Source organism: Cupriavidus sp. 2KB_3 (assembly GCF_052115685.1).
Lineage (GTDB): Bacteria > Pseudomonadota > Gammaproteobacteria > Burkholderiales > Burkholderiaceae > Cupriavidus > Cupriavidus campinensis.
Window position 1 is genome coordinate 1 of sequence record NZ_JBFRHD010000020.1, and the last position, 56,819, is coordinate 56,819.

The 56,819-nt window shown below is 67.3% G+C and carries 50 protein-coding genes (1 of these 50 running past the window's edge); 34 read left to right on the forward strand and 16 right to left on the reverse strand.

Features of this window, described 5'->3' with window-relative positions; genetic code table 11:
* Nucleotides 1–398 precede the first annotated feature (398 nt).
* From AB4120_RS20585 to chrE, 3 genes are all read left to right on the forward strand, one after another.
* Nucleotides 399–1,367, forward strand: a complete 969-nt coding sequence (locus AB4120_RS20585; RefSeq protein ID WP_441642770.1) for a chromate resistance protein ChrB domain-containing protein — start codon at nt 399–401, stop codon at nt 1,365–1,367.
* Nucleotides 1,368–1,414: 47 nt separating this feature from the next.
* On the forward strand, nt 1,415–2,614 hold the full coding sequence (locus AB4120_RS20590; RefSeq protein WP_441642771.1) for a chromate transporter: 1,200 nt from the start codon (nt 1,415–1,417) through the stop codon (nt 2,612–2,614).
* Between the two features lie 99 nt (nt 2,615–2,713).
* The gene (gene chrE / locus AB4120_RS20595) at nt 2,714–3,055 is read left to right on the forward strand and encodes a rhodanese family chromate resistance protein ChrE (protein ID WP_149135944.1); all 342 of its coding nucleotides are present in this window, start codon (nt 2,714–2,716) and stop codon (nt 3,053–3,055) included.
* Between the two features lie 155 nt (nt 3,056–3,210).
* Here chrE and AB4120_RS20600 read toward each other — a convergent pair whose 3' ends face one another.
* The 3 genes from AB4120_RS20600 to AB4120_RS20610 form a co-directional block, all read right to left on the reverse strand.
* Nucleotides 3,211–4,389: a DUF4382 domain-containing protein gene (locus AB4120_RS20600; RefSeq protein WP_149135943.1), complete on the reverse strand. Its 1,179-nt coding sequence runs from the start codon at nt 4,387–4,389 to the stop codon at nt 3,211–3,213.
* 105 nt (nt 4,390–4,494) lie between these two features.
* Entirely contained in the window at nt 4,495–4,635 is a 141-nt protein-coding gene (locus AB4120_RS20605) for a hypothetical protein (protein WP_186296730.1), read from the reverse strand.
* A 113-nt stretch (nt 4,636–4,748) separates the two neighbouring features.
* Nucleotides 4,749–5,660: a LysR family transcriptional regulator gene (locus AB4120_RS20610; protein WP_149135942.1), complete on the reverse strand. Its 912-nt coding sequence runs from the start codon at nt 5,658–5,660 to the stop codon at nt 4,749–4,751.
* Between the two features lie 131 nt (nt 5,661–5,791).
* Between AB4120_RS20610 and AB4120_RS20615 the strand changes: the two genes are divergently transcribed.
* The 6 genes from AB4120_RS20615 to AB4120_RS20640 all read left to right on the forward strand — a co-directional run bounded on the left by AB4120_RS20615 (nt 5,792) and on the right by AB4120_RS20640 (nt 13,491).
* Complete coding sequence (locus AB4120_RS20615; protein ID WP_149135941.1) at nt 5,792–6,556, forward strand: SDR family oxidoreductase; 765 nt, start codon at nt 5,792–5,794, stop codon at nt 6,554–6,556.
* 19 nt (nt 6,557–6,575) lie between these two features.
* Nucleotides 6,576–6,737 carry a hypothetical protein gene (locus AB4120_RS20620; protein ID WP_187645144.1) on the forward strand — a complete coding sequence of 54 codons (162 nt, stop codon included), beginning with the start codon at nt 6,576–6,578 and terminating at the stop codon, nt 6,735–6,737.
* Nucleotides 6,738–7,186: 449 nt separating this feature from the next.
* Complete coding sequence (locus AB4120_RS20625; RefSeq protein WP_187645143.1) at nt 7,187–8,536, forward strand: HlyD family secretion protein; 1,350 nt, start codon at nt 7,187–7,189, stop codon at nt 8,534–8,536.
* Nucleotides 8,537–8,669: 133 nt separating this feature from the next.
* Nucleotides 8,670–9,935, forward strand: a complete 1,266-nt coding sequence (locus AB4120_RS20630; RefSeq protein ID WP_441642809.1) for a hypothetical protein — start codon at nt 8,670–8,672, stop codon at nt 9,933–9,935.
* Nucleotides 9,936–9,937: 2 nt separating this feature from the next.
* Entirely contained in the window at nt 9,938–11,920 is a 1,983-nt protein-coding gene (locus AB4120_RS20635) for a glycosyltransferase family 2 protein (RefSeq protein ID WP_441642772.1), read from the forward strand.
* 5 nt (nt 11,921–11,925) lie between these two features.
* Complete coding sequence (locus AB4120_RS20640) at nt 11,926–13,491, forward strand: efflux transporter outer membrane subunit (RefSeq protein ID WP_441642773.1); 1,566 nt, start codon at nt 11,926–11,928, stop codon at nt 13,489–13,491.
* On the opposite strand, the gene AB4120_RS20645 is transcribed toward AB4120_RS20640, so the two are convergent.
* Nucleotides 13,463–18,958 (reverse strand): trifunctional serine/threonine-protein kinase/ATP-binding protein/sensor histidine kinase, encoded by a 5,496-nt coding sequence (locus tag AB4120_RS20645; RefSeq protein WP_441642774.1) that lies wholly within the window; start codon nt 18,956–18,958, stop codon nt 13,463–13,465. The two genes, AB4120_RS20640 and AB4120_RS20645, sit on opposite strands and share 29 nt — an antisense overlap.
* Before the next feature lie 261 nt (nt 18,959–19,219).
* On the opposite strand from AB4120_RS20645, the gene AB4120_RS20650 reads away from it, so the two are divergent.
* The 10 genes from AB4120_RS20650 to AB4120_RS20695 all read left to right on the forward strand — a co-directional run bounded on the left by AB4120_RS20650 (nt 19,220) and on the right by AB4120_RS20695 (nt 31,049).
* A complete protein-coding gene (locus AB4120_RS20650) occupies nt 19,220–19,600 on the forward strand; it encodes a c-type cytochrome (RefSeq protein ID WP_441642775.1) in 381 nt (126 codons plus the stop codon).
* 60 nt (nt 19,601–19,660) lie between these two features.
* Nucleotides 19,661–22,063, forward strand: coding sequence for a DNA polymerase II (locus AB4120_RS20655; protein WP_149135936.1), 2,403 nt, complete (start codon nt 19,661–19,663; stop codon nt 22,061–22,063).
* A gap of 115 nt (nt 22,064–22,178) precedes the next feature.
* Complete coding sequence (locus AB4120_RS20660) at nt 22,179–23,888, forward strand: MBL fold metallo-hydrolase (RefSeq protein WP_149135935.1); 1,710 nt, start codon at nt 22,179–22,181, stop codon at nt 23,886–23,888.
* Entirely contained in the window at nt 23,885–24,841 is a 957-nt protein-coding gene (locus AB4120_RS20665; protein WP_144195217.1) for a LysR family transcriptional regulator, read from the forward strand. The genes AB4120_RS20660 and AB4120_RS20665 overlap by 4 nt, the downstream gene beginning before the upstream one ends.
* A gap of 84 nt (nt 24,842–24,925) precedes the next feature.
* Nucleotides 24,926–25,363, forward strand: coding sequence for a hypothetical protein (locus AB4120_RS20670; RefSeq protein ID WP_149135934.1), 438 nt, complete (start codon nt 24,926–24,928; stop codon nt 25,361–25,363).
* 194 nt (nt 25,364–25,557) lie between these two features.
* Nucleotides 25,558–25,707: a hypothetical protein gene (locus AB4120_RS20675; RefSeq protein ID WP_186296728.1), complete on the forward strand. Its 150-nt coding sequence runs from the start codon at nt 25,558–25,560 to the stop codon at nt 25,705–25,707.
* Between the two features lie 264 nt (nt 25,708–25,971).
* Nucleotides 25,972–27,210, forward strand: a complete 1,239-nt coding sequence (locus AB4120_RS20680; protein ID WP_441642776.1) for an AI-2E family transporter — start codon at nt 25,972–25,974, stop codon at nt 27,208–27,210.
* 159 nt (nt 27,211–27,369) lie between these two features.
* Entirely contained in the window at nt 27,370–28,431 is a 1,062-nt protein-coding gene (locus AB4120_RS20685) for a cyclase family protein (protein WP_441642777.1), read from the forward strand.
* Nucleotides 28,432–28,489: 58 nt separating this feature from the next.
* Complete coding sequence (locus AB4120_RS20690; RefSeq protein WP_149135932.1) at nt 28,490–29,740, forward strand: ABC transporter substrate-binding protein; 1,251 nt, start codon at nt 28,490–28,492, stop codon at nt 29,738–29,740.
* A 202-nt stretch (nt 29,741–29,942) separates the two neighbouring features.
* Complete coding sequence (locus AB4120_RS20695) at nt 29,943–31,049, forward strand: porin (RefSeq protein WP_441642778.1); 1,107 nt, start codon at nt 29,943–29,945, stop codon at nt 31,047–31,049.
* A gap of 92 nt (nt 31,050–31,141) precedes the next feature.
* On the opposite strand, the gene AB4120_RS20700 is transcribed toward AB4120_RS20695, so the two are convergent.
* Entirely contained in the window at nt 31,142–31,999 is an 858-nt protein-coding gene (locus AB4120_RS20700; protein ID WP_441642810.1) for an MBL fold metallo-hydrolase, read from the reverse strand.
* A gap of 215 nt (nt 32,000–32,214) precedes the next feature.
* Nucleotides 32,215–33,102: an RNA polymerase sigma-70 factor gene (locus AB4120_RS20705; RefSeq protein ID WP_149135930.1), complete on the reverse strand. Its 888-nt coding sequence runs from the start codon at nt 33,100–33,102 to the stop codon at nt 32,215–32,217.
* 160 nt (nt 33,103–33,262) lie between these two features.
* Between AB4120_RS20705 and AB4120_RS20710 the strand changes: the two genes are divergently transcribed.
* Nucleotides 33,263–33,589 (forward strand): hypothetical protein, encoded by a 327-nt coding sequence (locus AB4120_RS20710; protein WP_392388490.1) that lies wholly within the window; start codon nt 33,263–33,265, stop codon nt 33,587–33,589.
* Nucleotides 33,590–33,616: 27 nt separating this feature from the next.
* Here the strand turns inward: AB4120_RS20710 and AB4120_RS20715 are convergent, their stop codons facing one another.
* Entirely contained in the window at nt 33,617–35,296 is a 1,680-nt protein-coding gene (locus AB4120_RS20715; RefSeq protein ID WP_441642779.1) for a thiamine pyrophosphate-binding protein, read from the reverse strand.
* Nucleotides 35,297–35,577: 281 nt separating this feature from the next.
* On the opposite strand from AB4120_RS20715, the gene AB4120_RS20720 reads away from it, so the two are divergent.
* The 5 genes from AB4120_RS20720 to AB4120_RS20740 are packed head-to-tail and all read left to right on the forward strand — an operon-like array spanning nt 35,578 to nt 40,349.
* The gene (locus AB4120_RS20720) at nt 35,578–36,573 is read left to right on the forward strand and encodes a Bug family tripartite tricarboxylate transporter substrate binding protein (protein WP_441642780.1); all 996 of its coding nucleotides are present in this window, start codon (nt 35,578–35,580) and stop codon (nt 36,571–36,573) included.
* Nucleotides 36,574–36,576: 3 nt separating this feature from the next.
* Nucleotides 36,577–37,671, forward strand: a complete 1,095-nt coding sequence (locus AB4120_RS20725; protein ID WP_441642781.1) for a malate/lactate/ureidoglycolate dehydrogenase — start codon at nt 36,577–36,579, stop codon at nt 37,669–37,671.
* Between the two features lie 22 nt (nt 37,672–37,693).
* Entirely contained in the window at nt 37,694–38,482 is a 789-nt protein-coding gene (garL, locus tag AB4120_RS20730) for a 2-dehydro-3-deoxyglucarate aldolase (RefSeq protein WP_149135927.1), read from the forward strand.
* Between the two features lie 29 nt (nt 38,483–38,511).
* Nucleotides 38,512–39,414, forward strand: coding sequence for a 2-hydroxy-3-oxopropionate reductase (locus AB4120_RS20735; RefSeq protein WP_144195206.1), 903 nt, complete (start codon nt 38,512–38,514; stop codon nt 39,412–39,414).
* Complete coding sequence (locus AB4120_RS20740) at nt 39,414–40,349, forward strand: LysR family transcriptional regulator (protein WP_441642782.1); 936 nt, start codon at nt 39,414–39,416, stop codon at nt 40,347–40,349. The genes AB4120_RS20735 and AB4120_RS20740 overlap by 1 nt, the downstream gene beginning before the upstream one ends.
* A 62-nt stretch (nt 40,350–40,411) precedes the next feature.
* Here the strand turns inward: AB4120_RS20740 and AB4120_RS20745 are convergent, their stop codons facing one another.
* Nucleotides 40,412–40,762, reverse strand: coding sequence for a hypothetical protein (locus tag AB4120_RS20745; protein WP_441642783.1), 351 nt, complete (start codon nt 40,760–40,762; stop codon nt 40,412–40,414).
* A 313-nt stretch (nt 40,763–41,075) separates the two neighbouring features.
* On the opposite strand from AB4120_RS20745, the gene AB4120_RS20750 reads away from it, so the two are divergent.
* The gene (locus AB4120_RS20750; RefSeq protein ID WP_149135925.1) at nt 41,076–41,561 is read left to right on the forward strand and encodes a GFA family protein; all 486 of its coding nucleotides are present in this window, start codon (nt 41,076–41,078) and stop codon (nt 41,559–41,561) included.
* A 99-nt stretch (nt 41,562–41,660) separates the two neighbouring features.
* Entirely contained in the window at nt 41,661–43,031 is a 1,371-nt protein-coding gene (locus tag AB4120_RS20755; RefSeq protein WP_441642784.1) for a PQQ-dependent sugar dehydrogenase, read from the forward strand.
* Nucleotides 43,032–43,129: 98 nt separating this feature from the next.
* Here AB4120_RS20755 and AB4120_RS20760 read toward each other — a convergent pair whose 3' ends face one another.
* A complete protein-coding gene (locus AB4120_RS20760; protein WP_441642785.1) occupies nt 43,130–44,191 on the reverse strand; it encodes a porin in 1,062 nt (353 codons plus the stop codon).
* A gap of 211 nt (nt 44,192–44,402) precedes the next feature.
* Between AB4120_RS20760 and AB4120_RS20765 the strand changes: the two genes are divergently transcribed.
* Nucleotides 44,403–45,107, forward strand: a complete 705-nt coding sequence (locus AB4120_RS20765; protein ID WP_149135922.1) for a response regulator — start codon at nt 44,403–44,405, stop codon at nt 45,105–45,107.
* A 31-nt stretch (nt 45,108–45,138) separates the two neighbouring features.
* Complete coding sequence (locus AB4120_RS20770; protein WP_149137515.1) at nt 45,139–46,563, forward strand: sensor histidine kinase; 1,425 nt, start codon at nt 45,139–45,141, stop codon at nt 46,561–46,563.
* On the opposite strand, the gene AB4120_RS20775 is transcribed toward AB4120_RS20770, so the two are convergent.
* A complete protein-coding gene (locus AB4120_RS20775; protein ID WP_187645140.1) occupies nt 46,560–47,087 on the reverse strand; it encodes a DUF3016 domain-containing protein in 528 nt (175 codons plus the stop codon). The two genes, AB4120_RS20770 and AB4120_RS20775, sit on opposite strands and share 4 nt — an antisense overlap.
* A 251-nt stretch (nt 47,088–47,338) precedes the next feature.
* Between AB4120_RS20775 and AB4120_RS20780 the strand changes: the two genes are divergently transcribed.
* Together AB4120_RS20780 and AB4120_RS20785 are read left to right on the forward strand one after the other, a co-directional pair.
* Nucleotides 47,339–47,989 carry a hypothetical protein gene (locus AB4120_RS20780; protein ID WP_441642786.1) on the forward strand — a complete coding sequence of 217 codons (651 nt, stop codon included), beginning with the start codon at nt 47,339–47,341 and terminating at the stop codon, nt 47,987–47,989.
* A gap of 83 nt (nt 47,990–48,072) precedes the next feature.
* Entirely contained in the window at nt 48,073–48,348 is a 276-nt protein-coding gene (locus AB4120_RS20785) for an FmdB family zinc ribbon protein (protein ID WP_441642787.1), read from the forward strand.
* Here the strand turns inward: AB4120_RS20785 and AB4120_RS20790 are convergent.
* From AB4120_RS20790 to AB4120_RS20815, 6 genes are all read right to left on the reverse strand, one after another.
* A complete protein-coding gene (locus AB4120_RS20790) occupies nt 48,335–49,159 on the reverse strand; it encodes an IclR family transcriptional regulator (RefSeq protein WP_149135918.1) in 825 nt (274 codons plus the stop codon). The two genes, AB4120_RS20785 and AB4120_RS20790, sit on opposite strands and share 14 nt — an antisense overlap.
* Before the next feature lie 43 nt (nt 49,160–49,202).
* Nucleotides 49,203–50,033, reverse strand: coding sequence for an alpha/beta fold hydrolase (locus tag AB4120_RS20795; protein WP_441642788.1), 831 nt, complete (start codon nt 50,031–50,033; stop codon nt 49,203–49,205).
* Nucleotides 50,030–52,228, reverse strand: a complete 2,199-nt coding sequence (locus AB4120_RS20800; RefSeq protein ID WP_441642789.1) for an acetate--CoA ligase family protein — start codon at nt 52,226–52,228, stop codon at nt 50,030–50,032. Before AB4120_RS20800 ends, AB4120_RS20795 begins: the two co-directional genes overlap by 4 nt.
* Before the next feature lie 3 nt (nt 52,229–52,231).
* Complete coding sequence (locus AB4120_RS20805) at nt 52,232–53,053, reverse strand: enoyl-CoA hydratase/isomerase family protein (protein WP_441642790.1); 822 nt, start codon at nt 53,051–53,053, stop codon at nt 52,232–52,234.
* Nucleotides 53,054–53,115: 62 nt separating this feature from the next.
* Nucleotides 53,116–54,078, reverse strand: a complete 963-nt coding sequence (locus tag AB4120_RS20810) for a tripartite tricarboxylate transporter substrate binding protein (RefSeq protein WP_392388506.1) — start codon at nt 54,076–54,078, stop codon at nt 53,116–53,118.
* Nucleotides 54,079–54,233: 155 nt separating this feature from the next.
* Nucleotides 54,234–54,656: a helix-turn-helix domain-containing protein gene (locus AB4120_RS20815; RefSeq protein WP_149135915.1), complete on the reverse strand. Its 423-nt coding sequence runs from the start codon at nt 54,654–54,656 to the stop codon at nt 54,234–54,236.
* A 94-nt stretch (nt 54,657–54,750) separates the two neighbouring features.
* Between AB4120_RS20815 and AB4120_RS20820 the strand changes: the two genes are divergently transcribed.
* The 3 genes from AB4120_RS20820 to AB4120_RS20830 form a co-directional block, all read left to right on the forward strand.
* Nucleotides 54,751–55,584, forward strand: a complete 834-nt coding sequence (locus tag AB4120_RS20820; RefSeq protein ID WP_149135914.1) for a class I SAM-dependent methyltransferase — start codon at nt 54,751–54,753, stop codon at nt 55,582–55,584.
* A gap of 134 nt (nt 55,585–55,718) precedes the next feature.
* On the forward strand, nt 55,719–56,459 hold the full coding sequence (locus AB4120_RS20825) for a LysM peptidoglycan-binding domain-containing protein (protein ID WP_149135913.1): 741 nt from the start codon (nt 55,719–55,721) through the stop codon (nt 56,457–56,459).
* Nucleotides 56,447–56,819, forward strand: partial view of a lysozyme inhibitor LprI family protein gene (locus AB4120_RS20830; RefSeq protein WP_144195179.1) — the 5' portion only. 65 nt of this gene lie beyond the right edge of the window; the window shows 373 of its 438 coding nt (coding positions 1–373); it begins with the start codon at nt 56,447–56,449; its stop codon lies off the right edge, out of view. The genes AB4120_RS20825 and AB4120_RS20830 overlap by 13 nt, the downstream gene beginning before the upstream one ends.

The following is a 56,819-nucleotide window of genomic DNA, read 5'->3' on the forward strand; positions in this document are numbered from 1 at the left end:
CGTGATGGACTCGGGCATCGGCATGGCGGCCTCCGGTCTTGCGCAGACGGGAAACCGCCAGAATGCCAGCCTTGGCTAAGGGGGCGACATTTCTATTTGGCTCAGATACGACATTACTATTTAGCGCCAACATCAATCACACACATAATGCGTATTATGTTAAATATAATACGGATCTCCCCGGGCTCGCTCAAACTCACACGGCTGCAACAATCTCCCGTTGCAGGGAGAGCCACTAAAGCCAACCAGATCAAGCCGGCATCGCTGGGAATGTTTCTTGTCGCGAGCCCGTGAAGAATAATGTGGTGAATTAACCACTTATCAATCTGCCGCCCCGATTTGATCGTAGAGATCTCTACAACATTGAAGCGGCACCTACGACCCACTAAGCTGGGCGCATGACTGCTCTTCAATTCCCTTCCCCCTGGGTAGTGCTGGTGGTCAGCCTACCCACATCGGCCGCTACCGCGCGCATGCGCTTCTGGCGCGGCATCAAGGCGTTCGGTGCGGCTGCGTTACGTGACGGGGTCTATTTGCTGCCCGACATCGCAGGCTTGCGAGAACCGTTGCAGGCCCTGGCCACAGACGCGGCCAGCGAGGATGGCAAGGTCTGGACGCTTTCCGTCCAGGCCACCGACACACAGCAAGATACCGAGTACCGCGCGTTGTTCGATCGGGCTCCCGAATACGCAGACTGGATGGCAGAACTCTCCAGTGCTCGGGCGACGTGGGCGGAGACAGACGAAGCAGACCTCCTGCGCATGGCTCGCCGGTACGGTCGCGGATACGATGCGATCCGCAAGATTGATTACTTCCCGAATGAAGCCTCGGTCCGTGCCGAAGCACAGTGGCGCGATTTCAATGCAGCCATCGACATCATGCTTTCGCCAGGCGAACCGCAGGGCATCGCGGGCACGATTCCGAGGCGCGACCCAACCCAATACCAGGGGCGACGCTGGGCAACACGACAGCACCTCTGGGTGGACCGTGTTGCCTGTGCCTGGCTGATCCGGCGCTTTATCGACCCCCACGCCTCCTTCCTCTGGCTGGAGGACATTCGCCAATGCCCGGAGGAAGCATTGGGGTTCGACTTCGATGGCGCGACGTTCACGCATGTCGGCGACCGCGTTTCCTTCGAGGTGTTGCTCGCGAGCTTCGGGCTGGACGAGAACAAGGGACTGGCGCGCCTGGGCCAGATGGTTCACGTGCTCGACATCGGCGGCGCGCCCGTTGCGGAGGCCAGTGGTTTCGAAGCGGTACTGGCGGGCACACGCGAGCGCCTGCCCGATGACGATGCGCTGCTGGAGGAAGTCGGGGCCGTCCTCGACTCGCTTTACACGCACTTTTCCAGCTCGCGCAAACGCTAGGTCGTTGCCTGTTCCCAAGTTTCCGGACGTCTCCCACGCAAGACAACATGAACTCGCCCCAGCCACCCGCCTCCGCCTCTCCTGCAAACGAACGCCCCCGTTACACGCTGCGGCAACTGGTGATGTACTTCCTGCGACTCGGCACCCTGGGATTCGGCGGTCCGGTGGCGCTTGCCGGCTATATGCACCGGGATCTCGTCGATGCGCGGCAGTGGATTACCGATGCTGACTACAAGGAGGGGCTTGCTCTCGCGCAACTGGCGCCGGGCCCGCTCGCCGCTCAGCTCGCGATCTACCTCGGATACGTGCACTACCGCATCCTCGGTGCCACACTCGTTGGTGTCGCCTTCGTGCTGCCATCATTCCTGATGGTGCTGGCGCTCGGCTGGGCCTATGTCCGCTTCGGCGGTCTAACCTGGATGCAGTCGGTGTTCTACGGCGTGGGCGCGGCGGTGATCGGCATCATCGCAATCAGCGCCTACAAGCTCACCAGGAAGAACGTAGGCAAAGACAAGCTGCTGTGGTTCGTCTATCTGATACTCGTGGCCGTCACGGTGATCACCGAATCGGAGGTCGCGTGGCTGTTCCTCGCTGCCGGGATATTGGTCTGGTTCTGGCGTGCGCCGCCGAAATGGCTGCGGCAAGGCAAGCTCAACCCGATAGCGGCACCTCCATTGCCGGCGGCAAGCGGCATGCTGAGTACCGTGGACTGGCCGCTGCTCTCGCAAATCGGTGTGTTCTTTGCCAAGGCCGGTGCATTCGTCTTCGGCTCCGGACTTGCGATCGTGCCGTTCCTGTACGGTGGCGTGGTGACCGAACATCACTGGCTGAACGACAAGCAGTTTGTCGATGCCGTAGCGGTAGCCATGATCACGCCCGGCCCGGTTGTCATCACCGTCGGCTTTATTGGCTACCTTGTGGCGGGGCTGCCCGGTGCCTGTGTGGCGGCGGCTGCCACTTTCCTGCCGTGCTACCTGTTCACCATCCTGCCGGCGCCCTACTTCAAGAAATACGGCAAGCTGCCTGCCATCCTTGCATTCGTGGATGGGGTCACGGCAGCCGCCATCGGCGCCATTACCGGGGCAGTCATCGTGCTGGCCAAGCGCTCAATCGTGGATATCCCGACTGCATTGCTGGCGCTTGTCACCGTCGCATTGCTGCTGAGTTTCAGGAAATTGCCGGAGCCTATGATCGTCGCCGGAGCCGCCTTGATCGGACTGGTCGCCTTTCCGCTGCTGCATCACTGAAAGGCCGAACCCGAACAGGACACACGATGAACGACGAAGCGAAACCGCTGGCAAGCCCACAGGCTGCCAGGTATGCCAATGTCCGAAGCAGGTTCTCTCATGCCAAATGCCATCTCCTCCCTTGAACTTGTCGCCGCCTTGCAGACCTCCGGCTCACCGCAATTGATCGACGTCCGACGCAAGGCCGCGTTCGACGCGAGTGGGCAGATGATTGCCGGCGCCATCTGGCGCGATCCTGATGAGCCTGGCAACTGGGCTCCAAGCCTCGACGCGACCCGCCCCGTGGTCGTCTATTGCGTCCGCGGCCATGAGGTCGGCCGCAACTGCGCAGCACTGCTGGAGGCGATGGGGTTCGACGCAACGTATCTGCTCGGCGGTCTTGAAGAATGGACCGCCGGTAGTCACCCTACGATCAGCAAACCATCGCGGGCAGAACCATGAAATGAATCAGGCGTGAACCGGGCTGGGGAGCTTGCGGTAACAAAATTATGCAAATCGACGACACCAAACCAGCCCTCCCCACCCCGAACGACGAAAAACCCGCCACTTTCAACAAATCGGCGGGTTTTTCATTCCACTCATCAGCCCATCAACCCTCAGAACGCAAAATTAGCGCCCACGTTGCCGGCGCTCACGTCGGCTGGCTGGGTCTGGATCGGGCCGTTGATGCTGGTGGCTTCGATCGTGTATTTGCCGGCCGCGGTGCTGGCGGCGGTCAGCGGGATGGGCAGCGTCGTCGAATAGGTGCCGACCATTGGTGCGGCAGCCGGTAGCGCCATGCTGTAGGCCCCCGATGTCACGTTGGCGAAGGTGGTGCTGATGGTGAAGTTCTGGCCGGACGTGTTTTGTATGGCGCGGAGGCTCGCCTGGGCGCTGGCTGGCGAGACGGTGCCGGAGACCGTGCGGATCGTGGAGACAGGCAGGTCGATCGGCGCGCCCTGGGTGGATACCACGGTATTGCTGCCGGCGACCACGGGTACGCTGCGAACGATGCCGGTGGCGCGGCCCGTTGGCACGATCACCACGTCCACGTTGCCCGATGAGGTGCTTTGCTCGATCGGCGACAGCACGAAATTGCCATTGGCATCGGCGACGGTGGCCTTGACCACCACCCCGCCCCGCTCCGCGTAGACGGTAGCGCCGGCCTGGGCCGGCGTCAGTGCGCCGGACACCTTGCCGCTGACCACCACCGGTAGCGCGGTGACCACGGGCTTCAGGTTGTAGCCGCCATTGCCGCGCGGAACCACGGACTTGCAGGCGTCGAAGTCGAGGATCAGGTCGGTGAGCGTATCGGGTGCCACCGTGAACGGGCGGATGATCTTGTAGCCGCTTTGCGCAGCGCTCGGGGTGTCGAGCGCGGTTTCGGCCCCGCCGGTAGGCACCACCGAGTTCGACAGCGCGTTGCCGCTATTTGGCGACAGAACCAGGCGAATCTGCTGATAGTTGCCGGCTGGCAGTGCGGTCTGGCCGAGCGTGGCCAGCACGCCGTTTGTCAGCGACAGCAGGTCGATCCGCTGCGCCGGACTGACCGGGATATCGACCCAACCCGAGCCATTGTCGTCCGCATCCGGACTGCCGTTGACACGCACGCGATTCACGGTCACATAGACATGGTCGTAGCCACACGCCGGTGCGTCGGTCATTTGAACGCGCAGCGTGCCATTGGCCGGCCCGGGTGTAGGCGGATCATCGCCGCCACCGCCGCCGCATGCGGCCAGCAGCACGGCGCCGCCCAGGCTCAGGGCAACGCCGCCATATATGTTGTGTCGCGCCATTTTGGATACCTCTTCTGTTGTGGGTATCCGGAGCTTAGTGGCGAAGTTGTATCAGATAAGTGACACAATCGTAACCAATGTAATGCTGCCGCAACACATGCAGTTTTAGCCAATCCGCACGTCCACCAGTTCCCCTGCGGCGCCCCGTTCCCCTTTGGGATCAACGATATCGGCGATGGCCATGGTGACACTGACGCCCGAGAACAGGAACGCGACGGCAAGGGCGAAGAGGGTTGCGACTTCCATGAAGCACTCCAACTGCGTTTAGGAGTTTCCATTATATGATGCGTCGCAGCATCTGTAAATATTTTGTATGTGGTATATCACCAGAAGCCAAGAATAACGGGATATATGCTTAATCAGTCATGTTCCGTCTCTTTTCTGCATCGCTCCGCAAATTCCCGGGCTGCCCAGTCTAGAAACGCCCTCACCCGCGGCGATAGTTGCCGAGACCGCTGATACAGCAGCGAGACGGGCGCCGAGGGTGGCGGCATGTCCGTCATGACCTCCACCAGTTCGCCGTTGGCCAGTTCCCGTTCGATATGGAAGCGCGGCACCTGGGCCAGCCCCAACCCCAGCTTGATCCCGGCAAGGTAGCTTTCCGTCCCGGTCACGGTCAGGGCGGCCGGAATCGATACCGCCTGCATTTCCCCGCGTACGTTGAACTCCAGTGGCGTGACATTGCCCGTCGTCACAGATCGGATACCCACCATCTGGTGCCCGTCGAGCGATGTCAGGCTTGTTGGCGTGCCGAACCGCTCCAGGTAGGCCGGCGTGGCGCAGGTCAGCCGGTCCAGCATTGCCACTTGCCGCGCCACCAGCTCGCTATCCGGCAATTTGCCGTAGCGGAGCACGCAATCGACGCCCTCCTGCACCATATCGACCCATCGGTCGCCCTCGCTCATGGAAATCTGGATGTGTGGATGTCGGGCGAGGAAGTCCGGAAAGCCCGGCAGCAGGAAATGGCGCGCCAGCGTGCCCTGCACCTCCAGCCGCAGCAGCCCTTTCGGCACCGTGCCGTTGAAGGCGCCCTCGGCGTCCTCGATGTCGTCCAGGATGGTCAGGCAGCGCCGGTAGTAGGCCTCGCCGTCCAGCGTTGGCCGGACCACGCGTGTGGTCCGCTGCAGCAACCGCACCCCAAGCCGGCCTTCCAGGTCGTGGATGACCTTGGTCACCGTCGATCTCGGCACCTCCATGTCGTGCGCCGCCAGCGTAAAGCTGCGCCGCTCCACCACCCGCGTAAACAGTCGCATTGCGTCAAACCGGTCCACCCCATCCTCCGCCGATTGTTTCCCTGCCAGAACAAGTGCGGGCAATTCTAGACCGATTATCTATCCCCTCCAATCGCCCATAGTGCATTCAACCCGCAGCGATTGCGGTGATCCAACACCGGAGAACAACCATGAGCAACACCCAGAACAGCACCCAAGCCAAGTCCAACCAGCAGGTCGCCATCGTCACCGGCGCCTCGCGCGGCATCGGCGCCGCCATCGCCCGGCGGCTGGCGCAGGACGGCTTCACCGTCGTCGTCAACTACGCCGGCAGCGCCCGTGAGGCCGAGGCGCTGGTGGCCGAGATCGAAGCCGCTGGCGGCCGCGCGATTCCGGAACAGGCCGATGTGGCCGATCCGGCCGCCGTGGCGCGCATGTTCGGCGCCGCCGAAGCCGCGTTCGGCGGTGTGGACGTCCTGGTCAACAACGCCGGCGTCATGAAACTGGCGAAGCTGGCCGATAGCGATGACGCGCTGTTCGACAGCCAGGTCGCCATCAACCTCAAGGGCACGTTCAACACGATGCGCGAAGCGTCGCGCCGCCTGCGTAACGGCGGCCGCGTGATCAACCTGTCGTCGAGCGTGGTCGGCCTGTACCAACCCGCCTACGCGGTGTACGCCGCCACCAAGGCCGGTGTGGAAGCCATGACGCACGTGATGAGCAAGGAAATGCGCGGCCGGAACATCACGGTCAACGTGGTGGCGCCCGGCCCCACCGCCACCGCCCTGTTCCTCGACGGCAAGCCGCAGGAAGTCATCGACAACCTCGCCCGGCTCGCCCCGCTGGAGCGCCTGGGCGCGCCGGAGGACATCGCCAGTGCCGTGGCCTTCCTGGCCGGCCCCGACGGCGCATGGGTCAACGGGCAGACCCTCCGCGTCAACGGCGGCATCATCTGATTCAAGCGCGGAGTCCATCATGGCCGATGCCATCGTCAACGTCGTCAACGCGCCGTTCGGCAAGCGGCTGTTCCGCGTGCATTTCCTCCCACGCTTCCCGCCATCACACCTGCACCGAGACATTGCATCATGCCCTGATGCAGTGCTCTCCTGTCACCGCTTAATTAATGGTGCGACGTGACGCGTGCATGACCCTTGTCGCACGTGGCCAACCGAACGGCCGTACTAAGTGTCGCGATATACAGTCCTTACACTTCCTTACAGCACGCCCCGGTCAAACTGACTACCTTTGAATCGCTCCGGCAACGCCATGCCGATCCCATCCGCGATATGGTGTGACGGAGCATCAATGGGCGTGTAACGCCTCGCTGTACCGGTCCGCGTTGGTGGACCCCTCAAATGACCGGCCTGCCTGCCCGGTCTGGAAACAAGCCAGTTCCGGCGCGTAGCAACCGCCCGGGACCACGCGCATAAGAACTACCTGGGGACGACGACGTTGCGCATGCGCGCGCGCCAACACCGCGTGCGAGGCGCACTTTTGTCCGCGATTTCCGCGATGCGCTCCGGCCATCGCGGCGGGGACGCTTTTGCCCGTTTTTGGCGGGCGCTGACTATTGTTCGGAGGATGGCATGCAGAACGAGAAGCCCGACAACAAACCAACGTTGCCGACGCGCCGGCCCACCTCCCCTGCACCCCCGCCCGGCGGCAAGCTCGACGATCCCCTCGTCGCGCGCCGCGGCGGCACGCTGAGCCTGCGGCCGCTGTGGCAGATCGTGCCGCGGCTGGCCAGCTATGGGATGGTGGCCTTCATCATCTGGGTGGTCCTCTCGGTGATGTTCCCGCCCGTGTTCACGCGGTCTTCCGAGCGTGCCGTGGTGAACAGTCCCGTGAACCTCGTCACCACGCCGGTGGAAGGCATCGTGACGAAGCAGATCGTGGCCGTGGGCGGCACCTTCGCGCAGGGGCAGTCGCTGATGACGCTCCAGAATCCCAACATCGACCGCTCGCTGCTGGTGGAACTGCTCGGCAAGCAGCTCGACAACCAGAAGCGCTATGAAGCCGCCAAGGCCAAGCTCGAGGGCAACCAGGCGCGGCTGGCATCCACGGGCGACGACATCAAGCGCTACCAGTCGGCGGCGCAGCGCGAGCACGCCTCCAAGCTGCGCGGCATCGAGGCGCGCCTGAGCGTGGCCAAGCAGCAGATCGACCAGCAGACCGACCTGGTCAATCGCAACCAGGCCATGCAGTGGGCCGGGGCGGTGAGCCAGGCCTATACCGATGCGTCGCGCAACCAGCTCACCGTGCTGGCTGGCAACCGGGATGCGATCCAGGCCGAGCTGGACACCGCGCGCGGCAGCAGTGAGGCGGCGCGCGGCAAGGTATACATGTCGAGTACCGATGGCGCGCTGGGCTCGCTCGCGCAACGGCAGGAGGAGTTGCGCGCCGAGAACGTGCAGCTGGAGGCCGAGATCAAGCAGCTGGAGGAGTATGGCCAGTCGGTCGACAAGCTCGTCGCCGCCGAGCAGGAGCGCGTGGAGCGCGTCTCCAACCTCGACATCAAGGCCTATGGCGGCGGCATTGTCGAGGACGTGACCGCCCCGCCGGGCACGCGCGTGGCGGCCGGCGCCACGCTGATGCGCACCACCAACTGCGCCCAGCCGAGCGTGGTGGCCGTGTTCCCGCGCAGCCTCAGCAAGGACCTCCTGCCCGGGGCAAAGGTCAAGGTGCAGGTCGATGGCGTGGCTGTGCCGCTGTCTGGCGCCGTGGCCGAGATCCTGCCGCGCGCCCCCGATGGCGACCAGGCGCGTTACTTCGTGCCCTTCCCGCCCATCGAGAAGAACGAGATCTATCTGATTGCCAAGCTGAACAAGCCTCTTCCTGACTTGCCCGGCAGCAGCGGCAGCGGCACGGACCGCTGCGCGCTCGGCCACTGGGCCAAGGTCAGCCTCGATCGCCCGTGGTTCAAGAGCCTGATCTGAGTCCGACCGCGTTCGATTGCGTTCGACCAGATCCGGCCCTCCGCCACGTTCCCCACGCCCGCAGGAAGGAGACCTCGCCGTGCAGCGTTATTCCCTACCCTCTCCGGCGCTGACGTGCGCGGGGGCCTGCCTGATGGCCGCCGCGCTCGCCACGCCGCCCTGCGCCATGGCTGCACCCTCCGCGCCGCCCGATGCGGCCCGCCAACAATTGCGCGAGGGTGCCTGCCAGGCGCTGACCGCCCGCGTCGGCGCCTTGCCCGGCAAGGGCCCGGTCATGCTCGGCAGCTACGAGCCCGCCCCCGGTGGCGAGCCCCTGCCCGCCCCGCTGCGCCAGTCGGCCTTTGTCTATGACAACGCGCTGGCCGGCATCGCGCTGATTGCCTGCGGGCAGCCCGCCGCCGCGCGCCGGATTGCCGATGGCGTGGTGGCCGGCGTCACGCGTGACCGCCATTACCACGATGGCCGCGTGCGCAACGCCTACCGCGCCGGCGCCGTGCCCGATGGGCCGGTGCCGCTGCCGGGCTGGTGGGACGAGCCGAGCAAGAAATGGTTCGAAGACCGCTACCAGGTGGGCACGGCCACCGGCAACGTCGCCTGGGCCGCGCTGCTGCTGCTGGCGGTCTATGAATCGACGCAGGACCGCCGCTACCTGGACACCGCCGGCACGCTGATGGGCTGGATCGACAAGCAGACATTTGCCAGCGAGGCCCCGGCGGCCTTCATCGGCGGCTTTTTCGGCCATGAGCCCGCGCCGCAGCGGCAGGGCTGGAAGTCCACCGAACACAACGTCGATGCCTACGCGGCCTTCCGCTGGCTGGGTCGCTACAGCAATGACCCGCGTTGGCGCACCGGCGCGGACCGCGCCAGGCGCTTCGTGGAAGCTATGTGGCAGCCCGGCGAAGGTCGCTTCGTTATCGGCACGCGCGACGATGGCCGCACGCTCAACGGCGGCCCGTCCGCGCTCGATGCCTCGCTATGGCCGCTGATCGCCGTGCCCGAATCGGCCAACGGCTGGCGCCGCGCGCTGGACTGGACGCGCAGCCGCCATGCCGTGGGCGGCGGCTACGGCTTCAATGCCAGCCCCGATGGCGTCTGGACGGAAGGCACCGGACAGGCCGCGCTGGTCCTGCGTGCCATGGGCCGCGAGGACGAGGCCCGCCCGCTCTGGCCGCTGCTGCTGGCCCAGCGGGCGCCCTCGGGCTACCTCTACGCCACGCCCGAGCGCCGCATCCGCACTGGCCTCCAGATCGGCCCGGACAGCACCACCGACGATTTCTACTACTACCACCTGCCCCACCTCGGGGCCACCGCGTGGGCCATCCTGGCCGCGGCCGGCTGGAATCCGTTCCAGCCCGGCGGACGTCAGGCCGACACCGCCAATGTCGCCAACAAGGAGTGACGATGTTCGCCGATTTTCTCGAGAACCGGATGTTGATGGAGATCAACGCCGGCGCCTTCCTGATCGCGGTGCTGTGCCTGCGCGGCAGCCGCCATCGGGCGGCGGACCGCTGGCTGTTCGGCATCGCCGCCGGGGTGCTGCTGTCGTGCTACTACGTCTGGCGCTGCGCGCAGACCCTGCCGGACTGGCGCCTGGACTTCCCGAGCGTGTGGTCGTACGCCTTCTTCGGCTTCGAGACCCTGACGATTGCCTACACGCTGATCTCCATCGTCACGCTGACGCGCACCTCGGACCATAGCGCGGCAGCCGATGCCGGCGAGGCGGCGCTGCGCCGCAGCCCCGAGGTGCCGCAGGTGGACATCTTCATCGCCACCTACAACGAGGGGCTGGACGTGCTCGAAAAGACCATCGTCGCCGCGCTGGCCATTGACTACCCCAACTTCCGCGTCTGGGTGCTCGACGATACCCGGCGCGACTGGCTCAAGACCTTCTGCGGCACGGTTGGCGCGCGCTACGTGACCCGGCCGGACAACGCCCACGCCAAGGCCGGCAACCTCAACAACGGGCTGCAGCACAGCGCCGAGGCGGGCGGTGCGCCGTTCATCATGGTGCTGGACGCGGACTTCGCGCCGAACCGGAACATCCTGCTGCGCACCATCGGCCTGTTCGATGACCCCGTGGTCGGCGTGGTGCAGACGCCGCAGTTCTACTACAACGCCGACCCGATCCAGTACAACCTGCGCTCCACCGAATGCTGGGTGGATGAGCAGCGCGCCTTCTTCGACGTGATGCAGCCGGCCAAGGACGCCTGGGGCACCGCGTTCTGCATCGGCACCTCGTTCGTGGTGCGGCGCGACGCGCTGGCCAAGATCGGCGGATTCCCAACCGGCACGGTCACCGAGGACATCCACCTGACCTACCGCCTGATGCCGCACGGCTACATCACGCGCTGGCTCAACGAGCGGCTCAGCGTGGGCCTGTCCGCCGAGGGCCTGCCCGAGTACATCAGCCAGCGCAGCCGCTGGGGGCTGGGCACGATCCAGGTGGCGCTCACTGCCGACGGCCCCCTGCGCGGGCGCGGCTACTCGCTGCGGCAGCGGCTGCACTACATCCACGGCCTGCTCCATTGGGTCAGCCGCCCGTTCACGCTGATGCTGCTGGCCGGCCCCCTGCTCTACTGGTACTTCAACGTGCCGACGCTGTATGGCGATCCGGCCCAGTTCCTGGCCTATGGCGTACCGGCGCTGCTGCTGTACTGGGCCTACAGCATCTGGATCACTGGCTCGCGGGCGATGCCGATCTTCACCGAGGTCACCCAGATCGTGGCGGCGCTGGCGGTCACCGCCACGCTGGCCAGCGCCGTGTTCAAGCCGTTCGGGCGGCCGTTCAAGGTCACCAACAAGGGGCTGGACCGCTCGAAGCTGGTGATCCACGGCAAGTTCGCCGCGCTCTACGGCGGCATGTTCCTGCTCACCGGCATGGGGCTGGCGCGCGCCGTGGCCGCCGATGGCTCGGCGCCCGGCCTGGCCTTCAACATCGGCTGGACGCTGGTGTCGATGGTGCTGTACTTCGCCTCCCTGCTGGTGTGCTTCGAACTGCCGCGCCCCCGCAAGGAAGAGCGCTTTCCGCACCGGGAGCGCGCCGTGCTGCGGCTCTACGGCAAGGATGGCCTGGCCTACGAATTCCACGGCACCACGCGCGACCTCTCCTGCAACGGCGCGGGCCTGCTGCTCGACGGCAATGCGGCGGTCACGCGCGGCATGGCCGGCGCCGAAGGGGCGATCTGGCTGGAACCGCTGGGCTGGGTGCCCTGCCGCGTGGCGCGTGCGCGCGGCAACCTCGCCGGCGTGGCACTGCGCCCCGACACGGCCGCCCGCCACCGACTGATCCGCCTGCTGTTCAGCGAGCCCGCCCACAACATCGCAGACCGCGGCCGGCCCGGCGTGGCCATCGCCCAGCTGCTGCGACGCGCTTTTTCGGGATGACCACCATGACCAAGAAAATCACGACGATGCGCTACCTGGTTCCCCTGCTCCCGCTGGCGCTGGCCGCCTGCACGCTCGAACCCACCTACCAGCGGCCCGATTCGGCCGTGCCCCAGCAATGGCCGACCGGCGCCGCCTATCAAACCGGGGCCGCCGGTGCATCCGCCGGACAGGCCGCGCAAGCACCGCAGGCACAGGCGCCCGCCGCCAGCCTGGGCTGGGAGGATTTCTTCACCGATGCGCGCCTGCGCCGACTGATCGAACTCGCGCTGGCCAACAACCGCGACCTGCGCATTGCCACGCTGTCGATCGATCAGGCGCGCGCGCAGTACCGCATCCAGCGGGCGGCGCAGTTCCCGGCCATCAACGGTAGCGCCGGCTTTGCCAGTTCGCGCATCAGCGGCGACCTGCGCCCGCCCGGGCAAGACCCGGTCATCAATGCATGGGCGGCCGGCGTGGGCTTCAATACCTTCGAACTGGACCTGTTTGGCCGGGTGCGCAGCCTCAAGCACGAAGCGCTGGAACAGTACCTCGCCATCGAAGAGGTGCGTCGCAGCGCGCAAATCAGTCTTGTGGCCGAGGTCGCCAGCGCCTACCTGACGCTCCGGGCCGATCAGGAACTGCTGAAGATCTCGCAGGACACGCTCAAGGTGCAGGAAGACGCCGCGCAGATGATCGACCGCAGCAAGCGCGCCGGCGGCATGGCCCAGCTCGACATGCATCGCGCCCAGACCCAGCTGGAGACGGCGCGCGTGGGGGTGGAGCAATACACGCGCCAGGTGGCGCAGGACGAAAATGCGCTGGCGCTGCTGATCGGCGGGCCGCTGCCGACCGACCTGCCGGCGCCGCAGCCCTTCGAGAACAACGCTTTCGTGGCCGAATTGCCGGCCGGGCTGTCCTCCACCGTGCTCGAGCAGCGGCCGGACATCATGGCCGCCGAGCACCGGCTCAAGGCGGCCAACGCCAATATCGGCGCGGCCCGGGCGGCCTTTTTCCCGACCATCTCGCTCACTGCCAGCGTCGGCGCGGCCAGCAGCACGCTGGCGGGGCTGTTCTCGGGCGGCATGGCCTGGGTCTTCGCGCCGCAGATCACCCTGCCGATCTTCAACGCGGGCGCCAATCAGGCCCGGCTGACCGTCTCCGAGGTGCAGAAGGACATCAACGTGGCCGCCTACGAGAAGACCATCCAGGGCGCCTTCCGCGAGGTGGCCGACGGGCTGGCCGCGCGCGGCACCTACGACCGTCAGGCCGCTGCCCAGGAGGCACTGGCAAAGGAAATCACCGAGACGCGGCGCCTGTCGGAAATCCGCTTCAAGAACGGGGTGGATGACTACTTCGGGGTCTTCGACGCGCAGCGGCAGCTTTACAACGCCCAGCAGACGCTGGTGACGATCCGCCTCGCGCGGCTGACCAGCCGGGTGGGCCTGTACAAGGCGCTCGGCGGCGGGTGGACCCAGGCGACGGTGGCCCAGCCGGCCCAACCGGCCCAGCCCGCGCCCGGGGCGCCAGCCGCCCCCGCCGCCAAGACTGTCACGCCGGCGGTCACCCAGCCGGTTGCGCAGGCACGGTGAACTGAACCACGGCGCCCCGGGGCTGGTTCGGGCTCGCCCAGAGCCGGCCGCCGTGGGCCTCGATGATCGACCGGCAGATCGACAACCCCATGCCCAGGCCGGTGGCCTTGGTCGTGTAGAACGGCGCGAACACGCGGTCGGCGTCATGCGGCGCAAAGCCCGGCCCCGTGTCGGTCACCGTCACCAGCACGGTGCCAGCCTCGGCCTGCGCCGTGCGGATGTGCAACTGCCGGACGCCGTCGTCAATGCCCACCATGGCCTCCAGTGCGTTCATGATCAGGTTGAGCAGCACCTGCTGCAACTCCACGCGGTCGCCTTCGATGCCCGGCAAGCCGTCCGCAAGCGCCGCCTGCACGGTGGCACGGCCCTTGTCGGCTTCGCCGCGCGTCAGCGCGACCACCTCGCCGATCGCCTGATTGATGTCCACCCGCTCCTTGCGCGGCGGCGCCTTCTTGATCAGTTGGCGGATGCGCCCGAGCACGTCTCCCGCGCGGTTGGCGTCCTTGACGATACGGCTGAGCGCCAGACCCACCTCATCGAGATTGGGCGGCTGGGCGCCCAGCCAGCGTAGCGCCGCCTGGGCATTGGTCACCGTCGCGGCAATCGGCTGACTGACCTCGTGCGCGATTGAGGCCGCCAGCTGCCCCATGGTGGCCACGCGGTTGGCATGGGCCAGCTCGGCCTGGATTTCGCGGTATCGCTGCTCGCCCTGGTGGAGCCGCGCCTCCGCCTGCTTGCGCTCGGTCAGGTCGAGCACGAATGCCACGCCTTCCTTCCGGCCGGCTCCGAACGTGGCCAAGCCGACGATGACCGGCACGCGGCTGCCATCCTTCCTGACGTACGCCTTCTCGAACGGCTGGGCGTGCCCCGTCCGTTCGACCTCGGCCTGTGCGTGGTGGTTGATCTGGCGCAATTCCGGCGGCGTCAGATCGTCCCAGCCCACACGCCCCGAGACCAGTTCCTCCCGCTCATATCCCACCATGCACAGGAAGGCTTCATTGGCGTCCAGAATCGTTCCCTCACCCCGCCAGACCACGATCCCGATGATGTTGGCGTCCACGAGCCGCCCGATCTTCGCTTCCCGTTCCGCTACGTCGCGGTACAGCCGGGCGTTCTCCAGCGAGATTGCGGCCTGCGAGGCCAGCAGCTTCAACACCGCGATCCGGGCCGGGCTAAACACGCGGGCGGTCAGGTTGTTTTCGAGGTACAGCGCGCCGATGAGCTTGGTCTGGTTCGTCAGCGGCAGGCAGAGCACGGAGCGGGCGCGATGCCGGCGAATGTAGGGATCGGCGGAAAAGGACGGTTCGGCCACGGCGTCGTCGAGAAACACGTTCTCGCGTGTGCGCAGGGCGTGGTAGAGGACCGATTCCGGCAGCATGGCCGCGCTCACGGGCGCTGCACCCAGTTCAAGCAGGATCGCGTCGCTGCCGGTCGTGGCTTCCGCCGCGATCCGCAGGTCGCAGGCGTCCGACAGGATCAGCAGGCCGCGTTCCGCGCCGGCCTGTTCAATGGCCGTGCGCATGATCATCTCGATCAGGTTGTCCAGGACGATTTCGCCCGAGGCGGCCTGCGACACCTTGATCACGGTGGCGAGGTCGAGATGTTCGACCGGCGTGGTGATCGTGTTCGTCGCCCCGGGCGCGGCTTCCTCCGTCCGCAGGTGCGGATATTCAGCCTCCAGCTGCCGCACCTTCCCGGCCGAGCCCCAGCGCAGGTAGCCGTAGCGGGCGTCCCGCAAATAGACACGGGCGACCTTCTCCAGACCGCGCGCCGCGTAGAAGCGGGAAGCGAGCTCATTGGAAAGAGCCTCATTGTGCACATATCCGCTATCCTGCGCGAGCTGGATGGCGGCCTCGTAGCCCCGTTCGGCATCCACGATCCGGCCTTCGAGACGGGCCATCTCGGCGGCCACCAGCGCGGCTTGGCCGGCGAAGTTCTCCGGGCAGAGATCGGCCCAGATGCGGAGTTCGCGCTGCTGGGCAGCCAGGACGTCCAGATGTGGCTGCCGGTCATCCGGCGGCATGGCGGTGCACAGGCTGGCCCGGGCCAGCGCGCTGTAGAACACGTACTCGCCCTCCTCGATAAACCCGTGCGTGGCCGGCAGCAGCGATTGGGCCCGGGACGCGGCTTCCACGGCCCCGGCATGGTCGCCGGCCACATAGCGCGCCTGCAGCTTCCGGATCCAGTACCAGCAGGCGTTCAGGATGGAGCCCGTGGGCAGGCGGCCCTCGACCTCGGCTTCGCTGAATTGCGCGTCGTCCAGGCTGCCGAATACCGGCGTCAGGCCGCGCAGCATCCGGATCAGCGCAAGCTGGGTCTCCATGAAGTCGATGACGAGGCCGAAGCGCTTCATCCGCGCGTAGGCCAGGCCGCGTTCGGCTTCGCCCTGGGTATCTGCCAGCGGCGTGCCGATAAACAGCAGGTTGGCGGCGAGGCTGTTACACACGAAGGCGCCGAAGGGCACGTCGCCGGTCCGGTTCGCCGCATCGAAGGCGCGGCGCAACTGGTCGTTGGTGGTGCGCACAGGCTGCGCCCAGCGTCGGGCGAACAGCGCGTCGGACAGGTAGGTGCGGGCTTCGTAGTGATCGAGCCCGCGCCGCTCCGCAAGTTCGCAGCCGAGCTGCCCGAACTGGAAGCCGCGCGCGTAGTCGCCAAAGCGCCGCCCGATCACCCGGGGCACGTTGGTATAGGCCACGCACGAGGCATCGGCATTGCCGTGTTCGAGACTGAGGTTGGTCGCCTTGCAGATCGTCAGGGATGCGAGGTTGGCATCCGTATGCGACGCCGGCACGAAGAGCTTGATCAGGACCTCGACGGTTCCGATCGAAGCGGGATCTTCCATCGGCGGCAGGTCGATGAGGGTATCGATCGGCCGGCTGCCAAGCTGCGACCGGATACGCGCGTATTCGGCCTGCACCGCCGCCACGTCCGGGCGCGGGGACCAGTCGATCCCCACATGACGGAGGAAGGCGAGGCAAACGGCGACGGCGTTGTCGCGCTGGCCGAGCACCACGTAGATGTCCACCTGCCAGCAGGTGACCTCGGCGCGTTCGACGGTCGTCGTGGCGCGCGCGGACAGCGCCGCGAACCGCGCTTCGGCCACCGGTGCCTGCCCGGACAGGAACTCGCACTGGGCGCGGCCCGACTCCAGCCCGAATCGCACCGCATGCCGGCGGGTCCAGCCATCGTCGTTCAGCAGTTCCGCACCCGCCGCGAAATAGGTGAGCGCCGAGGCATAGGCGGTGGCTGCCTTGGCGCGCTCGCCGGCCAGCAGGTTGAATTCGGCCAGTTGGTCCCGTTCGTCCTGCTCGGTGATCAGCGCGGCGCCCCGGTTGAGCTGGCCTACGATCTCGAAGATCGCGCCTTCGCGCTGCGCCGGCCGCGTCTGGGCGGCAATCAATCGCCCCACCCGGAGGTGCGCCTCGGCGCGCGAGGCTTCGGGGATCATCGAATAGGCGGCTTCGTGGATGCGGTCGTGCACGAAGGCGTAGGCGCCCTCCTGCCGCTCGACCAGTTCCTGGCGAATCGCCTCCCAGAGAACCGCGTGGACCTGCCCTTCCGCCATGCCAAGGATGATCGAGAGCGTCGTGATCCCCGCGACGTTGCCGAGGCAGGCCAGTTGCTGCAATGCCTGCTGCGTCGCGTCGGGCAGGCGGGCCAGCTTGCCCACCATCAGCTCCACCACGTTGTCCGTGTAACCCCTGGCGTGGATGCGGTCGGCATCCCAGCGCCAATGCCGGGCGGCATGGTCGAAGGTCAGCAGGTTCCCATCGACCAGCCCGTGCAGGAACTGGATTACGAAGAACGGGTTGCCGACGGTCTTGTCCCAGGTCAACTGCGCCAGCGGCGCGATGCGCGCCGGCTCGGCATGCAGCGACTCCGCCACCAGTTGCTCGACATGGCCGCCGGTGAGCGGCGCCAGCCTGATTTCGTCGATCCTGACGCCCTTGCTGCGGATGGCCCGCAGCGTGCCCGTCAGCGGATGCGCGTCGTCCACCTCGTTGTCGCGGTAGGCGCCGATCAGCATCAGGTAGCGCAGGTCCGCGTGGCTCAGCAGGTCTTCCAGCAGGGCCAGCGTGGCGGCGTCGAGCCACTGGAGGTCATCGAGAAACAGCGCCAGCGGATGCTCGGCCCGGGCGAATGCGCCGATGAAGCGCCGGAAGACGTGCAGGAAGCGGTGCTGCGCCTGCTGGGGCTCCAGTTCCGCCACCGGCGGCGGCTCGCCGATGATCAGCTTCAGTTCCGGGATCAGGTCGGTCATGAGCCGCGCATTGGGCTCCAGCGCCTCCAGCAACGCGCCGCGCCAGCGTTCGAGTTCCGCATCGGGCTTGCCGAGCAGCGAGCGCGCCAGGCTCTGGAAGGCCTGTACCAGCGTGGCGTACGGGATGTCGCGCTTGTACTGGTCGAACTTGCCGGACGCGAACAGCCCGCGCGGCGGCACCAGCACCCGGTGCAGCTCGTTGACGACCGATGACTTGCCGATGCCGGAATAGCCGGAGACCAGCACCATCTCCGGCACGCCGCCGTCCACGATCCGGGCGAAGGCGTCGAGCATCGTGTCGACCTCCTGCTCCCGCCCGTACAGCTTCTCGGGAATCCGCAGCCGGTCACGCGTGCCGTGTTCGTCGAGCGGGAAGGTATCGATACTGCCCCGCCGCGTCCAGTCGGCCAGACAGCGCCGCAGGTCGTGCTCGACCCCGGCCGCGGTCTGGTACCGCTCCTCGGCCGTCTTGGCCAGCAGCTTCATGACGATGTCGCAGAGCGCGGTCGGCACGGTCTCCACCCGCACGCGCGGCGCCACCGGCAACCGGGCGATATGGCAGTGCACCCACTCCATGGCGTCGGCGGCCACGAACGGCAGCACGCCGGTCAGCATCTGGTACAGCGTGACGCCCAGGGCATAGAGGTCGCTGCGCGAGTCGATCGAGCGGTTCATCCGCCCGGTCTGCTCCGGCGCCATGTAGGCGAGCGTGCCGGCGATGGTCTCGGGCGGCTCCGGTGCCTGCCGCTCGCGCGGCAGCCGCGAGGCAAGGCCGAAGCCGGTGAGCCGCGCCTGGCCATCGGCGCAGTTCACCAGAATGTGGGTGGGCTTGAGATCCTTGTGGACCAGCCCGCGCTGGTGAAGCTTGCCCAGCGCCGATGCGATACCGATGGCGTGCCGCAGATAGGTCCCGGTCTCCATGGGCACGCCCAAATGCTGCGAAAGCGGCTCGCCGCCGGCGTCCTCCAGTATCAGCAGGCTCCGGCCCCCTTCGTGCACCAGTGCCAGCGGCCGCGCGGCCCAACTGCCGTCCAATTCATCCTTCAGGCCAAACTCGTGTGCGAGGCGATCCAGCGCGGCCGGGAGCGGGTGTTCGGCGGCGGGGCGTGCCAGCAGAACGGTCTGCCCGTTGCCGCTACCCGGATGCTGCCCCCTCTGGAAGACGCGCTCGCCATCGTCCCACAGCATCTGCACTCTGTTATCCATTGGCACCGGCACCCTGTCCCTATATCCATCTGCGCGAAAACGTCGCGACAGGATATACGAGGCCGCCGGGCGAAGTTACCACTTAGGCACGATGACATCGGGTCTTGCAGGCCGCTGTTGTCGGCTTAAACATCGGGTCGAGATAATCATAGTTATCAGGCCATGTAGATTTGTGATTCGGCCGTTTTTGCCGGGTGACCGAGGGAAAAGCCGAGGGGGCGGCTACACTGTGGCCGCTGCAATTCCCCTCGCTTACCCACCATGCGTTTTCCTTTCATCGCGCTGAACGTACTGATGGCCTGCCTCGCCATCCAGGCCAGCGCCCACGCCGCCGGCAATATCGAGGCCGGCCGCGCCGTGTTCGACCGCAAGTGCGCCTCCTGCCACAAAATTGGCCCGGCGGCGCGCGGCACCTTCGGCCCTCATCTCAACGCCATCGTCGGCCGGCAAGCCGGCGCGACGACCGACTACCGCTATTCCGAAGCCATGAAGCAGTCGAAGGTGGTCTGGACCCCCGAGACACTGCGCGCCTTTATCCACGCCCCGAACAAGGTGGTGCCCGGCAACAAGATGCGCTTCTGGGGCATCGGCGACGAAGCCGAAATCACCGACCTGCTGGCCTTCCTGCAAACGATGCGCTGACGGCCGTCTCCGCTAGAATCCGGCCAGCAACTCCCCACAGGTTTTCGATAGGCTTCCAGCGTGGCACTTGAGCAGGGCTTCATCCTGACCCGGCACTGGCGCGATACCCCCGCCGGTACCGAGGTCGATTTCTGGCTGGCCACGGACCACGGGCCGCGCCTGCTGCGCCTGCCGCCCCAGCCGTCGGTCGCCTTCCTGCCCGAAGCCCAGCGCGATCAGGCCGAGCCGCTGCTGCGCGGCGAGCGCGATGTGGAACTGCGCCCGCTCCAGTTGCAGGACTTCCACCGCCGGCCCGTGCTCGGGCTGTACTGCCAGCAGCACCGCCAGCTGATCCGGATCGACAAGGCGCTGCGGCAGGCTGGCGTGGATGTCTACGAGGCCGATATCCGCCCGCCCGAGCGCTACCTGATGGAGCGCTTCATCACCGCGCCGGTCTGGTTCGACGGCCAGCCGGACGCGCACGGGGACGCGCGTGTGGACGAGCACGGCGTGCTGCGCCACGCGCAGATGAAGCCGGCCACCGACTACCGTCCCACCCTGCGCCTGGTCTCGCTCGATATCGAGACCACCGCCCATGGCGAGTTGTATTCGATTGCGCTGGAAGGCTGCGGCCAGCGGCAGGTCTATATGCTCGGCCCGCCGCCGGCGGGCGATCCAACCCCGGTGGACTTCGCGCTCGAATACTGCGACACCCGCCCCGCCCTGCTGGAGAAGCTCAACCAGTGGCTGGCCGTGCACGACCCCGATGCCATCATCGGCTGGAACCTCGTCCAGTTCGACCTGCGCGTGCTGCAGGCCCACGCGGAGCAGTTCCAGGTGCCGCTGCGGCTGGGCCGGGGCGGCGCCGAGATGGAGTGGCGCGAGCACGCCAGGCAGCAGCACTATTTCGCGGCGGCGGCCGGGCGGCTGATCATCGATGGCATCGAGGCGCTGCGCGCCGCCACGTGGAGTTTCCCGTCATTCAGCCTGGAGTCGGTGGCGCAGACCCTGCTGGGCGAAGGCAAGGCGATCGACAACCCGTATGACCGCATGGACGCCATCGACCGCATGTTCGCCGAGGACAAGCCCGCGCTGGCGCGCTACAACCTGCGCGACTGCGAACTGGTCACGCGCATCTTCGCCGCCACCGAGCTGCTGACCTTCCTGCTGGAGCGCGCCACCGTCACCGGCCTGCCCACCGACCGCAGCGGCGGCTCGGTGGCCGCCTTCACGCATTTATATATGCCGCTGATGCACCGGCAGGGCTACGTGGCGCCGAATCTGGGCGAACTGGCGCCCGAGGCCAGCCCCGGCGGCTTCGTCATGGATTCCCGCCCCGGGCTGTACGAGTCGGTGCTGGTGCTGGACTACAAGAGCCTGTATCCGTCGATCATCCGCACGTTCCTGATCGATCCGATTGGTCTCGTGGAGGGGCTGGCCCATCCCGATGACGCCGATTCGGTGCCCGGCTTCCGGGGCGCGCGGTTCTCGCGCGGCAAGCACTGCCTGCCGGCGATCGTCGCGCGGATCTGGCAGGGCCGCGAGGCGGCCAAGCGCGAGCAGAACAAACCGCTCTCGCAGGCGCTGAAGATCATCATGAACGCGTTCTACGGCGTGCTGGGCTCCAGCGGCTGCCGCTTCTTCGACCCGCGTCTCGCTTCGTCGATCACCATGCGCGGCCACGAGATCATGCGGCAGACCCGGCTGCTGATCGAGGCCCGCGGCTATGACGTGATCTATGGCGACACCGATTCCACCTTCGTCTGGCTGCGCGGTGCCCATGCCGAGGACGACGCGGCACGCATCGGGCGTGAACTGGTGGCCTACGTCAACGACTGGTGGCGCGACCACCTGCGCCAGACCTTCGGCCTGGACAGCGCGCTGGAACTCCAGTTCGAGACCCACTTCCGGCGCTTCCTGATGCCGACCATCCGGGGCGCCGAACTCGGCAGCAAGAAGCGCTATGCCGGTCAGGTCATGCGTGCCGATGGCCGTGCCGAGATGGTGTTCAAGGGGCTGGAGACCGTGCGCACGGACTGGTCGCCGCTGGCGCAGCAGTTCCAGCAGACGCTCTACGCGATGATCTTCAACCGCGAGCCATACCGCGACTATGTGCGGGACATCGTGCGCCGCACGCTGGCCGGCGAACTGGACGCGCAACTGGTCTACCGCAAGCGCCTGCGCCGCCAGCTTGCCGACTATCAGCGCAACGTGCCGCCCCACGTGCGCGCCGCGCGGCTGGCCGATGCCTATAACGACAGTCAGGGCCGTCCGCGCCAGTACCAGAACGGCGGCTGGATCAGCTATGTGATGACGGTGGCCGGGCCGATGCCGATGGAGACGCTCGACCCGCGCCAGTCGCCGATCGATTATGACCACTACATCACAAAGCAGCTCCAGCCGATTGCCGACGCCATCCTGCCCTTCCTCGACGACGATTTCGACACACTGCTGACCGGGCAAATGGCGCTGTTTCCGGACTGAAATCCGCCCCCATCCCAAGAGCAGCGCGGGATTCCTGCTGCATCGCGGCAGAATCGAACCGCCCGAACCCATTACACTTGGCGCCTGTTCTGATATTGCGCCCCACTCCGTCCCCATGTCCGAGACCGTCGCCACCGCCACCACTGCCACCGCCGCCACCCCCGTTCGCTCCAAAGCCCTGCGCGCCGCCGCCAGCGTGCTGGTGCTCCGCGACGGCCCCGCGGGCATGGAAGTGCTGATGATGCGCCGCCCCCAGCGCGACGACGACCGCAGCGCGGGCGCCTTCGTCTTCCCCGGCGGCACGCTGGATGAGCAGGATGCAGCACTTCACCCGCTCTGCGATGGCCTCGACGATGCCGCTGCCAGCGCCCGGCTCAACGTCGACCGGAACGGGCTCGATTACTACCTCTGCGCCGCTCGCGAAGCGTTCGAGGAGGCCGGCCTGTTATTCGCCCGCGATGCCAATGGCCAGAATGTGGATCTCGATACACTCGACGCCGACACCTACGGCAGCCTGCGCGAGGCCGCCGGCTATGGCGGCGCGGGTATCGCCCAGGTTTGCGAACGGCTGGGTGTGCGCCTCGCCGTGGATTTGCTGGCCTATGGCAGCCACTGGCTGACGCCGCCGGGCCTGCCGAAGCGCTTCGACACGCGCTTCTTCTTCGCGCTGGCGCCGGCTGGGCAGACCGCGCGGCACGATGGCGTGGAGGCTGTGGAGCATCGCTGGATGAGGCCCGTCGATGCGCTCGACCCAGCCAACCAGATCTCGCTGGTCAACGTCACGCGCCGCATGCTCCAGTCGATTTCGCACTTCCAGACCGCGCAGGCGTGCTTCGACCATGCCCGGCAGCTGCGCAACATCGTGCAGATCATGCCGCGCCTGGCCACCGGTCCCAAGGGCGTACGGCCGGTGATGCCGGAGGAAGCGCCGTATGCCGAAATCGCCCGGATCGACCCCGATGGCGCCGGCCATGGCCGTTACGCGCTGGCGCCGGGCGCAGCGGTGAAGCTGTCCGAGCGCGTCTGGCGCGTCACGGCCGACAACGGCAACGTGATGACCGGCCCCGGCACCAATACCTACTTCGTGGGCGGCGGCGCGGACAATACCTGGGCCATGATCGATCCCGGCCCTGCCGACCCGGCTCATATCACCGCCGTGCTGGCTGCCGCGCCGGGTCCGGTGAAGTGGATTCTCGTCACGCATACCCACCTGGACCATTCCCCCGCCTCCGTGGCGGTGCGCGAGGCCACCGGCGCGCCGGTCTGGGGGCGCGTGACCGCCGTGCAGGACCGCCAGGACCAGACCTTCGCGCCGGACCGCATGCCCGAGCACGGCGAGCGGATCGTGCTCGGCCCGCACGCCACACTGCGGGTGGTGCACACGCCCGGGCATGCGTCGAACCATCTCTGCTACCTGCTTGAGGAGGAGAAGACGCTGTTCACGGGCGACCACGTCATGCAGGGCTCCAGCGTGGTCATCAATCCGCCCGATGGGGATATGCGCGCCTATCTGGCGTCCCTGCAGGCGCTGCTCGACGAAGACCTGGAGTGGATTGCGCCGGGCCATGGCTTCCTGATGCCGCGCCCCCGGGATGCCATCCGGCTGCTGATTCGCCATCGGCAGCAGCGTGAGGCCAAGGTGCTGAACGCGCTGCGCGCGCTGGCGCCGGCCGATATCGGCACGCTGCTTGCCAGCGTCTACGACGACGTGCCCGAGCGCATGCACCCGGTGGCGCAGCGCTCGCTGCTGGCCCACCTGCGCAAGCTTGAGGAAGACGGCGTGGCGCGCGAGACCGAGGCGGTCTGGCATCTGATTTCGGCATGAATTTCAATCTGTCCGATCTGCGCGCCTTCGTGGCGGTGGCTGAGCTGAGCAGCTTCCGCGCCGCGGCGACGGAACTGCATCTGTCCCAGCCCGCCTTGTCGCGCCGGATCGAGAAGCTGGAAGACGCGCTCGGCGTGCGGCTGTTCGACCGGACCACGCGCTCGGTGGAGATGACCGCCGTGGGCCGGGAGTTTTCGCGCAAGGCACGTGAGCTGCTGAACGGGCTGGAGGAGTCGCTGCTCGGCATCCGGGACGTGGCCACCCGCGTGACCGGCGAAGTGACGGTGGCGTGCGTGCCGTCGGCGGTGCGCTACTTCCTGCCGGCGGTGCTGCGCAAGTACCACGAGAGGTGGCCGCGCATCGTCGTGCGGCTGATCGACGAAGGCGCCAACGAGGTGCTGAACCTGATCGTCCGCAACGAGGCCGACTTCGGCCTGAACTACATCGGCACACAGGAGCCGGACGTCGAGTTCGAACCGGTGCTCAAGGAACCGTTCGTGGTGGCCTGCCCACCCGACCATCCGCTGGCGCGCAAGCGCAAGGTCACCTGGGCCGAGCTGGGCCAGTACGACTACATGACCGTGGGCAAGGCCAGCGGCAACCGCATGCTGCTGGACCTGGCGCTGACCGACGTGCCCGACCGCCCGCAGTGGTACTGCGAGGTGCGCCACGTCAGCACGCTGGTCAGCCTGGTGGAAGCCGGGCTCGGCGTGGCGGCGGTGCCCCGGCTGGCCATGCCGCCGGGCAAGCATCCCACGCTGACCAGCGTGCCGCTGGTGGAGCCCACCGTCTCGCGCACGGTGGGGTTGATCCGGCGGCGCGGCCGGTCTCTCTCGCCGGCGGCGCAGCAGTTGTACGACATGCTGCTGACCGCCAACGCCGAAATGCAGGGTGCCAAAGCGGTGTCTGGCCACTCAAAGCGCGTCAACCCCCGCGTCACCCCCCGTACCTGAAATATCTGGATACCTTGCCGCACTGGCAGCGCGGCGTACCGCTGCCTACATTGGATAACATCGCTATTCGTCCAAGGTGCTGCCATGCCCAGACAAATTGCCATCCTGCTGCTGACGCTGGCCGCCTCCGGCGCGGCCCATGCGGTGACCAAGTGCCAGAGCGGCAAGGAAACGCTCTATACGGCGGCATCGTGTCCGGCTGGCTACCGCGATGTCACGGCCGGCATGCGCGCCAACGTGACCACCATCACCAAGACCCCCAAGATCCGCCAGGACGAGCAGGCCTATCTGCAAAGCCGCGCCCAGATGGCGCAACAGATCCAGGCCTGGCAGGGCCGCGAGGACGACCTCGACCTGCGCGCGCAGAACGCCTTCTGGAACCAGTGCCGGGCACTCGAGTACCAGGCGCGGGCCGCCGAGCGCGCCATGCATACCACCGAGTACTGGAGCCGCGCGGACCGCTACCGCAGCGACGTGCACGCTTTGCGTTCGCAGCAATACGAGATGGGGTGCTACTTCTAGGGGGGAGTTGATGCGAGGCGGTCATGATCCATGGCCCCTCGTAGAACCTGCCGATATTAATTGGGCTTAGATCGGCATACAGAAAATTTCAGGCGAATCGGTGCCGGCGAAACGTTTTGTCTCACATACAATTCGTTCCCATCGGCCCGCCGGCGAAAGCTGGCAACGCGGTCGCAACCTACTCCTGTGATGCCATGCTGACTCTCACTGTGATCGTTGCGTATATGCTGGCCTGTATCGTCGCTCTGGCCTTTGGCGCCCGCTGGGTGCTCAAGAATGACCCGCTGCTCAAGCAGTCGGGCGCCGGCTCTCACGGCGACGATCATTCGACGCTGACGCGCTAACCCGCCAGGCGCGGATCGCCCCCGGCCACGCCAGCCACGCAATCCCCAGAAGCCCGGTTCACGAGACCGGGCTTTTGCTTTGGTGGGATTGTCGTGTATCAGGCTGCACACGCCCCAGGTCACCGTCAACCGTCGCGCCGCTGTCCTACAGCGCGACCCGCAACGCGCCGACACCCGCCCCGGCCCCGCAATGTCTATCGTTATGGCAGGCGTCCGCCTCGTGACGCCATGTCATTCATGTGTCTGCGAGCCACCCTGCCACCCATGTCGCGCGTACCGATCCAGCCTGCCATGCGGGCCACCCCGCCCGGCACCGTGCCCGGGCCTGATGTTGTGCCCGAGACCATGGCAGAGGTGGCTCCCGCGGTCACCCACGAGGAACCAGAGAACGCCACGCCGGCGGCCAGCCCCCGCACGACCCCCACGCTGTCCGTCTCGGTGCGGCGCGCCAGCACGGCGCTGGTCATCCTGGCGACGCTGGCGGCGCTCTACACCGTGCACCTCGCCCGCGACTTCATCGTGCCGGTGGTGGTGGCCATCGTCATCGCCTACCTGCTCGATCCCATGGTCGAGTGGCTCCAGCGCCAGCGCATACCGCGCGCCGTGGGCGCTACCGTGGTGCTGCTCGGCATGCTGGCCCTGCTGCTGTGCGGCGCCTACCTGCTCCAGGGGCAGATCGAATCGATCGTCGACCGGCTGCCCGCCATTGCCAGCAAGCTCTCCCGCTCACTGGGCGAACTGGTGAGCGGCGACGACTCCATGCTGCAAAAGATCCGCCGCGCCGCCACGGTACTGGTCGGTACCGGCCAGCCGCCGCCCGCCAAGGGCGCGCCGATCGTCGTGGAGCGTTCCGCCGACGCGCTCAACAACGCCATCTGGGTAGGCTCGATGGGCGTCTTCGCGATGCTGGCGCAGGCCGTGGTCGTGCTGTTCCTGACCTGGTTCCTGCTGCTGGGCGGCGACATGTTCAAGCGCAAGTTCATCAAGATGGCCGGTACCACCATCAGCCAGAAGAAGATCAGCGTGCACATGCTCGACGAGATCAACCGGGCGATCCAGCGCTACATGCTGATGCTGGTCATCACCAACGCCGCGCTTGGGCTTTGTACGTACATCCTGCTCAGGTATCTGTCGATCGACAATGCCGGCGCCTGGGCGCTGGCCGCCGCCGCGCTGCACCTGGTGCCGTACTTTGGCGCGGTGCTGATTTCGCTGTGCCTGGGCGTGGCCGGGTTCATGCAGTTCGGCACGCTGTCCGTGGCGGCAGCGGCGGCTGGCGGGTCACTGCTGATCGCCACGCTGATCGGCTCGGGCATGACCACCTGGATGACCGGCCGCATGGCGCGCATGAACGCTGTGGCTGTCTTCGTCTCGCTACTGCTGTTCACGTGGCTCTGGGGCACCTGGGGGATGCTGCTGGCAATTCCGCTGGCCGTCATCGCCAAGGTCGTGGCCGACCACGTCGAAGGGCTCGAGGTGGTAGCCGAGTTCCTCGGCGAATAGCCCCTCCCCGCCTCGCCCTTCTCCCTCCTATTTCGACACGCGGAACTTGATGCGACGCAGAATGACCGCGCCGCATGGATCACGTATAACCGGATGCTGCGCCGCGATGTGGCGGCGGCGCTTCAACCGGCAACATCTTTCGCAAGGGAGGTATCAGGCATGCGTTGGCAGCAACGTCCGCAGGGCTCCAACTGGGGCGATTTCGGTCCTGACGATCAACTGGGGCGCGTCAACCTGATCGGCCCCGAGCAGGTGGTCAAGGGGGCGCGCGAGATCCAGGCGGGGCGCAGCTTCTGCCTCTCGCTGCCGCTGGACTACCCCGGCGGCAACAAGCTCAATCCGCGCCGCCATCCGCCCGAGCTGCGCCCCACCTTCCGCGATGACTCCCCGTACATGAACTTCCCGCTGGCCAAGCTGAACCCGGCCGCGACCGATGTCATCAGCGACGACCAGGTGCTGCTCTGCCTCCAGTACTCCACCCAGTGGGACTCCCTGGCCCACGTGGGCGCGCTGTTCGATGCGGATGGCGACGGCAAGCCCGAGCGCGTCTACTACAACGGCTATCGCGCCAACGCGGACATCGTCGGCCCGGTCGACTACGCCGATGACGACCAGTTCGCCGCCCACGATTGCAGCCACGGCCATGCCCACAGCCACGCCGATGCGCTCGGCATCGAGAGCTTCGCCGTCAAGGGCATGCAGGGCCGGGGCGTGCTGGTGGATCTGGCCGATGTGTTCGGCATGGACTTCCGCAACGTCGGCTATGACGACCTGATGCACGCCATGGATACCCATCGCGTGGAAGTGGAGCCGGGCGACATGCTCCTGCTGCGCACCGGCTTTGCCGAAGTCGTGCTGTCGATGCAGCGCGAGCCCGACGAAGCGGTGCTCCACCACAGCTGCGCCGCCCTGAACGGCCGCGACACCCGCCTGCTGAACTGGATCACCGATTCCGGCATCGCGGCGCTGATCGCCGACAACTACGCCGTGGAGCGCTACCCGGCCCTGCCGCCGCCCGACGAAGAGAAAACGCATCCGCTGCTGCCGCTGCATCACCATTGCCTGTTCAAGCTGGGGCTGCCGCTTGGTGAACTCTGGTACCTCAAGGACCTGGCGGACTGGCTGCGCGCGCACCGCCGCTCGCGCTTCATGCTCACGGCGCCGCCGCTGCGGCTGCCGGGCGCGGTGGGCTCGCCGGTGACGCCGGTGGCCACGGTCTGAGCCGCGGTCTGACTTTAAGTCGTAGAAAAACTAGATAACAACACTGGAGGAGACAACCATGAAGACTTCCGCAACATGGCGGCGGACTGCCGCTGCGCTGCTGGCGCTGGCCGGTGCTGGCGGCGTGGCCGGCATCGCCTCGGCCCAGCCCAAGGCAGGGATTTCCGATGACGTGGTCAAGATCGGCCTGTTGCTCGACATGAGCGGCCTCTACGCCGATGTGACCGGGCGCGGCAGCGCCACGGCGGCACAGATGGCCATCGACGACTTCGGCGGCAAGGTGCTCGGCAAGAAGATCGAGCTGGTGGTGGTGGATCACCAGAACAAGGCCGACATCGCCGCCAACAAGGCGCGCGAATGGTTCGACACGGACAAGGTCGATGCCATCCTGGATGTGGCGGCTTCGGCACCTGCGCTGGCCGTACTGGACGTGGCGAAGCAGAAGAACAAGATCGTGGTGTTCTCCGGCCCCGGCAGCGAGCGCATCACCAATGACCTGTGCACGCCAGTCTCGGTCCACTACGCCTACGACACCTACGCGCTGGCCAACACCACGGCAAAGGCAATGGTCCAGCGCGGCGGCAAGACATGGTTCTTCCTGACCGCCGACTACGCCTTCGGCCACACGCTCCAGCAGTCGGCCACCACGGTGGTCACCGAGGCCGGCGGGCAGGTGCTCGGCGCCGCGCGCCATCCGCTCAGCACCAGCGACTTCGCCTCCTACCTGCTCCAGGCGCAGGCGAGCAAGGCGCAGGTGGTGGGCCTGGCCAACGCGGGCGGCGATACCGTCAACGCCATCAAGGCCGCCTCCGAGTTCGGCCTGACGCGCGACGGCAAGCAGCGCATGGCCGGGCTGTTGCTCTATATCAACGACATCCACGCGCTCGGCCTCAAGACCGCGCAGGGGCTGGTGCTGACCGAGGCGTTCTACTGGGACATGAACGACGCCACGCGCGCGTGGTCGCGCAAGTACTTCGACAAGGTCAAGAAGATGCCGAACATGAGCCAGGCGGGCGTCTACTCGTCCGTCACGCACTACCTGAAGGCCGTGCAGGCGGCTGGCACCGACGAGACCGCGCCGACCATGGAGAAGATGAAGGCGATGCCGATCAACGACTTCTTCGCCAAGAACGGCCGCATCCGCGCCGATGGGCGCATGGTGCACGATATGTATTTGTTCGAGGTCAAGACGCCGGCCGAGTCCAAGTATCCCTGGGACTACTACAAGGTGCTGGCCACGGTGCCGGGCGACCAGGCGTTCATCCCGCCGTCGAAGTCGCAGTGTCCGCTGCTGAAGGGCAGCCGCTGACGGAGCGCTAAGGGGCGCTGACGGAGCGCTGAGGGGCGCTGAGGAGCCCCTGACGCCCCAATTGTTCAAATCCCGGGACAGTCTGTCAGCGCAGACGCGCTTCTCCCGTTCCTGATCCCTCGTTACATTGCAGTCGCCGCCAGCACGCCCGAGCCCTGAATGGGGCGCGCGGGCGGCGACTCATAACAAGGATCACGAACTCATGAAGACCCGTCTCGCCTGCCTGGCCGCCATGGCCGTCCTCCCTGCCCTGCCCGCCGCTGCCCATGCCCAGGGCAGCATCACGCTCTACGGCGTCGTCGACGCCGGCGTGGAATTCCTGACCCATGTGCCCAACGCGGCCACCGGCGGCAGCAACAACGTCGTGCGGATGTCCGCCGGCAACCTGTCCACCTCGCGCTGGGGCCTGCGCGGCGCCGAAGACCTCGGTGGCGGCCTGAAGGCCGTCTTCACGCTGGAAAACGGCTTCGACCTCGACACCGGCAGCGCCAACCAGGGGGGCCGCATGTTCGGCCGCCAGGCGTTCGTCGGCCTGCAGAACCAGTACGGCACGCTGTCTCTGGGCCGCCATCAGACCGTGCTGTATGACTTCTCGCTGGCCTATGACCCGATGGCCATCGCCACGCGCTACTCGGTGCTGATGCACGACAAGTGGATGTCCGGCCGCGCCGACAACTCGGTGAAGTTCACCGGCCAGACCGGCGCGCTGTACTACGGCCTGTTCTACAGCACCGGCTACGACAGCAGCGCCGGCGGCGAGGTGCCGGGCGACTACAAGGCAGGCCGGAACTTCAGCGCCAGCGTGGGCTACACGGCTGGCCCGCTGTCCGCCCGCGTGGTGTACGACGAAGTGCGCGGCAGCACCGTCGCCACGGACGACAACCGCGAGCGCCGCGCCACCCTCGGCGCCAGCTACGACTTCGGCCGGGCCCGCGCCTTTGCCGGCTATCGCTGGTACTACGGCGACTTCGCCAGCAGCTCGCTGCGCACCAACCTGTACTGGATCGGCGCGAACTACCAGGTCACCCCGGCCATCATGCTGACCGGCGCGGCCTACTACACCGACGTGCGCAACAGCGGCGGCGACCCGTACAGCTTCGTGTTGTCCGGCACGTACGCGTTCTCCAAGCGCACCGACGTGTACACCATCGTGGCTTACGCCCAGAACCGGGACGGCTCTGCCATGGGCCTGTCCGGCTTCGGCCCGTCGCTGAACCGCAGCGCCAGCACCCTGACGGCCACGACCGAACAGGTGGGCGCCGGCCAGAACCAGTTCGGTGCCATCGTCGGCATCCGCCACCGCTTCTGATCGCGGCCCCACACTGAAATCCACTTGACGGAGACTTTCCCTTCGTCTTTGGGCCCGCCTTGGCGGGCTCTTTTTTTTGTGCCTGCCGTTATTCAGTATGCCCAGTTGGCCGGTATATATCGGAAGGCATTGCCATCGACCGCGACGCGGCCGAGTGAGGGGAACGATAAGTGGCTGGCCAAGAACAACTCGCCGGTCGCCGCAGCCTCTCGCAAGAGGCGAACCCGGACGCGAGCTGCCTCCTCGGGTTCGTGATCGAAGGCGTTTTGCCATTCGGGGCATTCGACACCGACCGGGACCACCGCGTCACCCGCGAACGTCAGCCGTTCCCCCCCGGAGGCCACGCGAACCACACTGTGCCCGGGGGTGTGGCCACCGGTGAGCGTGACGACAACCCCGGGCGCCACCTGGCACTCCTTGTCGAACGGCCGCAACTCGCTCTTGTACGCGTCCAGGAAGTTCCGGGCGCTGGTCCGGATAATGTCCTGAATGCCGTTGAAGGTGTTGTGGGAGAAATCGGGCGACTCAAAGAATTCGACATCCGTGTGCGACACGTGCACCCGCAGGTCCGGACGCATCTGACTCCTCAGCCGCTCGTCGAGCAGCCCGCCAATATGGTCCATGTGAATGTGAGTCGCGATGACATCGGTCACGGTCCCGGGATCGATGCCGGCGCCCTTCAATCGTAGGGCCAGGCGTCCGGTGCGCGTGGATTCCGGCATCTCCGACCCCATCCCGGCGTCGATGAGGATCGTCCGGCCGCCGCTACGGACGACCACGACGTTCAGCCCCCAATCGATCACGTCCGGTAGGAATCTGCCGCGCAGCGCGGCATCCCGGACGGCCGAATCAACGTTGGTGCCCAGGACGTTGGCGGGTACGGGTATCGCCCCATCGCTAATGACCATTACCTCGATATCGCCGATACGCGTCGCGTAGCGCGACGGCACCAAGTCGTGATCAGGGTAAAGGGATCCGTGGCATAAGCACATGTCTGACTCCTGCTTCTGACAACTTTTCATTGCCGGCGAACTTCGCGTTGCAGGATTTTTTTCGCCGGGCCGGTGGTACCTCGTGAGAAGTAGCGTACGCGGCCGGGCGATCGCTCGGTAGACATGCGGCTGGACACACTTTGGTGCGCGGCGGGAAACAAACGACGCCTCTTTTACGCGTCCCCGCCAAAATGCTCGGCAATGCGCGCCAGCTTGTCCGGGTTGCGCTGCACGTGGATGCGGGCGATGCGGTCGCCTTCCACCACAAAGGTCTGCGCGGACTCCAGTGCGCCGTCGAAGTAGCGCAGCAGCGCCCACTCGCCGTTGAGCAGCACCCGTTGCACCCGAAGCCCCTCGCCGGGGTATTTGAGGCGCGTGGCGTAGAACAGTTGGGCGATGCGGCGTGCGCCTTCGAGCGGCTTGGGGAAGGTCTGGACCTTGCCGCCACCGTCGCCAGCCAGCGTGGCGTCATCGGCCAGCAGCGCCTGGATGCCGGCGAAGTCGCCGCCCTGCATCGCGTGGGCGAAAGCCTGGACCATGTGCCGATGGGTGTCCGGAGACACCGTGAAGCGCGGCCGGTCGTCGCGTAGCTGGGTCTTGGCGCGGCTCACCAACTGGCGACAGGTGGCCTCGCTCTTGCCGATCACGCGGGCCACCTCGTCGTAGTCATTGTCGAAGACCTCGCGCAACAGGAAGGCGGCGCGGGCCTCGGGCGTCAGGCGCTCCAGCAACAGTAGGAAGGCGACGGAGATGTCGTCGGCACGCTCCTTGATGACCTCGGGGGTGTCCGGGCTGTCCGTGATCAGCGGCTCGGGCAGCCAGATCCCGCTGTAGTGCTCGCGCTGGATCTTGGCCGCACGCAGGCGGTCGATGGCAATGCGGGTGGTGACCGAAACCAGCCAGGCCTCGGCGTTGTCGATGTCCGTCTGGTCAGCCGTGTGCCAGCGCAGCCAGGCGTCCTGTACGACGTCCTCGGCTTCGGCGACGGCGCCCAGCATCCGGTAGGCAATCCCGTGCAGGCGCGGGCGCAGCTTGTGGAAGGTGGCGGTGGTGTCGTCCATGATTCGATGCAAAAAGGCGGCTTGCAGACCGCAATGGTGGGCATGCGAACCGGGCCAGCGCAAGCACTTTCAAGGCTTTTCCGACGCACACCTTGAAAATTCCGATTCACTGTATATATTTACAGTAACTGTATGAATGAACAGTATATCGGAGTGCGGAATGGAACACCTGATCCACCTGATCCGTGTGCAGAACGAATATGACCGCCAGGTGCTGGTCTGGCTGCGGGGGCGCATTGGCGATGCGGCCTTGCTGTCGGCCGCGCGGCGGGCCACTGTCGACGACAAAAAACCTTATCTTTCAACGATTTGCCGTTTGATCGGGATTCGCGCGCCGTCGCGCCGGGCGCTGGCCGACGAGGCCCGCAAGACCCATCGCGCGGTAGGCGAGCGGTATCTGGAGCAGATCCGCGAAATCCTCGCCCGCCCGGCGTCCGGCCATGAAAAAGCCGGGCGCGAGGCCCGGCCACAAGCTGCGCTGTTCTAGGTAGTCCAGGCAGCGTCTGATCCCGGCTCAGGCCGGCAGTTCGGTCACGCGCATCGCCGGCGTGATCTGCAGCGGGTCGGTCATCAGCTCCAGCACGGCCGGCTGGCCGGCGTTGCGGGCGCGCTCGAAGGCCGCCGCAAAGTCCTCCGTCTTCTCCACCCGCTCCGCCCATGCACCGCAGGCGCGCGCCATCGCCACGAAATCCGGGTTGGCGATGGTCGTGCCGCTCTGGCGGCCCGGGTAGCGCTTCTCCTGATGCATGCGGATGGTGCCGTACATGCGGTTGTTCACCAGGATCACGATCAGGTTGGCGCCATGCGCGGCGGCCGTGGCGATCTCCTGCGGGTACATCAGGAAGCAGCCGTCGCCGGCCAGGCAGACCACGGTTTTCTCGGGGGCGCGCAGCTTCGCGGCAATCGCGGCCGGCAGGCCGTAGCCCATCGCGCCGCAGGTGGGCGCCAGTTCCGTGCGCGGACGCTTGTAGGCATAGAAGCGGTGCAGCCAGACCGTGTAGTTGCCGGCGCCGTTGCTGAGGATGGCGTCCTCGGGCAGCACGGCGTTCAGGTGCGACATCGCCGCGGCCATATCCACGCCCGTCAGTTCCGCATGCGGCTTGGGCGGCGTGACGAAGGCCTCGTGCTCGGCCCGGGCGCCGCTGGTCCAAACCTTCCATCCGATAGAAGCCGGCGCAGGCAGCGAGGCCAGCATGGCCGCCGCCGGCACCACACCTGCATGGATCGGCAGCGCCGACTGGTAGACGCGGCCCAGTTCGCCGCTATCGGCATGGATATGCACCAGCTTCTGCTTCGGGCGCGGAACTTCCAGCAGCGTGTAGCCATCGGTGGCGATGTCGCCCAGCCGGGTGCCGACCGCCACGATCAGGTCGGCCGTGCGCACCCGCTCGGCCAGCTTGGGGCTCACGCCCAGGCTCAGATGGCCGATGTAGTGCGGGTCGCGGTTATCGATCACGTCCTGCCGGCGGAAGGCGCAGGCCACGGGCAGGTTCCATGCCTTGACGAAGGCGGCGAAGTCACGCACTGCCGCGTCGGTCCAGCCGGCGCCGCCGGCGATCACCAGCGGCTGGCGGGCCTCGGCCAGCGCGTCGGCCAGCGCCCGGGCATCCTCGGCGCGCGGGGCGGCCGCCACGGTGCGGTACGGCGCGGCGTCCGCGCAGTCCACCAGATCATCGAGCACGTCTTCGGGCAGCGCCAGCACCACCGGGCCGGGCCGGCCCGACGTGGCCACCTGGAAGGCACGCGCCACCATCTCGGGAATCCGCGCCGGATCGTCGATCTCGGCCGCCCACTTGGCCATCGTGCCGAACACCGCCGCGTAATCCACCTCCTGGAATGCCTCCCGGCCCTTGTGGGCACGGGCGATCTGCCCCACGAACAGGATCATCGGCGTGGAGTCCTGCTGGGCGATATGCACGCCGATGCTGGCGTGCGTGGCGCCCGGCCCCCGGGTGACGAAGCAGATGCCGGGGCGGCCAGTCAGCTTGCCGTCGGCCTCGGCCATGTTGGCGGCGGCGCCTTCGTGCTTGGTGACCACGAGGTCGATGGCAGGCTGGTCGTGCAAGGCGTCCAGCACGTCCAGGAAGCTCTCGCCGGGCACGCAGAAGATGCGCTCCGTGCCATGCAGGCGTAGTTGGTCCACGAGGACACGGCCGCCGGTGCGGGCCTGGGAGGATGGGGTTTGAGCGGTCATGACGAAGAGTATGGACAGGATCGGAGGCGGCGCCAAGGCGGAGCGAAGCAAGGCGCCAGACAAGGGAGCAGGCGGCGATGACAGGCATTTTTCCGTTTGACGGGCGCCGCCGGGGGGTCTATCGTGCATTTCTGTTATGCGTTTTATGCAAGGCAGCGCGCCTCGCGCCCGTGTAGATTGGCTACCGAGGCGATGCTGCCATGACGGCGCGCCCGCCCGCGACACCCCGACAGCCATCCCGGCCGTCCCATAACAACGTTCGCGCAACAGGAGACCATGCAATGCCCTTTCCTCATCGACTGATGCGGCCGGCGCTCGCCGTGCTTTGCCTTGGATGCATGGCGGCCGCCCCGCTGGCGCAAGCCCAGTCCGCCGACCACTACCCCAGCAAGCCGATCAACTACGTCGTGCCGTTCGCGGCGGGCGGCACCACGGACCTGCTGGGCCGGCTGATCGGCCAGCGGCTGTCCCAGGTGCTCGGGCAGTCGGTGGTGGTGGAAAACCGCGCCGGCGCTGGCGGCAATATCGGCTCGGACTACGTGGCCAAGGCCGCGCCGGACGGCTACACGCTGCTCGGCGGCACCATCAGCTCGCACGCCATTAACGTGAGCCTGTACCCCAAGATGCCGTACGACCCGATCAAGAACTTCCAGCCGGTGGCGCTGATCGGCACGCTGCCCAATGTGCTGGTGGTGAACGTGAACAGCCCGTACAAGTCGGTGCAGGACGTGCTGGCGGCGGCCAAGGCCAAGCCGGGGTCGATCAACTTCGGCTCGTCCGGCAACGGCACCTCCCAGCATCTGGCCGCCGAACTGTTCGCCAACATGGCCGGCCTGAAGATGACCCACGTGCCGTATAAGGGCAGCAGCCAGGCGGTACAGGCGCTGCTCGGCAACCAGGTGGACATTGTTTTCGAGAACAGCGTGGCCGCCATGCCGATGGTGCAGTCCGGCAGGTTCCGCGCGCTGGCCACCACCGGCGCCAAGCGCGCCGCCGAGTTGCCCGATGTGCCGACCATGGCCGAATCGGGCCTGCCGGGCTATGAAATCGTCTCGTGGCAGGCGATCTTCGCGCCGGCCGGCACGCCGATGCCCATCGTCAACAAGCTGGCCACCGAGATCAACAAGATCATCCACCAGCCGGACATCAAGGCGAAGCTGGCGGGCATGGGGGTGGAGCCGTCCGGCGCCGGCCCGGCCGAACTCGGCAAGTTCCAGAAGAGCGAGGTGGCCAAGTGGGCCAACCTGATCAAGGTCGCCAATATTCACCTGGAGTAACGCATGGCAGAACACCGTATTCCGACCGCCGGCCTGCATCGCTGGGTCGTGGACCTGTGGCTGGCGGCGGGGTCCGATGCGCGTGAGGCGCAACTGACCGCCGACCACCTCGTCGGCGCCAATCTTTCGGGCCATGACTCGCATGGCGTGGGCATGATCCCGAAGTACGTATTGTCCTGGCTGGGCGAGCAGTTGCAGCTCAACCAGCAGGTCAGCGTGGTGCATGAGTCCGGCGGCATCCTGAGCCTGGACGGCAACCGGGGCATGGGCCAGGCGGTCACCGAGGAGGCCATGCGCATGGGCATCGCCCGCGCGCAGGAGCATGGCGTGTGCGTGATGGGGCTGCGGCGCTCGCACCATCTGGGGCGCGTGGGCCACTGGGCCGAGCAGGCCACCGCGGCCGGCATGATCTCGATCCACTTCGTGAACGTGCTGTCCAAGCCGATCGTGGCGCCGCATGGCGGCTACGACGCGCGCTTTGGCACCAATCCGTTCACGATTGGCGTGCCGGTGGCGGGCGCCCCGCCGCTGGTGCTGGACTTTGCCACCAGCGCCATCGCGCTGGGCAAGGTGCGCGTGGCCAATAACAAGGGTGTGCCGGTGCCGGCTGGCAGCCTGATGGACCCGGCCGGGCACCCCACCGACGACCCCTCGGTCATGTTCCCGGCGCCCGGCACGCCGCAGGGTGCGCTGCGCACGTTCGGCGAGCACAAGGGCTACGTGCTGGCCGTGATGTGCGAGCTGCTCGGCGCCGCAGTCACTGGCGGCCATACCATCCGCCCGGAAACGCTCACGCACGAGCATGCGGTCTGGAACAACATGCTGGCGATCATCTTCGACCCGGCCCGCCTTGGCAGCAGCACCACCTTCGGCCATGAGGTGGAAGCCTTTGTCGAATGGATGAAGGCGTCCCGGCTGCAACCGGGCAACGATGCCATCCGCCTCCCCGGCGACCCCGAACGCGCATGGCGCAAGGCTCGCGCCGACTTTATCCCCGTGGATGCCGGCACGCTGGCCCAGCTCGACGACGCCGCGGCGCGCGTGCTCCAGGCGCGCGGCCAGTCGCCCGGCCCACTCTCCGCCCTGGCGGCGGCCTGAACCCAAGGCTCAAGGAATTCTCATGACGACTCCTCACCTGCCCCAGCTTTCCCCGCTGCCCAACCAGTTCCGCGCCGACATCCTCGCGCGCAAGCGGCTGATTGGCTGCTGGACCTCGCTCGGCCAGCCGGTTACCACCGAGATCATCGGCCTGGCCGGCTTCGACTGGATGCTGCTCGATGGCGAGCACGCGCCCAACGACGTGCTGACCTTCGTGCCGCAGTTGATGGCGCTCAAGGACAGCACCAGCGCGCCTGTAGTACGGCCACCCTGGAACGACCCCGTGCTGATCAAGCGCCTGCTGGATATCGGCTTCTATAACTTCCTGATCCCCTTCGTGGAGTCGGCCGAGGAAGCGCGCCGCGCGGTGCGGGCCACGCGCTACCCGCCGGACGGCGTGCGCGGGGTGTCCGGCGTGCAGCGCCAGAACCGCTACGGCACGCTGCCGGACTTCTTCCAGACCATCAACGAGAACATCTGCGTGCTGGTGCAGATCGAGAGCCGCAAGGGCGTGGAGGCCGCCGACGAGATTTGCGCCGAGCCCGGCGTGGACGGCATCTTCATCGGCCCGAACGACCTCGCCGCTGCCTACGGCCACCTGGGCAACCCCAACCACCCGGAGGTGCAGGCCGCCGTGGCGCAGATCTACGACGCCGCCAACCGCGCCGGCAAGGCCATCGGCACACTGACCCCCGTGGAGGCCGACGCCCGTCGCTACCTCGACATGGGCGCGCACTTCGTCGCCGTGGGGCTGGACCACACGCTGCTGCGCGATGCCTCCCGCGCGCTGCGCGAGCGCTTTGCGCAATGACGCGATATCTATATAGATAGGACACCAACATGAGCAAGATCGGATTCATCGGACTCGGCGTGATGGGCGCGCCGATGGCGCAGCACCTTCAGGCGGGCGGCCACACGGTCTACGCCCACACCCGCAGCGGCGTGCCGCAGGCGCTCCAGGACGCCGGCATGCAGGCCTGCGCCAATGCCACCGAGGTGGCGCGCCAGGCCGACGTCATCTTCCTGATGCTGCCCGATACCCCGGACGTGGCGCGCGTGCTGTTCGGCGAGCAAGGCGTGGCCGATGGCCTGAGCCCGGGCAAGACGGTGGTGGACATGAGTTCGATCTCGCCAATCGAGACACGCGAGTTCGCCGCGCGCATCGAGAAGCTGGGTTGCGAGTATGTGGATGCGCCGGTGTCCGGCGGCGAGGTGGGGGCCAAGGCCGCCACGCTGTCGATCATGGCCGGCGGCAAGCAGGATGTGTTCGACCGCGTACTGCCGCTGCTCCAGCTGATGGGCAAGAACATCACGCTGGTCGGCAATGTCGGTGACGGCCAGGTGGCCAAGGTGGCGAACCAGGTGATCGTGGCGCTGACCATCGAGGCCGTGGGCGAGGCGCTGGTGCTGGCCGCCAAGGCCGGCGCGGACCCGGCGCGCGTGCGTCAGGCGCTGATGGGCGGCTTTGCCAGCTCGCGCATCCTGGAAGTGCATGGCGAACGGATGATCAAGCGCACGTTCGACCCGGGCTTCCGCATCGAACTGCACCAGAAGGACCTGAACCTGGCGCTGTCCACGGCCAAGGCGCTGGGGCTGGGGCTGCCGAACACGGCGTCCTGCCAGCAGTTGTTCAACGTCTGCGTGGCGCAGGGCGGCGCTGGCTGGGACCATTCGGGGCTGGTCAAGGCGATCGAGCATATGGCCTCGTTCGCCATCGGCGACAAGCCCAAGACGGCGGGCTGATGTCAGCGCTGAACTCCGACGACCTTGCGTGCTTTGTCTGCGTGGCCAACACGCAGAGCATCTCCCGCGCGGCGCTGGAGCTTGGCGCGGACCAGTCCACGGTCAGCCGCCAGATCGCCCGGCTGGAGGCGGCGCTGGACACGCGCCTGTTCCACCGCAGCGGCCGGGGCGTGGTGCTGACCGAGTCCGGCTCCACGCTGCTCGGCTACGCGCGCCAGGTGGCGGTCACGCTCAGCGAGGCCCGTGCCGCCGTGCGCAAGTCCACGGCGCAGGGGCCGTCCCAATTGGTCATCGCCGCGCAGCCGACCATCGCCAATACCGCCTTCGCGTCCATCGGCACGGCGCTCAAGCAGCGCTTTCCGGCGACCAGGCTGCGCTTTGCCGAGGGGCTGGCCAGCCCGATCCTCGCCTGGCTGGCTGCCGGCGAGATCGACGTCGCCCTGCTCTACCTGCCCGAGCAGCAAGGCGCGCTGAAGGTGGATGTGCTGCTGGAAGAAGACCTGACGCTGGTGACGCCCACCTCGTGGAGTCACCTTGGCCTGACCTTCCCGGTGCGGCGGCTGGGCGAGGTGCCGCTGATCCTGCCGAGCACCGGCCACGGCCTGCGCGTGCTGGCCGAATCGCTGGCCGCGCGCGCCGGCACCACGCTGAACATGGCGCTGGAGTGCGATGCCTCGAATACGGTGTCGATGCGGCTGGTGGAGGATGGTTGTGGCGCCACGCTGCTGCCCTTCGCCGCCGTGGCAGACCGCGTGGCACAGGGTCGGCTGCACTCGGCCCGGCTGATGGAGCCAGTGGTGACGCGCCAGGTGGTGCTGGCCACGGCGCGCAATCGCACCGTGGTGCCCGAGTTGTGGGACATCATGCAGACCGTGCGGCAGTCCGTGCGGAATATCGTGATGTCCGGGGCGTGGCCGGGAGCGCGGCTGGTCTAGCCCCGCCCCAGTCAGCCCGCCCCCGGTCAGCAGAATCCGGCTGGATTCTCTCGCTTCGCCGATTACTGCTTCGGCGCCTGCAGTTCCTGCTTGGCGGTTTCATTGGCCGCCTTGTTGGCGTCCTTGCGCTCCTGCTTGGCGGCGCTCAGGTCCTGCTTGTATTCGCCCTTCGCGGCAGCCTTCTCGGCCTTGTACTGGTCGCTCGCGACCTTGCGGGCTTCACGGCGCTCCACCAGCGGGTCCTTCGGCGGTTGAATCTGTGTCATGCCCGGCGGCACGGCGGCGTTGCCGCCAGCGGGTGCCGGGGCGGCGGTGGTCTGGGCGAACGCGGTGGCGGACAACAGCCCGGCGGTCAGGGCGCCGATCAGCGAGGTAGTGCGGATGATTTGGTTCGTGGACTTGTTCGTGGACATATGAGACCTCTCAGATGTTGTTATCTCGGACGGTGCCCACGTACAAGCTACAAGCTACAAGCTTTGGCAGCGAGGGCACCACGCAATGCCGTGCGCAGGATGTCTTGCTTCCTGCGCCGCGCACCGAAGTTTAGAAGCCGACTCGTGCCGCGCGTGCCGCATTCCAACATCTCCTTACAAAAACACATCCGCGCTGACAGACACTCTCCGACAACGCCACACTTTTCGCGGATATCGCAGATTTGGCGTGCTTGAAGCGAGGGGCGCCGTCGCCCACACTGGAAGGCATCGACCTTGCCAACCAGGAGGCATCATGCATCTCGAAGGCTCGTGCCAATGCGGCGCCGTGCAGTTCAGTCTGGAGTCCGACTCGCCCTGCCCCTACATGCATTGCCATTGCTCGATCTGCCGCAAGACCGGCGGCGGCGGGGGCTATGGCATCAACCTCGGCGGGGATGCCCACTCGCTGCGCGTTCGCGGCAAGAAGCACGTCTCGCGCTATCACGCCGTGATGCGCGAGCCCGGCCAGCGCCCCAAGCGATCGAAGGCATTCCGCCATTTCTGCGGCGAGTGCGGCAGCCCGCTGTGGCTCTGGGACCCGCGCTGGCCCGACATGGTCTACCCCAACGCAAGCGCCATCGACACGCCCCTGCCCCGCCCGCCTGAAGTGGTCGAGGCTTCGCTGGAGAACGTCGCGCCATGGGTGGATGTGCCACGCGGCAAAGGCCATCGGCATTGCGAGACCTGGCCGGAGGAATCACTGCACGACTGGCACAAGCGGCACGGCCTGCTCGCCTGAAATGGCGGCGGCAGCATAAAGTCGGACACTGGCCGACAGACGCCGGCCAAGTGATTTCCTATGCTCGAAACAAGGCGCCCCGCGCGCAAGGAGCCTGACATGCCGAGCTTCCGCCGTAGTCCTCTCCATCTTCCTCTACATCTTCCTCTCCATTGTCCTCTCCCCCTGGCTCTCTGCCTGACCGCCGCCGCGCTGCTCGCCACCGGTTGCGGCGAGTCCGCCAAGCTGCCGGAGTCGGCCGGCATCGGCCCGTCGCCGCAGTTGCCCGAGCCGAACCAGACCCTGATCCCGACCGTGCATATCGCGCCGGCCAAGGGCTGGGAGGACGGCAAGAAGCCGGTGGCGGCGGACGGCATGACGGTAACCGCCTTCGCCGACAAGCTCGACCATCCGCGCTGGGTCTACGTGCTGCCCAATGGCGATGTCCTCGTCGCCGAGTCGAACGCGCCGCCCAAGCCCGATGACGGCAAGGGCATCCGGGGCTGGGTCATGAAGCAGGTCATGAAGCGCGCTGGCGCGGGCGTGCCGAGCGCCAACCGCATCACGCTGCTGCGCGACACCAACGGCGACGGCGTGGCCGACGAGCGCTCGGTCTTCCTCAAGGATCTGAACTCGCCGTTCGGCATGGTGCTGGTCGGCAATGACTTCTACGTGGCCAATACCGACGCCGTGGTGCGCTATCCCTACGCGCCGGGGCAGCCGGCAATCACTGCGCCGGGCCAGAAACTCGTCGATTTACCAGGCGGGCCGCTGAACCACCACTGGACCAAGAACATCATCGCCAGCCCGGACGGCAACAAGCTCTACGTCACGGTCGGCTCGAACAGCAACGTGGCCGAGAATGGCATCGACAAGGAAGCGGGCCGCGCCGCCATCTGGGAGGTGGACCGCCAGACCGGCCAGCATCGCGTGTTCGCCAGCGGCCTGCGCAACCCGAACGGCATGGCCTGGGAGCCGACCAACGGCATGTTGTGGACCGCCGTGAACGAGCGCGATGAAATCGGCAGCGATCTGGTGCCGGACTACATCACCTCCGTGCGCGATGGCGGCTTCTACGGCTGGCCGTACAGCTATTACGGCCAGCATGTGGATGTGCGCGTGAAGCCGTCCGCTCCGGATCTGGTGGCGAAGGCCATCGTGCCCGACTACGCCGTCGGCACGCACACGGCCTCGCTGGGGCTGGCCAGCGCCGCCGGAAACAGCCTGCCGGCGCGTTTCCAGCACGGGATGTTCGTCGGCCAGCATGGCTCCTGGAACCGCAAGCCGCGCGCCGGCTACAAGGTGATCTTCGTCCCGTTCGAGCAGGGCAAGCCCAACGGCGCGCCGTTCGACGTGCTGACCGGCTTCCTGACCGCGGACGGCGACGCCCAGGGCCGCCCGGTAGGCGTGGCCGTGGACAAGCGCGGCGGGTTGCTGGTGGCCGATGACGTCGGCAACGTGATCTGGCGCGTGACCGGCGCGACTCAATAGCGTCGGCTAAAAATGCAAAAACCGGCGGTGCGAGCCCCTCGCGCCGCCGGAAGACCACCCACCACGATGGTCCGGAACAACAGTCCAACCGTAAAGAATCAGAAGCGGTGCTGGAGACCCGCCGTGACGCCGACCTGGTTGTTGGCAGAGCCCGCCAGGTCGCGCGAGAGACTCACGGTCTGACCGTTGCGCGCCTTGGCATAGCCTGCGGACAGGTAGGCCATGGTGCGTTTGGAAAGATTGTATTGAGCGCGCAGCGAGAACAGGATCGGGTCGCCGTCCGTCGCGCCCTTGATGTTCTGCTTGTACACCGCGCCGTAGAGGGTGAAGGCCGGCGTGAAGTCGTACGCCGCGCCCAGCCAGTACATGTCGCTCAGCTGCGACGCCGCGCCGTTCGTGAAGGCGCGCTTGTAGTTGCGGTAGCCGCCGTACAGCGCAAGCGAGCCGAAGTCATAGCTGGCGCCCGCGTGGACGCCCTGGATATAGTCCAAGGTATCGGCCGGCGTGGTGCTGCCGCCCGCGCCATTCTGGCGATCCCAGGTAACGGCCGTGGCGAAGCCACCGGACGAATAGCCGACGCCGACGTCATATTTCGACGAAGACTTGAACTCGCCCGGCACCTCGCCCAGCGCAACGGTGGCGCCCAGCTTCACGCCGCCGAACTTGCCGTCATAGCGGACCACATTGGTGGCGCGCGAGAACATGCCGTCCTTGCGCCCGCCCGACGCCGTGGACGAAGTCGCCCACGAGTAGTTCGGCGCGTAGCCCATCGGGTCGAACGGCAGCATGAAGTCGTAGGTCGTGGTGAAGTCACGGCCCAGCAGCAGGCGGCCCCACTTGTTCTGCAGGCCCACGGTGGCGCGGCGGTCGAACAGCGTGTTGTCGGTGTCCAGCTTGCCGGTGTCAAGGGCGATGCCGCTCTCCAGCTGGAATACGGCCTTCAGGCCGCCGCCCAGGTCCTCGGTGCCGCGCAGGCCCCAGCGCGAGGTATTCTTGCCGCCCGAGATCAACTTGACCGCCGAACCGCCGCCCGGCCCCGCGTGGTTGAGATACTCCACGCCCGAATCCACGATGCCGTACAGCGTGACGCTGGACTGCGCCGCCGCGCCGCCCGTGGCGACGCAAGCCAGTCCGGCAACGACCCATGCCTTCCGTTTCATGCCTGTCTCCTGTGTCTTTTTTGTGAGTGAACGGCGCGAATGGTATGGGAGGCTCACTTTCAGATCGCTTTCGAAAATCCTTCAAATTCGGACCGTTGCGGGCGCGCGGATTGGGGCTTTCCCTAGCTAGCCCGCCCCGCCGCTTCCCGGTATCACTCACGCGCTGTTGCCGTTCCCCTGCCGCCTCCGTCGTCCCCGCCGTGACCCTGCCATGCGTATCCTGCTTGCCGAAGACAACCTGAAACTGGCCGCCTCCCTCGTGGAATCCCTCGGCCAGAGCGGCTTCACGGTCGATTGCATGCACGACGGCGCCAGCGCCGACAACCTGCTCTCCACGCAGGACTACGCGCTGGCCATCCTCGATATCGGCCTGCCCCGCCTGGACGGCCTGGAAGTGCTGCGGCGCCTGCGCCAGCGGCGCAACCCGGTGCCGGTGCTGATCCTGACTGCGCATGGTTCCGTGGAAGACCGCGTGCGCGGCCTGGACCTTGGCGCCGACGACTACCTCGCCAAGCCCTTCGCCCTGACCGAGCTGGAAGCGCGCGCCCGCGCGCTGATCCGGCGCAGCCATGGCCACGACCGCACCGCGCTGCATTGCGGGCCGCTCCACTACGACACCGTCAGCCGCGCCTTTACGCTGCACGGCACGCTGCTGGCGCTCACCGGGCGCGAGCGCGCGGTGCTGGAGATCCTGCTGCTGCGCGATGGCCGGGCCGTCAACAAGGCCGCGCTTTCCGAGAAGATCTTCGGCATCGATGAGTCGGTGAACCCGGACGCCATCGAGATCTACGTCTACCGCCTGCGCAAGAAGCTGGAAGGCAGCGGCGTCGGCATCGTCACGCTGCGCGGGCTGGGCTACCTGCTGGAGGCGCGCGCCCCGGCGGCTGAAGACACCCCGCTGGCCGCCCAGCCATGAGTCGGCGATGAAGCCGACGATGAAGCCGGGGATGAAATCGGCGAGCCTGCGCTGGCAGCTCTCGCTGTGGCTGCTGCTGCCGCTGCTCGGGCTGCTGGCGCTCGACGCGTGGCTGACTGACCGCCGCGCCATGGCGGCCGCCCACGAAGCGTTCGACCGCACGCTGGCCGCCTCGCTCAAGGCCATGCGCGAGGGCATCAGCCTGCGCGACGGCCGCGTGGAGGTGGAAGTGCCCTACCTCGCCCTCGAAGTGTTCGACGCCGAGGCCGGCTCGCGCATTTACTACGAGATCCGCGACGAGACCGGCGCCACCATCACCGGCTATCCGGCCCTGCCGATGCCCACCCAGCCGGTGCGCGCGCTCTATCGCACGCAGTTCTACGATGCCGCCTATCGCGGCGAGCCGGTGCGCATGGCCGCCATGCCGCTGCCGCTGCATGACGTGCGCTCGGCGCGCACCCAGCTGGTCTGGGTGCTCGTGGCCGAGACCACCGAGCCGCGCGCGCAACTGGCCAAGCACATCCTGATGGGGTCGCTGTTGCAGGAGCTGATGCTGGTCAGCCTGGCGCTGGCCATCGTCTGGTTCGGGGTGCGGCGCGGGCTGCGGCCGCTGCACCGGCTATCGGAGGCGATGAGCGCACGCGGCCCGGACGACCTCCAGCCACTGGACGCCGCCACGCTGCCCGTGGAGACCCAGCCGCTGGTCAACGCCGTCAACCAGTACGTGGCACGGCTCCAGCGCATGGTCGAGGGGCGCAAGCGCTTCTTTGCCGACGCCGCGCACCAGCTCAAGACGCCGCTGGCCATCATCCAGGCCGAATCGGAACTGGCCCTGCGCGAGCGTGAACTCGCCGGCGCGCGCGCGCATCTGGCCCGCCTCAACGGCTCGGTCCGGCAGGCTGCGAAAGAGGTGGAGCAACTGCTGTCGCTCTCGCGGCTGGAGCCGGACAGCGGCTACGCGCCCACGCTCCACCGGCTGCGGCTCGGCGCGCTGGCGCAGGCAGTGGCGCTGGACTGGGCACCGCTGGCCCGGCGGGACGGCGTAGACCTGGGTTTCGAAGCGGACGTTGTCGAAACTGGCGACGCGCAGGACGAGATCGACGGCCAGCCTGAACTGCTCCAGGAACTGCTCGGCAACCTGATCGACAACGCGGTGCGCTACGCGGGCGCCGGCTCCATGGTGACGGTGCGCGTGCGCGGCACGCGGCTACAGGTAGAGGACAACGGCCCCGGCATCGCGCCGGAAGACCGGGAAGCCGTGTTCCAGCGCTTCTACCGGGGTGAAGCCGGCGTGTCGCGTGCCGGCAGCGGGCTTGGGCTGTCCATCGTCCGGGAAATCGCCCGCCTCCACGGCGCGGCCGTGGTACTCGGCAACACGCCCGGCGGCGGGCTGACCGTGGCGCTCCATTTCCCGCCCGCCGGGGGCGAGGGCAAGGGCGAGGGCAAGACGGCCTAGCTCTTGCCCGTCAGCTTGCCGATGCGGCGCCCGAACCAGTCATCGAGCATGACTTTCTCGTAGCGCAGCCGGTCCGACGGTCCGTACAGATTCACGCCCCAGCCGAAGTTCATGTTCGAGATGCGCTCCTGCGCGCTGGCCACCACCTCGTCGCCGTGGCGCAGCTCGTACTGCAACGTCATGCGCGGCCACGTGGCATCCCGGATCACGCGCACCTGCTGCGCGTAGCGCCAGTCGAGATAGCCGGCCAGATCGATGTCCAGCACCTCGATGGTCAGCGAATACCCCGCCGGCAACCCGCGCGCCGCCAGCCTGGCGAAGTGCCGCCGAAGTTCATCGAGCACCTGCCGGTCACTGCCATACGACTGCGACCACGAGGCGTCGGTATAGGTCTCCGGATGGATAAACGTCACCGACAACGCGGAAGACGGCTGCGCCTGCGAAGGCGCCGGCGCGCCCCCGGCCGCCCCGGCCAGCCCCAGCGCCGCTACGGCAACCAGAATGGGCAGAAAGTACGTGGACATGGCATCACGCCTGCGAAAGCACGGCCTGGAACGCGACGGACGATGCCCGGACATAAAACAGGACAGGAACCCATGCGCCGCCCGGCATCCAGCCGCTGAGCCCGGGCTGGTTTCAGGATAGGTCAGACGTGAACGTCTGGCGCTTCCGCCCAGCTACGCCGCCCCAGAAAGTTACAGTTGCGTCACAGTTTTTTACTTCGCGGAAGACCGATGCCATGCTCGCCGTGCGCCCCCTATTCCTAAGGGGCATCATGCTTTCGTTTCAAAAATGGACGACTCGGCTTGCCGAAGCCCGGGCCAGACGGGAGGAAGCGGCGGCAGAAGCCGACTGGCTGAAGCACCGCATCGCCGCGCTGGAGCGTGCGTTCGCGCTGCCACGGGCGGCGTTGCGGGAGATGTTTCCGGAGGGCGCCCCGATCGAGGAAATTCCGCTGCCGGCGTACCCTGGTGCCATCTGGCTGGGCGAGGTTGGGATCTACGCCTTCGTGCAGTCGCAGAGCATCGAGGTGGACGACCTGCCGCGCTATCGGGCTTGTGTCGCAGCGGGAAAACTCGACACCCTTTTCGCCGAATCCGAGGTGACAGGCGGCCAACAGGTTCGCGTCCTGACCCGCGACATGGCGCTGCTCTCCGCCCTTTCCGACTTTTCGCCCCCGCCGCCGTGGGTCGCGTGGCCCGAACTCGGGCCGCTGGCGATCTGCCTGCAGGGCGACGCCGCGCATTGGTACGAGAGCATCTGGGACAGGTACTGGGAAGGCTTGAGCCTGCCCCAGCAGGCGGCCTACTTGAAGCGGGCCGAGGCGCGAATGTTGGGGAATATCGATCCAGAGACATGGCAAGACTGGCTCGAGACGCTTCGCATGCGAGATCACCGAACCCGGCATCTGACCTACGGCCCCTGACCGCCCGGGTTCCTCGCCATCGACGTTTTACGAGCCCTGGCGTAAGCTGAACCCTTCTTGTTCCCCGATCCAGCGGAGATGCGATGCCCACCTATGACTACCGCTGTGACGATTGCGGTGATTTTGCGTTGATGCGGCCGATGGCGCAGCGGGATGAGCCGGTTAGCTGCCCCCACTGTGGCAAGGCTGCGGCGCGGGCGCTGGTGGCCGCGCCGGCGTTGGCGGGGGCGCCGGGGGCCGTGCCGTCTGAGTTGTCGAGCCACGGTGCGGGGTGTGGCTGCTGCGGGCCGGTGAAGCTGGCCGGGCGTGCCGATGGTGGCCGGGGTGGCGCGGGCTGGTCCAAGTTCAGCTCGGGCTGAACCGCCACGTCGCCTGATCGTCGCGCTCGAACGCCGCCTGAATCTTTCCCGCCAGCCGCATCAGGTGCGGCGCCAGTTCCGCGATGGCTTCCGCCACCGGCGCCTTCGTGGACACGCTGACATTCAATACATGAACCGGATGATGGGCCAGCCGCAGCGGCGTGGACAGCGCCACCACTTCGGGCTGCCAGCTTGCCGCGCACCAGCCCTGGCGCGCCACCTGGGCCATGGCATCGAGGATTTCGCGCTCCAGCGCCGGCCAGCCTGACGGGGACCTGCGCGCGAAGGTGTCCATCAGCGCCTGTCGTTCCTCAGCCGGCGCCACCGCCAGCCACGCGCGGCCCAGCGAGGTCAGCGCCATCGGCACCCGCTGCCCTGTCACCACCGTGCGCAGCGACACCTTGCGGCTATATCGAATCGATTCCAGATAGACCATCTCGTCGCGGTCGGCCATGGCCAGCCCCACGTTGATGTGTTCGGCCTGCGCGAGTTCGCGCATCATCGGCGCGGCCACCTGCAGCACCACCGATCCCGCATGCATCGCGTGCGCCAGACTGAGCACCGGCGCGCCGAGGCGGTAGGCGCGCAGCGTGGCGTCGTACTGGAGGAAGCCGGTGTCGACCAGGCTCTGGGTCAGGCGCGAGACCGTGGACCGGGCCAGCCCGGTGCGTTCCGCCAATTCGCCATTGCCGAGCACATCGGCGCCGGGGCGGAACGCGCGCAGGATCTCGATGCCGCGTTCAAGCGAGCGATTGGCGAGCGTGCTGGCCGCGCGACCACGCGCCCGGCGCCGGGCATCCTGCATGTCCACGATCGGTTCTCCTGCGCGTGTTGTGTGCTGCTCAATCAGCCACTCAGCGCGCCAGCCACGCCAGCAGCAGCGCGTTGATGGCGGCGTCGGCCTCGTACTGGACCCAGTGGCCGGCGCCTGGCACGATCTCGCCGCGCCGGCCGTCCCGCCCGTCGATCAGGCTGGCCAGCACCGCCGGCGGATCGGCGGTCACATCGTGCTCGCCAAAGGCCATCAGCACCGGCCCGCCGAAGTGGTTCAGCGCCTCGCCCAGCCCGCCCGCACGCGAAATCTGCTTGCTGCGGAAGCGCGTTTCGCGGCAGGACTCGGTATAGGCGAGCAGCGCCAGCGCATCCACCTTCCCCGGGTCCGCGATCATGAACGCGGCGACGTTCTGCTGCATCGCCGCCGCCAGCGCCTCGGGGCGCTCGGCGCGGCGCCAGTCGACCAGGGCGATGGTCTGCCGCCGTGTGCCGCCATGGCCACCCGGCCCCAGCAGCGCCAGTCCGCGCACGCCGGGCAGGCGGGAGGCCAGATGCGAGGCCGTCAGTCCGCCGAACGAGAAGCCGACCAGATCGACATCGCCCATCCCGGGCAGTTGGGCGAAGCCCGCCGCCACGGCTTCCACCAGCGCCGGCAGGTCAGTCCCCGCCGGGTCGCCCGAGGCGCCGTAGCCGGGCAGATCCGGCACCCAGACCGTATGGCGGGCCGCCAGCGCCTCGATATTGCGCACCCAGTGCAGCCAGCTGCCGTGGCCGCCGTGCACTAGCAGCACGTCTGGCCCGCTGCCAAAGCGGCGCCACACCATGCGGCACCCGGCCGCTTCCGTGACGCAGGTCGTGCCCTGCGCCGCCAATCGTGCGACGAATGCCGCCGCCGATGCGTCTTCCTTCAAGGTCCTGCCTCCCCGATGACCACCACGCCGTCCGCCGCGCGCACCCCCTGCCCGGCCGGCAGCACGAAGACCGGATTGATCTCCGCCTCGACGAGCCGCGCCCCCATGGCGGCGGCCATCGCCGAAAACGCAACGATAGCATCGGCCAGCGCCTCCACGTCAGCCTTGGGCCGGCCGCGATAGCCATCCAGCAGCGGCCAGGTCTTCAGCGCGCGGATCATCGCCAGGGCCTCGTCGCGCGGCAGGCCGCCCTGCGCCGGCAGCAGCCGCATGGTGGTGTCCTGGAACAGCTCCGCCGTCACCCCGCCCATGCCGAGCAGGATTGCCGTGCCCAGCGCGTCGCGGTGCATGCCGAGGATCAGCTCCACGCCGCCCTCCACCATCTCCTGCACCACGAAGCGTGTGGGCGCCGGGCCGGTGTGACCGGTGCGGCCGAGGTGGCGGCTGACGTCCTCGCGCATGCGGGCGAGCCGCGCCGGCACGGCCTGCGGCCGCACGTTGACGGCCACGCCGCCCACATCGCTCTTGTGGGTGATGGTCGACGACAGGATCTTGAGCACCACGCGCTCGCCCAGCGATTCTGCGGCGGACCGGGCGCCTGCATTGTCCTTATCCTTGTCCGTATCCTTGTCCTTGCCTTCGTCCTCGATCACGACCTCCCGCACCCCCGGCACGCCGAAGCGCGCGAACAGCTGCTTGGCGGCCGCTTCGTCGAGCGGGCCGGGCGGCAGGTCCGAGGTATCGACCTCGGGCACCGCCGTCGGCTCACTGGCGCCCAGACCGGCCAAGGCGCCGGCGGCCAGCATCGCACCCAGCGCCACCGCGCACGATTCCGGCGCGCTGAACGCCGGCACGCCACGCTGGTTCAGCACCGCCGCCACCTGCGGCGCATGGGGGCTGACGTAGGCCAGCACCGGCTTGTCGCTCTCGGGCAGGCAGTCGCGGATGGCGTTGGCCATCAGGTCGGGCATGGCCAGCCCGGAGGAACCGACGATGATCGCCACGGCGTCATAGCTCGGGCTGGCCAGCAATGCGCGGATCGCCCCGCGCAACAGGTCGGGCTGCAGGCCGGCCAGCGTGACGTCGATGGGGTTGCGGTCGAGCGCGGCATGGTCGCCCTGTTGCAGCGCGCGCAGGCGCTCGGCCGTGGCGGCGTCCGGCGGCGGCGTCTCGAAGCCGGACATGCCCAGGCTGTCCGACACCAGCGTGCCCGCGCCGCCGGTCGAGGTCAGCACGGCCACGCGCTTGCCGTGCAGCACACGGCCCGTGGCCAGTGCGGCCGGGATGTCGATCAGGTCCGCAAAGGTCTGCGCCCGGATCACGCCCACCTGCCGGAACAGCGCGTCGTACATCGCATCCGCGCCGGCCATCGCGCCCGTATGGGACACCGCCGCGCGCGCGCCCGCCTCGGAGCGGCCAATCTTGAAGGCCACCACCGGCTTGCCGGCCGCCGCCGCCTTCAGCGCCGCCGCGCGGAACTTCTCGGGATGCCGCACACTTTCCACATACAGGGCGATCACCCGCGTGGCGTCATCGTCGGCCAGATAGTCGATGAAATCCGCAAGGTCCAGATCGGCCTCGTTGCTGGTGGAGACCAGCTTGGACAGGCCGATACCCCGCGCCGCCGCGCGCGAAAGCAGCGCGCCAAGAATGCCGCCGCTCTGCGACACCACGCCGATGCTGCCCGCCGGGAAATGCTCCATCTCCAGCGCACCGCTGGCGGACAGCGGAATGCTGTCCGTCAGGTTCACCAGCCCGATGGTGTTGGGCCCCAGCAGCCGCATGCTGCCGGCTGCCTCGATCAGTTCGGCCTGCCGGCGCGCGCCGTCGGCGCCGGTCTCGGTGTAGCCGCTGGCCAGCACAATGGCCGCGCCGGTGCCGCGCTGCGCCAGCTCACGCACCGCCAGATGGGCGCGCTCGGCGCCAAGCAGCACGATGCCGACATCGGGCACCTCGGGCAGCGAGCCGATATCGGGATAGCAGCGCAGGTCGCCAATCTGGGTCACCTTCGGATTGACCGGATAGATCGCCCCGCCAAAGCCGTGCCGCGTGAGGTAGGACACCGGGCGGCCGGAAGTCTTGTTCGGATCGGCCGATGCGCCGATTACGGCCACGCTGCGCGGCTTGACCAGCCGGGCGATGGCGGAGGAAGTGGCCGAAGCAGTGGCCGACGAAGTCAGGGAGTGGGATGTCATGGCTCAGCCCTGCTGCGTGGATTTGGCGGCGGCGGCCTTCGCCAGGAACGCCATCACCGATTCACGGTGCTCGGTGCTCGTGTAGCAGATGCCCTGCGCCTGGCTGCCCTGCGCGAAGACCTGGTCGGCGGTCAGCTCGAAGGTCTGGTTGAGGATGCTCTTGCCCAGCGCCAGCGCGGTCGGGGAGCCGTGCGAGAGTTCGGCAGCCCAGGCCAGCGCATCGCCCAGCAACGATTCGGGCGATGCGGACAGCCGGTCGGCGATGCCCAGTTGCAGCGCCTCCGCGGCCTCCACCTTGCGGCCCGAGAAGATCAGCGCCTTGGCCGTGGCCAGGCCCGTGCGGCGCGGCAGGAAGTACATGCCACCGCCATCGGGAATCAGGCCGCGATGGATGTAAGACCACGTGAAGCTGGCCGATTCGGCGGCGATGACGAAATCGCAGGCCATCGCCATGTCCGCGCCCAGGCCGTTGGCGCCGCCGTTGACGGCTGCGATGGTGGGCTTGGGCATGTTGTGCAGCAGCGCCACGGAATGATGCACGCGCTGCTGGCGCGTCCAGCCGTTGAAGCCGACTTCGCCCGGCGGCGCGTCCATGCGGCGCTGCATGCCGGCCACGTCGCCGCCGGCACAGAAGCCCTTGCCGTTGCCGGTCAGCACCAGCGCGCGGATGTCCCGGCTGGCGGTGGCGTGCTCGAGCGCGACGATCAGCTCGCTGCGCATGGCATCGCTGATGGCATTGCGCTTGTCCGGGCGGTTCAGGGTCAGCACGGCGATGCCATCGCGCACCGCGAACTGGATCAGCTGGAAATCGGGAAGATGGGTCATGTCGGGGCTCGGAAAAATCGGATGAAATCGGATGAAATCGGAAGAAATCGGATTGGGAATGTTCAGTTCAGGCTGATGTGGCCGTCCTTGATGACCTGGCTCCAGCGCAACGCCTCGCCCCGCACGTAGCGGGCAAGGTCGTCGGGCGTGCCGGGGCTCACGATCAGGCCCTCGGCGTCGGCGCGCTTGCGGAATGCCTCGGATGTCACGGCCTTGCGCGCCGCCGCGTTCAGGCGGGCGATGACCGGGCCCGGCGTGCCAGCCGGCGCGTAGAGCCCGTACCAGCTCTCCGCCACGTAGCCGGGCACGCCGGCCTCCGCGATGGTCGGCACGCTGGCCAGGTCGGGGCTGGCGGAGCGCTGGGCGCTGGTCACGCCGAGGGCGCGCAGCTTGCCCCCTTCCAGCAGATTGCCGACGGCGGACGCCGTGGCGAACATCATGTCCACCTGCCCGCCAAGCAGGTCGGTGATGGCCGGGCCGGCGCCCTTGTAGGGGATGTGATTGAGGTCAACGTGGGCCAGCCGCTTGAACAGCTCGCCGGCCAGATGCGCCGACGTGCCCGGCCCCTGCGAGGCGAACGAGACCTGCCCCGGTTTGGCCTTGGCGGCGGCAATCACGTCCTGCACGGTCTTGTATGGGCTGTCCTTGCGCACCACCAGCACATTGGGCGAGCGGCCGACGAGCATCACCGGCGCGAACGCCTTGTCGGTGGCATAGGGCAGCTTCGGCTGGAGGCTCGGGTTCACCGCATGGGCGAAGGTCGCCATGACCAGCGTATAGCCATCGGGCGCACTTTTCGCCACATTGTCCGTGCCGATGATGGTGCCGCCGCCGGGGCGGTTGTCGATCACCACGGCCTGGCCGAGGTCTTGCCCCATGGCCACGCCCATCGCCCGGGCGATCAGGTCCGTGCCGCCGCCGGGCGAGAACGGCACCACGATGCGGACGGGCTTGTCTGGGAAGGTGCTGGCGGCCTGCGCCGCGCCGGGTGCCAAGGACGTCAAGGGCACCCACGCGGCGGCGATCAGGGCAAGGGAAACGGAACGAATGCTGGGAAGTGCCAAGGCTGTCTCCTGTAGCGTTTATCCACGCCCTCGCGGGTGCGGGGCATGTGTCTGGAATGGCTACAGGTTAGGCTTCGGCGGGCATCGGCGCGATGGGCCAATTCCATCCAATGGAATTACGTGGGAGGACGTCGCCGCCGCGGCTGGGCCTGCTGGGCGGCGGCAAGGCCAAGGATCTTGCGGAAGGTCGGGCACTCCATATGGCTCGGCGCCGGGCAGGCGGCGGCGTGGCGCAGGCCGTCGCGCATGGCGGTGAGCTTGCGGATGGTCCGGTCGAGTTCGTCGGCCTTGTCGGCCAGCATCGTGCGGTCGATGCGCGGCTGCCCGCCCGGCACGAAGACCGCGCCGATCTCGTCGAGCGAGAACCCGGCGGCGCGCCCTAGCGCGATCAGCGCAAGGCGCTCCAGCACCCCGGCATCGAACACGCGGCGCTGCCCCCGCCGGCCAATGGGCGCAATCAGGCCCTTTTCCTCATAAAACCGCAGCGTGGAGGCCGGTACGCCCGACTGCCGCACCACCTCGGAAATCTCCAGGCTCACGTCTTGACCTCAAGTTGACTTGACCTGGCATATTGCAGGCTTCGACCCCCGCACACAAGCCAGGCACACAAGCCAGACCCATCAGGAGACCCGCATGGATGCCACCCGCCCGACCGATGACTCCCAGACCGCGCTGTGGAACGGCACGGCCGGCAATGCCTGGGTGGATGCCCAGGCGATCCTCGACCAGTTGTTCCAGCCGTTCGAAGACCTGCTGGCCCAGACCACCGCCGAGTGCCAGGCCCGCGCCGTCCTGGACGTGGGATGCGGCACCGGCGGCACCACCGTGGCCGTGGCCCGGGTGGCCGGCCAGGCCACGGGCATCGACATCTCCGCCCCGATGCTCGCCGCCGCCCAGGCCCGCGCCGCACGTGAGCAAGTGCCGGCGCAATTCATCCTCGCCGATGCCCAGACGCACGCCTTCGCCCCGGCCAGCTTCGACCTGATCGTGTCCCGCTTCGGCGTGATGTTCTTCGACGACCCCGTCCGCGCCTTCGCCAACCTGCGCCAGGCCCTCCGCCCCAACGGCGCGCTGCGCGCCATCGCCTGGCGCAGCGCCGCCGAAAACCCGTTCATGACCACCGCCGAACAAGCCGCCGCCCCGCTGCTGCCCGAACTGCCCCCGCGCCAACCCAACGCCCCCGGCCAGTTCGCCTTCGCCAACGCCGCCCGCGTCGAACAAATCCTGGAAGACAGCGGCTGGCACGGCATCAGCCTCCAGCCCATCGACGTCACGTGCACCTTCGCCGAAAAAGACCTGCTCACCTACATCACCCGCCTCGGCCCCCTGGGCCGCATCCTCCCCGACCTCGACGAAAGCCGACGGAAAGCCGTCATCGATGCCGTACGCCCGGCGTTCGAACCCTACGTGCACGGCGAGACGGTCAGGCTGGATGTGGCGTGCTGGATGATTGAGGCGGAGGGGTGAGCCGTAGCAATCCGGCATCCATCAGAAAAATCCATAGCAGACCGTCCAAACTGACATGAAATAACTCCATTGGCGTCCCTCTCCCGATCTGAATAGGATGGCCGGATCTCTGGCATCGCTTTCGGCGAACAAACATGACTATTCAATCGGCGGAAAAATCGGGTTTCGATAAATGGGTGGACGGCATTCGTGCAGCGCCTGGCAACCCGGCCTGGCGAACGTGGGACTGCGAAATCCGGTTGGCGGTCGATGAATACAATCGGCATCTGGCTGGGGTCGCTGGATACCGCCCCCTCGACTGGTACCTGATCAAGGCGATGCTATGGGTGGAGTCAGGTGCGGCGAGCAACGAATGGACGCGGAAACCGATGCAAATCGGCGTGCCCGGCGATCCCGGTCTGACGGCCTTCCTATCAGGAAAGGAAGGCGGCGAATTGATTATTCCTCCCGCGTGGAGGGTCCGCCTGACTGCGCAGTCAGCCAAAGCCATGCCCGCACACAATATTCGAGCCGGCATCGGCTATCTGCTGATGCGCATGGCTATCTCGGAACACCGCACCGTGCCGCACGCCGGTCATCACGCGCAGCAGGTAGCGGTCAAGCCCGGTGACAGCCTGGACCGAATGGCAAGAATGTATGGGACGACGGTGGAAAGTCTTCGGAATCTGAACCCCGGAGTCACCGTGCTGCGGCCCGGTCAGATCCTCAAATACCAGAAGGCATCGATTCAACGTGTCATTATGGCATGGCGCCCTATTACCACGTCGACGATTGCCCAGCGTTATAACGGCGGCGGCGATTTGCACTACGCGAAAAAGCTCGACGTTGCGTTGACTCTCGTTAAAACAGGCACTCCGGCATCATGCGTGCAATAAAATCCGTCGCCCTTTGGCTGGCACTCGGTCTAACACCGGCCTACGCGGCGCCGGCCGCTACGCCCACCGAGCGGACCTTGCGCGAAGCGTGCGGAGCGTATTCGCAGGCTGGCATGCGCGAATGCCTTGTGGCGAAAGTCGACGAAAGTCGGAAAGCATTGAAGGCTGCCGAGGCGGAGGCCAGTGGCCGACTTGCCGGATGGGATGAAGACCTCAAATACGTCAATTTCGCAAAAGTGCGATTGGCTGCCAGCACGAAAGCCTTTGCCACCTATCGCAAGGATCAGTGCTCGCTTGCCGCAGCGCTGGGCGGCGGCGCGATTGGCAACGCGTTGGAAATCTGGCGGTTGGCCTGTGAGG

Excerpts from the sequence above, each read along its gene's own strand:
- AB4120_RS20585 (WP_441642770.1), top strand. The coding sequence starts at position 399 with ATGACTGCTCTTCAATTCCCTTCCCCCTGGGTAGTGCTGGTGGTCAGC.
- AB4120_RS20590 (WP_441642771.1), top strand. The coding sequence starts at position 1,415 with ATGAACTCGCCCCAGCCACCCGCCTCCGCCTCTCCTGCAAACGAACGC.
- chrE (WP_149135944.1), top strand. The coding sequence starts at position 2,714 with ATGCCAAATGCCATCTCCTCCCTTGAACTTGTCGCCGCCTTGCAGACC.
- AB4120_RS20600 (WP_149135943.1), bottom strand. The coding sequence starts at position 4,389 with ATGGCGCGACACAACATATATGGCGGCGTTGCCCTGAGCCTGGGCGGC.
- AB4120_RS20605 (WP_186296730.1), bottom strand. The coding sequence starts at position 4,635 with ATGGAAGTCGCAACCCTCTTCGCCCTTGCCGTCGCGTTCCTGTTCTCG.
- AB4120_RS20615 (WP_149135941.1), top strand. The coding sequence starts at position 5,792 with ATGAGCAACACCCAGAACAGCACCCAAGCCAAGTCCAACCAGCAGGTC.
- AB4120_RS20620 (WP_187645144.1), top strand. The coding sequence starts at position 6,576 with ATGGCCGATGCCATCGTCAACGTCGTCAACGCGCCGTTCGGCAAGCGG.
- AB4120_RS20625 (WP_187645143.1), top strand. The coding sequence starts at position 7,187 with ATGCAGAACGAGAAGCCCGACAACAAACCAACGTTGCCGACGCGCCGG.
- AB4120_RS20630 (WP_441642809.1), top strand. The coding sequence starts at position 8,670 with ATGGCCGCCGCGCTCGCCACGCCGCCCTGCGCCATGGCTGCACCCTCC.
- AB4120_RS20635 (WP_441642772.1), top strand. The coding sequence starts at position 9,938 with ATGTTCGCCGATTTTCTCGAGAACCGGATGTTGATGGAGATCAACGCC.
- AB4120_RS20640 (WP_441642773.1), top strand. The coding sequence starts at position 11,926 with ATGACCAAGAAAATCACGACGATGCGCTACCTGGTTCCCCTGCTCCCG.
- AB4120_RS20645 (WP_441642774.1), bottom strand. The coding sequence starts at position 18,958 with ATGGATAACAGAGTGCAGATGCTGTGGGACGATGGCGAGCGCGTCTTC.
- AB4120_RS20650 (WP_441642775.1), top strand. The coding sequence starts at position 19,220 with ATGCGTTTTCCTTTCATCGCGCTGAACGTACTGATGGCCTGCCTCGCC.
- AB4120_RS20660 (WP_149135935.1), top strand. The coding sequence starts at position 22,179 with ATGTCCGAGACCGTCGCCACCGCCACCACTGCCACCGCCGCCACCCCC.
- AB4120_RS20665 (WP_144195217.1), top strand. The coding sequence starts at position 23,885 with ATGAATTTCAATCTGTCCGATCTGCGCGCCTTCGTGGCGGTGGCTGAG.
- AB4120_RS20670 (WP_149135934.1), top strand. The coding sequence starts at position 24,926 with ATGCCCAGACAAATTGCCATCCTGCTGCTGACGCTGGCCGCCTCCGGC.
- AB4120_RS20675 (WP_186296728.1), top strand. The coding sequence starts at position 25,558 with ATGCTGACTCTCACTGTGATCGTTGCGTATATGCTGGCCTGTATCGTC.
- AB4120_RS20680 (WP_441642776.1), top strand. The coding sequence starts at position 25,972 with ATGTCGCGCGTACCGATCCAGCCTGCCATGCGGGCCACCCCGCCCGGC.
- AB4120_RS20685 (WP_441642777.1), top strand. The coding sequence starts at position 27,370 with ATGCGTTGGCAGCAACGTCCGCAGGGCTCCAACTGGGGCGATTTCGGT.
- AB4120_RS20690 (WP_149135932.1), top strand. The coding sequence starts at position 28,490 with ATGAAGACTTCCGCAACATGGCGGCGGACTGCCGCTGCGCTGCTGGCG.
- AB4120_RS20695 (WP_441642778.1), top strand. The coding sequence starts at position 29,943 with ATGAAGACCCGTCTCGCCTGCCTGGCCGCCATGGCCGTCCTCCCTGCC.
- AB4120_RS20705 (WP_149135930.1), bottom strand. The coding sequence starts at position 33,102 with ATGGACGACACCACCGCCACCTTCCACAAGCTGCGCCCGCGCCTGCAC.
- AB4120_RS20710 (WP_392388490.1), top strand. The coding sequence starts at position 33,263 with ATGGAACACCTGATCCACCTGATCCGTGTGCAGAACGAATATGACCGC.
- AB4120_RS20715 (WP_441642779.1), bottom strand. The coding sequence starts at position 35,296 with ATGACCGCTCAAACCCCATCCTCCCAGGCCCGCACCGGCGGCCGTGTC.
- AB4120_RS20720 (WP_441642780.1), top strand. The coding sequence starts at position 35,578 with ATGCCCTTTCCTCATCGACTGATGCGGCCGGCGCTCGCCGTGCTTTGC.
- AB4120_RS20725 (WP_441642781.1), top strand. The coding sequence starts at position 36,577 with ATGGCAGAACACCGTATTCCGACCGCCGGCCTGCATCGCTGGGTCGTG.
- garL (WP_149135927.1), top strand. The coding sequence starts at position 37,694 with ATGACGACTCCTCACCTGCCCCAGCTTTCCCCGCTGCCCAACCAGTTC.
- AB4120_RS20735 (WP_144195206.1), top strand. The coding sequence starts at position 38,512 with ATGAGCAAGATCGGATTCATCGGACTCGGCGTGATGGGCGCGCCGATG.
- AB4120_RS20740 (WP_441642782.1), top strand. The coding sequence starts at position 39,414 with ATGTCAGCGCTGAACTCCGACGACCTTGCGTGCTTTGTCTGCGTGGCC.
- AB4120_RS20745 (WP_441642783.1), bottom strand. The coding sequence starts at position 40,762 with ATGTCCACGAACAAGTCCACGAACCAAATCATCCGCACTACCTCGCTG.
- AB4120_RS20750 (WP_149135925.1), top strand. The coding sequence starts at position 41,076 with ATGCATCTCGAAGGCTCGTGCCAATGCGGCGCCGTGCAGTTCAGTCTG.
- AB4120_RS20755 (WP_441642784.1), top strand. The coding sequence starts at position 41,661 with ATGCCGAGCTTCCGCCGTAGTCCTCTCCATCTTCCTCTACATCTTCCT.
- AB4120_RS20760 (WP_441642785.1), bottom strand. The coding sequence starts at position 44,191 with ATGAAACGGAAGGCATGGGTCGTTGCCGGACTGGCTTGCGTCGCCACG.
- AB4120_RS20765 (WP_149135922.1), top strand. The coding sequence starts at position 44,403 with ATGCGTATCCTGCTTGCCGAAGACAACCTGAAACTGGCCGCCTCCCTC.
- AB4120_RS20770 (WP_149137515.1), top strand. The coding sequence starts at position 45,139 with ATGAAATCGGCGAGCCTGCGCTGGCAGCTCTCGCTGTGGCTGCTGCTG.
- AB4120_RS20775 (WP_187645140.1), bottom strand. The coding sequence starts at position 47,087 with ATGTCCACGTACTTTCTGCCCATTCTGGTTGCCGTAGCGGCGCTGGGG.
- AB4120_RS20780 (WP_441642786.1), top strand. The coding sequence starts at position 47,339 with ATGCTTTCGTTTCAAAAATGGACGACTCGGCTTGCCGAAGCCCGGGCC.
- AB4120_RS20785 (WP_441642787.1), top strand. The coding sequence starts at position 48,073 with ATGCCCACCTATGACTACCGCTGTGACGATTGCGGTGATTTTGCGTTG.
- AB4120_RS20800 (WP_441642789.1), bottom strand. The coding sequence starts at position 52,228 with ATGACATCCCACTCCCTGACTTCGTCGGCCACTGCTTCGGCCACTTCC.
- AB4120_RS20805 (WP_441642790.1), bottom strand. The coding sequence starts at position 53,053 with ATGACCCATCTTCCCGATTTCCAGCTGATCCAGTTCGCGGTGCGCGAT.
- AB4120_RS20820 (WP_149135914.1), top strand. The coding sequence starts at position 54,751 with ATGGATGCCACCCGCCCGACCGATGACTCCCAGACCGCGCTGTGGAAC.
- AB4120_RS20825 (WP_149135913.1), top strand. The coding sequence starts at position 55,719 with ATGACTATTCAATCGGCGGAAAAATCGGGTTTCGATAAATGGGTGGAC.